Here is a 57,671-nt window from a genome sequence, read left to right as displayed (position 1 = left end):
TGGTTGAGGAAGTGAAGAGGAAGAATCTTACGTGGTGATTATGTATCCCTGAACGGGGAATCGCAATTTGTTTGGGGCAAATCGCAAATCTGATTTCACGAATCGCAAGTTACTCGGCTAGAATTGCAAATTGAAATGTAAAACCCCATTCTCAACTAAGAGAAAGGGGTATCTATTACCACAAATTAGGTTTTGCAACCATGAACCAAAGCATGATTAGTAATAATATAATATATTTCCACACGGCAGACTTTAATTTTTTTATGAGTGTAACTAGATCAATCGATCCTGCTTGGAATTCCCGTATATTTGGTTTAAATGCTCTTGCTAGAAACACAATAGAACTCGCCATCACTACAATCGTCATAATCACCCACGAGGTTGTCCATGGCCAATTTCCCTGCCATACAAGAAGAATCCCCGAGCCAACAAGTACATGACCTGCGTGTTTGACAAGTCGAATTGCTGCTTGAAACACTTCTAGTGATGTATCTATCATTTCTTTATTTTTATCTTTCATCCTATTTAATAAAGGAAATAGAACAAAAAATGGTCCAATTGATAATACTGCACTAATCACATGTATGAAAATAATGAATGTATACATTTCTAAACAACTCCCTACTGCAAGTATACTTGATTCTCATCGAAAACTTTGTGACGAGTTCTAGAATCTTAAATGATAATTTCAAGCAAAAATAAGGGCACTCCCTAGTTTCATTTTATAATAAGTAAGGTGTTCCCTAAAATAGAATAAGGTATTTTTCATGTATTGTGGTAGACACTTTTCATGGCTTAAATGGTTGTGTCTTGGGATAATTTGAGGAAAAAATTTTGCGCAACGTTTGCTACGTTATACGCAATGTTTTTCGTGTTTGCGCAACATTACGATCTGTTCTCACAACATCGTGACCTTTTTGCGCAACTTTCTCGTTTTACGCAACTTTTAATGCCGTATACGCAATGTTTTTCTTGTTTACGTAACATTACGATCTGTTCTCACAACATCGTGACCCTTTTGCGCAACTTTCTCGTTTTACGCAACTTTTAATGCGGTATACGCAATGTTTTTTGTGTTTGCGCAACATTCCATGCCATTCTCACAACATCGTGACCCTTTTGCGCAACATTACAGATAAATTCACCCTACTCCGCTTCACATTCACAAAAAACGACTCCTATCAAATAGGAGTCGTATCTCTTAAAGTTTAAAATGACTTACTTCGTTCTGCAGTTTCTCGGCTAAATCAGCTAGAGACTGGGCGTTGGATGAGATTTCTTCATTGGCTGCTAGTTGTTGTTCAGTTGCTGCGCTTGTGTCGCTTGCGCCGTCTGCAGCATGTGTTGCCAGTGTTTGGACTTGTTGTACACTTTCTGTTACCGAACTAGCCATTTCTTGGATCTGACTTATTGCGGTTGTGACAGATTCTACTTTTTGTACGACATCGTCTACGCTTGTTTCAATTTGATGGAAGACATTTAAAGATTCAGTTGTTTTTGCCAGACCTTCTTCTACTTTATCTCCACCTGAAGTAATAGCTTTAACTGCGGAACTGGATGCTGCTTGGATCAGCTGTACCATTGATGCGATTTCGGAAGCTGAGTTTTTTGATTGCTCTGCTAGTTTTCGCACTTCTTCTGCAACTACTGCAAAGCCTTTTCCGTATTCCCCAGCGCGTGCTGCTTCAATTGCTGCATTTAATGCAAGCAGATTCGTTTGATCGGAAATGTCTGTAATCAGAGACGTGATATTTTGGATTTCATTGGAATGCTTCGCCATGTTTTTCATGATTTCTGTTGTTTCATTGAAAGTTGCATGAATGGTATCCATTTGACTAGCTACATTCGTTACGACGGAGGATCCTTGTGTAACAAGTGATCGCACACCATCAGTAGCTTTTAACATTTCACCATTACTAGAAGCAATTTGTGAGACTCCTTTTTGTAAGCCTGTCATAGATTCCATAGAGGCATTCATTTGTCCCACTTGTTCTTCACTTGCTACCATTTGAGCTTCTGCAGATTTTGCGACCATCTGAGAGGAAGCAAGGCTTTCTTCAGAGCTTGCTGAAAGTTCTTCTGCATTTGCTGCTAGCTGCATCGATGAATCGCGGACACCAGACACGATTCGTTGTAAATCATTCGACATTTTGTTGAATGTTGATGCCATATCGCCAACTTCATCTTTATTCTTAATAACAATCGGTTCTATCGTTAAATTACCACCTGCAATTTCTGCAAGACCATTTGTTACTTTCTTAATAGGTCTAGCTATACTTCTACTTATGAAGTGAGATACAAGGACTCCTACTACAACACTAAGAATCGTTAATATTAATGTGACAATATTAGCGGTTTTTACATATGTAATTAATTCGTCTTTTGTTTGATCAACTTCATTTTGTTCAGCAGTTTTTAGTTCCACTAATATATCACTAATCCCCAGGTTAAGCTGAGTGGACTGAGCTGCGAACTTTGAGTACATACCGTCCACCTTTTTTAATTCAATCATTTGATTGTTTGCTTCAAAAAGTTGTTTGGATTGCTCCTGTAGTTTTTCTACTAACTCTATTGAAGCAGAATCGTTAAGACTACTAGCTAGAGATGTTGTAATCTCCATTACCTGATTATAATTGTCTTCTAGTTTCTCTACAGACGATAGTTTATTGAACATTAAAAACTCTAGCACAGAAGTCGACATTTGCTTTTGAATTACTTCCACTTTCTCGACAAGTGATACGCGTTCCATTTCCTCATCGATTAATGAATCATATCTATTCGACACATCATATGTTGTCCACATAGACATGACACTCGCAATTATTAATAAAATAAGTACTGCTGAAAATCCACCCCATAATTTCTTAGAAATTGATAGTTTCATTATTATCCCCTTTTCCACTAGTTGCTACGTAAATATAATTATACAAGCTGAAAGTTCACTATTTTTATTTTCGAAATATTGTAATTATTAGGCAATAAAAGACCCTAAATCCAGCTTGTGATTTAGAGTCACTGTAATTTATAAGTTAAAATGACTTACTTTATTTTGTAGTTTCTCTGCTAAATCTGCTAGAGATTGTGCATTGGATGAAATTTCTTCGTTTGCAGCTAATTGTTGTTCAGTTGCAGCACTTGTATCACTTGCACCATCCGCTGTATGTGCTGCAATTGTTTGTACTTTCCCGGCACTCTCTGTAACAGATTGAGCCATTTCTTGAATTTGTCCAATTTCAGATGATACTAATTCTACTTTTTGAACTACATCTTCTACACTAGTTTCTATTTCATTAAATACATTAAGAGATTCCGTCGTTTTTGCAAGACCCTGCTCTACCTTATCTCCACCAGTTGATATAGCTTTAACTGCGGATCCAGAGGCAGATTGGATTAATTGAACCATTGACTCGATTTCAGAGGCAGAATTCTTCGATTGCTCCGCCAGTTTACGTACTTCCTCTGCCACTACGGCAAATCCTTTACCGTATTCTCCCGCACGAGCAGCTTCAATTGCAGCATTTAATGCAAGTAAATTCGTTTGCTCAGAAATATCAGTAATAAGGGACGTAATGTTTTGAATTTCGTCCGAGTGTTTAGCCATGTTTTTCATAATTTCCGTTGTTTCTGTAAATGTTGTATGAATTGTTTCCATTTGGTCAGCCACTTCAGAAACGACCGAGGAACCTTTTGTTACAAGTATTTTCACGCTAGCCGTTGCTTGTAGCATCTCATCGTTACTTGAAGCAATTTCTAATACACCTTGTTGTAAGCCTTTCATTGAATGCATGGATGAATCCATATGTTTCACTTGTTCTTCACTTGCAATCATCTGCTCTTCCGCAGACTTCGCTACCATTTGAGAGGATGCAAGACTTTCTTCTGAGCTTGCAGATAGTTCTTCCGCATTTGCTGCTAATTGCATAGAAGAATCACGAACACTGGATACAATTTGCTGTAAATCATTCGACATTTTGTTAAACGTCGTCGCCATTACACCGACTTCATCTCTATTTTTAATAATGATCGGCTCAACTGCTAAGTTACCCTTTGCAATTTCTTCCAGTCCATTTGTAACCTTTTGAATTGGTTTAGAAATCGATTTCCCAATAAAATAAGAAATAAAAATACCAATAATAATTGCTAATATAGTTAGAATAATTAATGCTATCGCTGTTCTATTTTCAAATTCTTCTAACTCTGCTCTTGTATCTGCCATATTTTCTTCTTGAATTTTTTTTATTTCATCTAATATACCAAGTACATTAGCATTAATCTCTGAAGAATCTGCTGCATATTGTTCAAATGGTTTATTTGCCGATTTTAACTCAATAATCTTATTGTTGCTTTCAAATAACTTCACTGTTTCCGTTTGAAGATCTTTCATCAACTTAGCAGATTCTGCATCTGTAGCTTTTTCGATTAAAGCTCTTGCAGCAACTGAGCCTTTCTCTATTTCAGCATCAAACTTATCCACAGCATCTCTCTTACCAAACATAACAAACTCTAATACTGCAGTTGCCATATCTTTTTGAATCACTATAATTTCTTCTACTAGATTAATTTTAGTTATATCATTATCCAATATGTCCTTATATCTGTCCGTTAATTTATTTGTTCCACTTTGAGTAAGAACACTAGTTATTACTAGTAATAGTAGAATTGCACTAAAACCAAACCACATTTTCTTTGAAATCGTCAATTTCATATATATCACCTTTTTCCTATCCCGCAAATTTTCATATAATACTAATGTAACTATATCATTATACATAAGTTAAGGGTATTTGGACATATAAAATTTAGATTATTCCAGCAAAATATCCTATGCCATATAAAACGACATAGGATATACAGATTTAACTATATTTTAAAGTGACTAACATTATTTTGTAACGCTTCTGCAAGATCTGCTAGTGCCTGCGCATTGGACGATATTTCTTCATTTGCAGCAATTTGCTGCTCCGTTGCAGCACTTGTGTCATTAGCACCATCTGCTGCCAGTGTTGCGAGTCTTTGAACTTCTATCGCGCCTTGTGAAACAGACTCCGCCATTGCCTGAATTTGTTCAATAGCTGCCGAAACCGATTCCACTTTGAAACCAACCTCTCCAACTGCTTCTTCTATGCCTTGGAATACTGTTAAAGATTCCTTTGTTTTTGCGATACCGGCTTCTACTTTCTCGCCTCCATCTGTAATAGCATGAACTGCATCTCCTGAAGCACTTTGAATTAGTTGAACCATAGAGGCTATTTCTGTTGCAGAATTCTTAGATTGCTCTGCAAGTTTACGGACCTCATCCGCTACAACTGCAAAGCCCTTGCCATACTCACCAGCCCTCGCCGCTTCGATGGCTGCATTTAAAGCTAATAAATTGGTCTGTTCGGATATATCTGTTATTAAAGCAGTAACTGTTTGAATATCATTGGAATGCTTCTCCATATTTTTCATAATAATTGTCGTGTCATTAAACGTTGTATGAATTGTATCCATCTGCTTAGCAACATCTGATACAACATTAGAGCCTGTGTGGACTAGTTTTTGTACATCTGTTGCAGCCTGTAGCATTTCTTCATTGCTGACAGAAATTTGACCGATGCCTTGCGATAGCTCTGTCAATGACTGGACCGATGAATCCATATGCTGCACTTGCTGTTCACTCGATACCATTTGAGCTTCCGCAGATTTCGCAACCATCTGTGTGGACGCTAAACTTTCTTCTGAGCTTGCCGAAAGTTCCTCTGCATTAGCAGCGAGCTGCATAGAAGAATCTCGAACCCCCGAAACTATACCACGCAGGTCTTTAGACATCGTATTAAATGCTGTTGCCATTTCGCCTACTTCATCTTTATTTTTAATTACTATAGGCTCTACAGTTAAGTTTCCAGTTGCAATTTCTGTAAGGCCTGCGGTAACACGTTTTACTGGTGCTGAGATGCTTCTACTGATGAAATATGATAAAAGAACACCTATTATAACTCCTAATATAGCTAGAGAGCTGACAAATATTCTTGCAAAAACCTCATAACTTGAAAGCTCATCTCTTGTTGTGTCCATATCGGCTTGTAAAAACTGTTCAATCTCTTCTAGTATTTTTAGCGCAGCAGTATTCGTTGTTTTCGCTGATGCTGTAAATTTATTGACAGCTGAAGTATCACCATCTATTTTCGCCTTGATCGCGTTTGCATTAATAGAAGCAAACATATTATTTTTCTTTTCTAATTCCGTGATCATTTCTAACGTCTCTGGTGAAAACAATTTATTGCGCAATTCAGCAGTTAACTCATTTGTAATTTGCTGATTTTCCTCCACACTTTTCCTTGCTGCATCTGTATTAAATAGTAAATAATCCATTAATGCGTTAGCTGTATCTTTTTGAGATATCTCAATATCCTTTACAAGATTCACTTTAACAGCTCGATCGTCTAACAAAAATTGATATTTCTCACTATTATCGATTAAAGTCATGACCGATAAAATCGATACGGCAATTAATAATACTAAAATAGCAACAAAACCAAGCCACATTTTCTTAGCAATAGTCCACTTCATAAATATTCCCCCTGGCTACTTATCGGACAGTTAATGATTTAAAACGATTGAATGAAACAAAATGTTCTTTCCAATAAGAGGATTCTAAACTCGCCACTTCTACGCCTTTTGTCCCCGCATGGATAAACTTGTTCTCACCTAAGTAAACTCCCATATGAGAGATTCCTTGTTTATATGTATTTTCAAAAAACACTAGATCCCCTACTACCGGAACTGCCACATTAGCAGTTTGTGTAAAATAACTTTCACTGCTTTGTCTCGTAATATCTAACCCTACTTGTGCATGAATGAAATAAATAAATCCACTACAATCAAATCCATCCATTGTATTACCTGCATATAAATAAGGAATACCCTCTAGAAGTTTCGCTAAATCTATTAGTAAAGAATACACAGCTTGTCCTTCAGTAGATAATTTTTTTGCTTGTTCCGCAATTGGTGCAATAGTTAGCTGTTCATCTTTCACTTGATCCAGTTCAACTACTGTTTCCTGTTTTGGAATATTAGTAACTATTACGGGTTTAGGAGCAACCACTTTTGTCGGTACTTTAGTCGTAACGGTTGGCTTTTTCACGACCAATTTCTGTTTAATATAAATACTATCTTTAGAAAGCTTATTCCATGAGCGGAGGTCATTGATAGTCACCTTATTTACCTTGGCTATTTTCGTTAACGTATCCCCTTTTTTAACTTCATACAATGTGTTAGCACTTGCAGCTGATGCAAATGAAGTAAGTAAAACTGTTACTATTAGCACTTTCTTGAACATATAGACCCTCCTTCTATTTAACTACTTAATAATTAATCTAATCATACCATTTCTATTAATCAATCACATTATAATTTTCAATTAATTTCCCGGGGAATATTAACTCGTAATTAAGTTGGAAATATGCGAAAATATTAATGTGAATGAGTATTCACTCATAAGTGGAGAGGGGGAGAATAAATGAAAGAGACATGGCAACTAATTGAAACTACAATTAACGAGAACCCAGCACCAATTCAAAACGAAAATGTACGCTATGAGTTTAACTTAACTGGGGATAATGCATGTGAGAAACAGTTAATCCTATCAAATGGAACAGCAAAAATTACTGATGATACTACAACAAAGGCAGATTGCAAGCTAACATTGAGTTCGAAAGACTTTATGAAACTACTAGCTGGTGATTTGAATAGCACTACTGCATTTATGTTTGGGAAGTTGAAGGTGGATGGGAGTATTGGGTTGGCGTTGAAGTTGGAGGGGTTGTTGAAGGAATATCGGTTTTAGGGGTAAGAATAACCCAATGATACTTTCTCATTGGGTTAAGAAATTTATATTTGAGTATATACAACTAGTTGTGGATGAATAGAGTCAAACCATTTCTTATATGCTGGGTAAAGTGATTGTTGGATCACTTCTTGTTTTTCCTGAGACTTTTCAAATATACCATCTAACTTCTCAGCTGCAGCTATAACTTCATTGAAGCCAAGAATGGATTTTTTTACTTCCATATTCTCATGAAAAATAGTAGTTAAATCATCGTTCACTTGAATAAGCTGAACAAAGGAAGAAAGAATATCACTCAACACAAGGTCACCTTCTGTCTTCGAGTAATCTGAAAAACTAGCAACAACATATTCAAATGCTTCATCAACATTCTGAAGCATTGTTGTATATTCTCGAACTAATTGTACTTGATCTTCTGTTAAAGTTGTCATTTTAATAACTCCAATTCATAGGTAAATACAAAACCGGCAAGAGCATGAGCTAATGCCGGTTTGTTTACTTTTTCTTATCGTAAAAAGTGCCGTCTCGGAATACCTGGTTGTATGGATCCATATACGCATGGACAGATACTTTCTTTTTTTGTTGGTCAGAAATATCTAAACGTATATCTTTCATATACACCTTTAATTTCGCTTGAAGAATTTTTTCTAACGGAAGAAGCTCTTGTCCAAAAGACCTTTCTTCATCTGTAAAAGGTTCTTGGATGGACGATTGTAATACATCACGTTGGTTTAATAGATCCTCTATTTGCGCAATAATAGCATCTCGTTTTTCTTCTTCTCGCTCATCTAAAATACGTACCAACTGTTCCGTAACATTTCTCCAGGTTTTTAGGCTCTCTCGAATCATACTTCACCCATGGAGCCGTATTGTTTTTGACGATTTATTTGAATTACTTGTTTCCATGTATCACGAAATTCCGTTGTCAGTCCATATACTTCATCCACAAGAGCAGCATCATTGTTTATATTTGCTTCTACCAAGCGATTAATCATGTATTCATATAAACTAGACATTGATTGTGAGATAGTTTGTGATGGATCAAGAGTAATCATTAACTCACGTAAAATATTTTGAGCCTTTTGGATATTCGTATTTTTCAACTCAATATCTTTTGTTTCTATTCCTTTTTTCGCTTGGTTCAAAAACTTCAAACAGCCATTATATAGCATAAGTGTTAGCTCACCCGGTGTAGATTGAGTAACACTATTTTGTTGATAGGCTTGATATGGGTTATTCACAGCCATAATAACACTCCTCTTTTTAGTAACGATTGTAGCTTATTTATTATTGTCCGCCGCCAAATGCACTCATCAGATAGGAAGATTGGCTATTCGCGCGTAGTATTGCAGATTCCATAGCCGAGAATTGTTTATAATAACGACTTTCAACCATTTCTAAGCGAGCTTCAAAACGGGTAATTTGATCATCGTAGCCTTTTAATGTACGTCCAAGTGAGAAAGTAGTGTTTACCGCTGTATCCGTACCAGCTTTTTCAATAACTTTCTTACGCGTATCATCTAAAGTAGCTATTAATTTTCTAGCCAATCCTTTCTCTGAATCCGTAGCACCATCCGCTGCAAAAAGTTCATACACCTGGTTAGGATCATCTGAAATTGCTTTACGCAACTTCTCTTCATCAATCACTAATTTCCCGTTGTCCATATAGTTACTAGAAGTTGTAATACCAATTTCACTTAATCTATCTGCACCCGTTACTCCTCCAACAGCTGAATTCAACGCAGTACGCAATTGACTTAATGCACTAGAAATAACACTATCATTCCTTAGTGTTCCACTTTTCGCTTTTTCTTCCCAAAGTTCGATTTCTTTTTCTTTCATATCCGCTTTTTGCTCAGTAGAAAGAGGTTGGAAATCTCTATATTTTTTCTCACGAATCTCACTATTTAAGTTTTCGATCAACTTGTTATATTCATCAACAAATTTAGTAACTGATTCAAGAATTTTACCAGTGTCTGGTGCTGAACTAAAAGTAATATCTGTATTATTAGCTTTTTTTAAAGTGACTTCGAATCCATTTATTAGGAAAACATTGGATTGTCGTTGAGTTTCTAAACCGTTAAAAGTAAATTTGGCATTTTTGCCATCCGTTCCTCTTGATGCAGTTGCTGCTGCAACATTATTGGTATCCATTTGCATAAAATATTTTGCAAAGTCACCACTGAACTCTATTTCATTAGAACTATTTTGCGAACTTCCACTATTTTTTGCGGTAATCGCTATCTTTCCAGTAAAGCTATCAAAAATAGCTGTTACGCCTGAATTCTTATTAATATCGTCCAAAATACTCTGCATAGTAGAGTTTTCATCTACTTTCACATCATAACCTTTTGTATCTAAATTCCCATCTTCTTTTATCGCTTTAATATTGAAGGTAGTTGGTACATTTATCGTAGGCTTTATTTCTTTTAAAGTTTTTTTCAAATCTGCTTCCGAATTAAGCACACGACCCGAACTTTGCATGGTTGCAGATTCGGCTAGCTGTTCAACTTTGATTTTACCAGTAAAGTCACTTGTAGAGTTCACATTTCGAACACTAATATCGTCAGGGGCTGAACTAGTAACCGTTTTTTGTATATAAGTAGATTGACGTAATAATGTATCGTTAGTTAAATTACGAAAATCAAATAGTTTTTTATTCGCTGATCGATAATCATCTCTTTGCCATTCCATGTATTGCTTCTTTTGCATTATTTTATCTAAAGGAATGCGCTGTGCCTTCATCATATCTTTTATCATTGTTTCAGTATCCATGCCACTTGCTAATCCAGTTATACGCACGAAATCACCAACCCTTTATATTTTCTTATCTACAAATAATCCGACAAAATCACACATAGCCGCATACATATCCAACAGTTTTTTGGAAGGAATTTCTCGAACGACTTCATCTGTTTTTGAATTTATCAATGTCACATAATAGGTTTCCAACTCATCATGATACTTGAATCGTAATTCGGTGTTGGTTGTCTCCAAAAAGTTATTCATACTATCTGCCATTTTTTTCGCTTTTTCAGCAGGTAAATACTCTTGTTCAGCATTTTCCTTTGAAAGTGAGTTATTTTCACTTTCAGTAGAAACGGGTAAAACTGGTTCAACATCAGCTGTTTTTACAGATGTATTTTGTGGAATATTTACAACAGAATCAGAAATTCGATTGACCATACGGATCTTGCCCCCTTGTTGATGTATATATCTTATTGTTTATATCGGTTCGTTAGAAATTATCTTAATAAGAAAGGATGATAAATTAAAAATCTCATAAAAACAAAAACCGGACTCCCGAGTGCTAGTAGGTTTCAATGTCCGATTTTTGCTATTATATGTCTTATTTAATTCTTATGCCCAGATGGCTACCTGATTCTTCCGCATCTGTAAGATTAGTATCTAGTTTATATTCTTTCAACTCACTTGATAATAGTGAAAAAATATCACTGTTAACAGTAGTGATATATTGCAAATTTAGTTCTAATAACCGTCATTTCCACGATCTCCAAGTCTTCCACATGGCAAAGCATTTGTAAAATCTTCTTTGTTCTTATGAACCATTACTTTTTGAATAAAAAGACTCAAATGCAGTTCGATTCATTTCGTTCAGCATACTTTTATTACACATGTCATACCACTCAATATTCATACCAATTTATGCCTCTTTTTAAGTTTAGTCGATTTTTCTTTGTACTATTACATGCATTTATACCATTTTTATATCAGTCACTTATATTCTATTACAAAAAAAGAACATACGTTCAATTCACTTTATCATTTGTCTACTCATCTCGTCTAACTTTTGTTCAATACGATTAATATGCTCCTTCATATCTTGTTCTTGCTCAGAAATATCAAGTGTACCTGGCCTAGGTAATAAAGATATGAACCTAGCTAGTGAAAGAAGAGTCATAAATAAACCAATTAATGCTTGGAAATGAAGAACAATCGTAGCTAATAATGTCCAAGTAGTATTATCCAAATTACTAGTGTAACTCACCATCGTTAGAAAACTAAAATAAATAAGAATAAAAGGATTTAGGTTCTCTAGTGAGGTATCAAAAGAAAATTGAAATACCACATATGTCGTAGCAAACCAAAAGATAATTTCAAAAAAATTATGTACAAGGGCTATTGTCATTCTCCTATATCCTACAAGAGTATAACTAGTTGGATTCTCATTTCTAAAAGGATGAACAAGCAAAACATTAAGTTGATAAATAAAAATTTCAAATACTCGAATAAACCCATAAATCATCAAGCAATATGATAAAAAGTGCGGAACTATTTGCAAATAGACTAAATACACTGAAATAATTGATAGAAGCAAATTTCCGATTACCCAACTATCTACAAACCAATACTTTCTTCTTAATTTAGGTAATAAAAATCCAACCAAAGCAAAAAGTGATAGTTTTTCAAAAATAGTTAATATAAACACCCACATTGGAACTAAAAACGATTGATTCTTCGTTTTTTTTTTCTCCACCATAACAACACTCCTAGTAATTTTTAATCCATAACATTACAAAAAACTAATGAATTTGCCTATCAGTAGTTATATCGTCACTTCACGGCTAGTTTGAACCTATATTTTCCATTAGCCATATGTTAAATATGGATATATCTTCTTACTGTGATGAAATACCATAGTTTTTTAATCAATTTATTTAGCAGATCACTGTATTACGAAACAAGAAGGACGACCGCCTAGGTTTCAATGTAGTGGGCCATAAAAATTACGTGTACAAAAATAAAAGCACGGTTGATTACTCAGCCCATGCTTTATTTTGATTACTAATGAAGAACTTCTACAGATTCTTTTGATAGTTAGTTCACTTTTTATTATAGAAAACAATATCTTCACCCACAATTGGGAATTGTGAGAGGAGGGCATTTCGAACTTCTGTTGACAACCCTAATGAGAATACTATTTAACACAGGTTCGTTTCACTGTAGTCCTCTGCATACGGATTTTACTTTAACACTTGTCATGATGATTGAGGAAGTTGTGAAGTTATTGCTGTTGAAATTGAAAGAAATCTTAATGAACAGGCATTAGCCTGATAACCCTACACTAACATTAAAAAATGACCTTTCTCCAAAAGGAGAAGGCCATTTTTTTATTAATATTAACGAAGAAGTTGTAGAACTCCTTGCGGTTGTTGGTTAGCTTGAGCCAACATTGCTTGCGCGGCTTGAGATAGAATTGAATTCTTAGTTTGGTTCATCATTTCTTTAGCCATGTCAACGTCACGAATACGAGATTCCGCAGCAGTTAGGTTTTCAGAAGATGTACCTAGGTTGTTGATTGTGTGCTCTAAACGATTTTGAACAGCACCTAGTTTACCACGTTCTGCAGATACAGAAGAGATTGCTTTATCAATTACAGCAATTGATTTAGAGGCATCTTCTTTGTTTGAGATATTCAAAGCTGCTTCTGCTTGAATATCATTTGTACCATTAGTTACTGAGTTACCAGATGTAAATCCTGCTTGACCAGCATTACCAGTAATTCCTAGAGCAGCAGAACGCATGTCATTGATAGATAAAGACATACTTTGTCCAGTGTTAGCACCAATTTGGAACTTAGTGTTAAAACCGGTACCTTGTGTACCCGCTCCAACCACTTGTTCTACGTTCCCAACTGTTGTAAATCCACCACCTAGAGAAGTAACTGGAGTTCCTGATCCATTTGCTACAGAAATGTCTTTACCTGTCTCTGAGATGAATTGCAACTTATTATCTGCATCTAAAGACGCCGTAACTTTGTCGCTCATCCCAGCTTCTTGTAAAGAAGCATTTAAGTCCTTAACTAGATCTTCCATTGCTGCTTTTGCAACATTTGCATCAGCATTTTGAGTATCATAAGTTTTAGCAATACCACTATTATTTAGTTTTACTTCTACCGCACTATCACTACCAACTGTAAATTTCAATGAATCAGTTGTGCTAATTGTTACATCGCCTGCCGTAAGTGCAGCAGTACCTTCAAGACCGTGACGTTCAATTGTAGAAGGAGTACCTTTTACTTCAGTTCCTGTCGCAGCTGCATTTGCAAATCCTAACTTAATAGCTGCATCAGCATCATCTGTTGTAACTGTAATCGAACTAGAAGTACCTGTAGATTTTGCTGTAAATTCTAAACCAGTGGCAGTTTTCTTGATATCCACTAAATCAGACAGTTTAGTCCCACCAGAAGTTACATTATTTAATTCATTAATAAAATCATCAGCAGTACCAGCAGTACCACTACCTTTATAATCTGTAGACCAATCTTGGTTTAGAACAGATGCAATATCAAAGCTAGTTCCATCAACTTTAATTGTTCCAGTAGCACCGGTAATATCAGCTGCTACAAAGTCTGTTCCGCCAGCAACTTTTGAACTTGTTGCTTGAGTAAGCTTTGTCCCATCATTAGAACCGATTCCACCATTTAGCAATTTTTGTGTATTAAACTCAGTGGTATTACCAATACGGTTGATTTCAGAAGTTAATTGGTTTAACTCATCTTGCATTGAAGAACGGTCAGCATCAGTTGCAGTTCCGTTAGCTGATTGGTTAGAAAGTTCACGCATACGTTGAAGAATATCATGAGTTTCGTTTAAAGCTCCCTCAGCAGTTTGGATCATAGAAATACCATCTTGTGAGTTTTTAGCTGCTTGATCTAATCCACGAATTTGTCCACGCATTTTTTCAGATATTGCAAGACCTGCTGCATCATCTCCTGCACGGTTAATACGAAGACCTGAAGCTAATTTCTCCATAGATTTTGATTGATTAGTAGATGCAGCGTTCAATTGACGGTGTGTGTTAAGTGCTGCGATATTGTGATTAATTCTCATTATTAGTTCCTCCTTGGAATATGTTGCTCACTTCCTTGTGAGCAGTGTTTTGTTTTGTATGAGACAAGAGAACCGAGCCGGCCGGACCCCGTTTTTCTTGCTTACATAGATAGTATCGGAATGTTTTTCCATTGTTTAATAGTTTTATAAATTTTTTTGAATATTTTTGTCGATTTATTAAATTGTTATTTTTTAGGTTTGAAAATGTCGATGTTTTTTAGTACTGCTTCTGTATTAGAGTTAGACACATCCTGTCTTAATTCGCCACGAATTACATCAATACTTCTAGGTGCTCTAATTCCCACTTTTACTTGTTCTCCTTTTACTTCTGAGATTACGATTTCGATGTCTTCCCCGATCCAAATCGTTTCCCCAGCTTTACGGGATAGTACTAGCATATGATCACCCCTTTTGACTTTCTGATGAGATAAGATGACGAATACTGTACTCTTCATTGTTTAAGATTAATTGTTTAGCTTTATTATTGGATGTGTTGAGAATAATAGGTGCTTTTAAGTTTATTGTCGATTCGGCTATCGTTTCTTTCAACGATACAATTGCAAAAACAGCAACCTCTTTTTGTTCTTTTATTTGAAGCGCAAATACCGTTCCTTCGTCTAATTCAATATTATAGTTTACCGTGATTTTATAAGGATTTGTGACAATGAACGCCAAGGCTTCTGTTTGAACAGATTGCAAGACAGTAAACTCCTCATTGTCTTCTATGGGAAGTAGCACGAATTCTTTTTCAGCTTCGAACCCTGGTATTCCATGGTCGAATTTAAGTATTTCTGCAGTATTAATCTCTACTTCTCCTGAATATGCTGTTTTGAGATTCATATAATTTACTCCTATCTATTTATACAAGCCAATCTATTTGGATGGACGCATGTTGTTGCATTTCCACCGTCACTTTTCCAGGTGTATAGTTGTGAATTGGCTTATTGGTTGTTGTATTATTAATCACTTGTTGTGGTTCTACTTGGATATCAATGCTTCCTGGTTCAAAGTCTACTTTTACGCTACTGTAAGAGGGCACGAATTTAATAGCTAAGCCAGAGTATGGTTGTCTTCCCGTTTGTTGAGCTTGTGATTTTATCGGATTTCCGCCGTTTTCGATTCTCATCAGTTCGGTGCCTTGCTGCGCACGTCTGACGATGCCATCTGATACACCTTGACGTCCTTCTGCAGCAAAGTCTTCTATTCTTCTTCTGACGCTTTTTAGATCGACATCTGCTCGGGCTTGCTCCGTGTCTATGGAAAGTTGTGGTTTTGTTGTTTTCATCGTTTGTATTGCTTTTGGTTGTTGTAGATCAAGATTGGCACTTGGTTGTTCAATTTGCTGAACTGGTTTTTGAATATTTAAACCGATTTGTGCTTTTGTTGAGTTTATTTGGAGTTTTGGGATATTCATCTTTTCTCACCCTTTAAAGAAAGCGTTTGGAGCATATGTCCAAACGCTTTTTATTATTAACGTAAAAAATCTGTTAGTGTTGGTTGAATAATTCGAGCACCTACTGATAATGCAGCACGATGAATCGATTCTTGGGTAATCATTTCTGTAATTGCTTTTTCATAGTCTATGTCTTCGTTAGCAGAAAGCTGTTTTGTCACAATAATTTCTTGTGCACTTAGTCTGTCTTCCATCATTTCTACTCGATTTTGACGTGCTCCGATATCTGCGCGGGCAGCTAAAACGACCTTTTCATTGTCACTTTTTAGCGTTAAATACTTTTCGAAATCCTTTCCAGACTTACTAGTATCCTTTAGATCTGCTTCTAAGCCTACCATCATCTCATCAATTTGTTGGAATATATCGAGCCCCTTTGTATTTACTGTAATTTCTACTCCATCATAAACTTCAATGTCAATATCATTATTTACACCCGGTGCTGTTTGTGCAGTTACAAAATTTGTTCCGTCATGTAAAGGTGAATTAGTATTCGTTCCCGAGAAAATATACTTGTCTCCAACTTTTGTATTACTTAAATCACGTATTTGCTCTTTTATCTGTGTTATTTCTTTTTCTACTTTTTGACGATCATCTGGTGTTAAAGTGTCGGTAGAAGCCTTCGTAACAAGTTCTTGCACACGATGAAGTGCACTTCCAACTTTATCTAAAGCATCATCTGAGCTATCTAGCCAGTTGTTAACCTCTCCTAGGTTACGTTGGTATTGTTCTACTTTGTTTAAATCAGTACGATAACCAATTCCTTTAATAGCTACAACTGGATCTTGTGAAGGACGTGTTATTTTCTTACCTGAGTTGATTTGTTCTTGTAGTGTGGACATTTTGTTATAACTAGTTGATAAGTTACGAAGCATATTACTTGATAGCATTGATTGTGTTACGCGCATATAGTTGACCTCCTATTGTCTAGACTTCAGCGCCTAGCTCCTCAAGGTCAAATGGATAAAATCTGTGGTGGCTAAGAATCGCCATCCTCGATTTTGTCCATTTGCTTGTCGGAGCTGGACGAGGCGCTTACGCTTTTCTAAATTATAATCCTACTCGACCCATGCCGTTGATAATTTTATCTAATGTTTCATCGACTACTGTAATCATTCGAGCAGATGCGTTGTAGGCTTGTTGGAATATAATCATATTCGTCATTTCTTCATCTAAAGAAACGGAGCTGACTGACGCGCGATTATTTTCTACAGTTAACTTGATAGTCGCAGAATTATAAGCCAGTCTTGCTGCTTGTTCGCCATCTACACCAAGTTGGCCAATCATAGATTGATAGAATGATTGAACTGTTGCTCCATCCAAATCTCCATTACCGTCTTGTCCATCTAGAATCTTTGACTTCATATTTGCTAGAAGTATGGCAATTGCCCCGTTTCCTTCTTCGCCTAAACTATTCGAAGCAGCTATGCTTCCAGGGTTTTTAATAATATCAGCATTGACTTTTATACCGGCTGCCCCTTGGTTAGTAACGTCAAAGAAATCCGCAATGTCAGCACTTCCAGCTAGTGGGTGTCCCTTTTCATGAATAGCATTAAAGGTTTTTGCAAACTCATTAGCCATTTTATCTAATTTTGCTAGCATCTCAGGATAGTAACCTTCTGCATTAGTGGCATCTGTACCATGCCCATATGAATTTATCAAAGATAACATTTTACCTTTGTTTAGTTCCATATCATCATATGATATTGGTCCCCCCGTAACTGCACCACTTCCAGCTAGCGTGAAGCCATTGAAAGGTTCAAAGTTATCATTTTTGGACATTCCATTTGGGGTAAGCTTACCTGCATCTTTACCGTTGATTATTTCTATACTTCCCGTTTTTGTTTTTATAGATACTTTTACAGATCCTTCAGCAATTGCTAATGAATTACCACCCGATTTTGTATATTCAATTTCAATTGGGAAGTATTGCGATAGTTCATCAAGCAAGTTATCACGAGCATCATATAAATCGTTCGGCATATAACCATTCGGTTCAATAGCTTGTATTTGTTCATTCATAGAAGCTATTTGCTTTAAAATAGAGTTTATATCATCTGTGGATGTAAGAATTTCATTTTTAATGTTTCCTTGAATATCTGAAAGTTGCTTATTGATATAGTTGAAGGATTCCGCTACGCCAATTCCTCGTTGTACAACTACTTTACGAGCTGCTGCATTTTCAGGATTTGTACTTAAATCCTGAAGCGATTTCCAAAATTGATCTAACGAAGTGTTTAATCCGAATTCGGAAGGTTCCGCCATGATGTCTTCCATTTGTGAAATTGCATTAGTTCGTGATTCCCAATACCCAAGTTTCGTCGTTTCTTGACGATACTGACGATCGATGAATTGATCACGAATTCTTTGAACAGATTGTGCTTGCACACCCGTACCAAGATGACCTGGGATTTTTGGAGCATTTAGACCTGTTCCAGGATAGCCTAATGTCGCTTCCATGTTAACTCGTTGTCGCGAATAGCCTAATGTGTTAGCGTTAGATATATTGTGCCCGGTTGTATACAGTGCGGATTGTTGCGTGTAAAGTCCGCGTTTACTTGTTTCTAGTCCCATAAATGTGGAGCCCATGGGTTCGCCTCCTTATGCTTGTGAGTCGAAGTAGGTTTTGTCTTTTGAGGGACTTTGTACTTCAGATCTCGAGTAGTTTATTTGGTCTGGCTTTGGTCTTAATGCATCTAGTGTTAAATTAACAAATTGAAGTGATTGCAAAGTTAATTTTTGATTTAGATCATTTTGGTGTTTTAATGTTTCTAATGTTAGTAATAGATTATTACGTGCTTTTGTTAGCTGAGCTTTTTCTTCGACTGTGTTGGTATTTTCTAAGACAAGTGCAACAGTTGGATTGTCAGTAGGAGCAATTCCTTTTGCTCGAAGGTAATCCGTTACCTCTGATTGACGCTGTTGTTCTAGCTGTGAAATGCCTGCTACATGTGCCTGCTCGTCCTTGAGCAGCTGGTTTAGACTGTCCATGTCCCCCGTTTTGATAGCTTCTGTTTTTTTGTATGCAACCTCTAGCAAGCTTTTGTGAAACATATCTAGTTTAGTTAGTGATTGCAAAATGTTAACGATGGACATGTTTGTAAGCTCCTTTTTATCCCGGTTTAACAGGCTGTAATATTTTTATAAACAGCCTGTAAATCCCCGATTGTTTCAACTAACCATCAATGGAATAGTGATTTCAATTGATGGAAGTTTCACTTTATAGGCGATAGTAATTTAGGATGTTCGATGCTAGTTTCTTTGCATCTACTTTGTAAGTTCCTGCATCGATATCTGCTTTGATGGCGGCAACTCGTTCTGCTTGTTTTACTTCAACAGGCGATTTTGTTTGCATGCTTTTAGCAGCAGACGATATTTCCAACTGATCTGCAGTAGTTTTAGTTGTGTTTTGTACTTTTTCAGCTTGCTGTTGATTGCGTTTGTATGGATTAATCTGGTTTACACCAACATTTGTGATTTTCATATAATTTCGTCCTCCCCTCTTCTTTTCGAAGTGTCTATATCTTATTTCGGCACGAAATATGAAGTGTTTAGAGTAATTTGAACGATTTGTATGGAATAGGTCTTGGGAATTAAAGGATCTATTGGAATTGGAGTGTCTTTTGGTGGGGCTTGAGCGGAGTTAATGGAAGGTTATGTGGTGAATATGCGGATTTATGTGGTAGTCATTGTTCCTTATGTGGTAGTTAGGTAAGTTTATGTGTTGATTTGGTGTGTTTATGTGGTAGTTAAGTTCTTTTATGTTGCAGTTAGGATTGGTTTAGATAAAGTAAAAACTCCCACACGAGGTGAGAGTTATTTCTTCTTGTTATCTGAATAGTAAGTACCACTTTCTCTTTCGGAAACTTTTTCTCGGAATTCTTTTGCTGCGTCAAATTGGCGAAGTCCAGATTGTAAGTCATCTACGCAAGTTTTGCATAGTTTCCCTGATTGTGTGATTTTCCCACAGCTGTCGCACGGATAGCCTAGGTTTGGGAACATGGCTGGTTGTAAACGGTTTTTGCGTACCCATTTATGTAGTAGTGACTCTTCCACGCCGGTTGCTTCTACAATCCGCTCCACAGTTGCTGCACGGTTTTCGCGCTTACGGAGGAAGCGGTATACTACTTCGTATAATTTTTCTTCGTTCATTGCGCAATTGTTACATACTTCTCTAAGTCCCGTATAGTTAAAAAAGTCGCCGCATGACGGACAATTTTTTAGTTCACCCATGTTGTTACCTCCAGATTATATTCTCTTACTTTATATCGGCAAGTTAGCCTTTTATTAAAGTGATTGCGTCGACACTTTTGGCACCTGCATCCTTTAAAATCTTCGCTGCCTGGTGAATGGTTGCACCTGTAGTGTAAATGTCGTCGAATAAAATATAATTTGTTGCCTCGATTGTTTGGAATGCATCGAACAGATTTGTTGTTTTTAAACGGTCCCTTTTTGTTTTCTTACCTTGAGATTCAGATTTAGTTTTAATGAGTAATTGTTGATAAGAAATTTGTGCTGCATTTAGCAGCTCCTCGACTTGTGCGAAAGTGCGTAGTACTAATTTTTCTGGATGCATGGCAATCGGGACAACAATACCTTCCTTCGTCTGACATGCCTGTTGCAGCTTGGGAGCAAATACTTTTGCTAATGCAACGTCTTGCAGGAATTTATATTGGAGTAAGTATTCTTTCATTGGCTCATTGTAGGTGTATATACAAAAGACTGAGTCGACTGCGCCTTCATAAGGAGTTCCTAGAAAATCCGTAAAATCAATGGTCGACTCTGATATTTCAAATTTATCGAAGCATCTTGAGCAAGTAGAAGAGTCTAGCTCGTATAAAAAAAGCTTGGACCAGGTTGGCGTAGATTGATAAGAAGCGCCGCAAATTAAGCAGGTCATGAACGATTCCACCCTTCTATCGCATCCTGTGCTTTATCCATTTCTATACTAATTCCATGGTGAAAGAACACAATATCTCCATCTGGATACTGCGCTGATCTACCGACTCGTCCACTTATTTGAATGAGCGCACTGGAGGTGAAAATCGGTTGCTCTGCACCGACTACGGCTACATGGACATTTTCAATCGTTACCCCTCGTTCTAATATGGTTGTTGTTAATAAGCCAGGTATTTTCTTTTCTCGTAATAGCATGACTAGTTCTTTCCTATCTGGATGCTCGGCATGTACTCTTGGTAACTCTCCTGGGAAGTTTTCTAGCATTTTAATAGTAGGGAGAAAGATGAGAAAAGGCGTCTTCGTTTCTATTTTTTCATTTATCCACTTTTGTAGTTTAGAAGGGATTTTCCCTTTTTTCAGTTGCCTTGCGTATCCCCAGAGACTATCGAATCGTGGTACTGGAAGGTCTTGGCCGTGATATCTTCTTGTGAGAATGGATTGGTTGGTTGTTTTTAATAATTTAGTAGGAGTGGCTGTTACATAATGAATGGCAGCGTGTTGTTTAGCGGCTTTTGAGACTGCTTGTTGGAGTGTTTCGTCTGCGTAATAGGGAAAAGCATCTGCTTCATCGACGAATAGGACGTCGAAGGCTTGTTCAAATCGATAGAGTTGATGGGTTGTGGCGAGCACTAATTCGGCAAAACCTTGTTGGTCAGGTGCACCTCCGTACAGTGCGTGAATTGTTGTGTTTGGGAAGACTTTTTGAAAGCGAGGGAATAACTCTAAAATAACATCGGTTCTCGGGGCGGCAACGCAAACCCTTTTCCCTGCCTGTAAGCTTGCAAATATGGCTGGAAATAGGAGCTCTGTTTTTCCTGCTCCACATACAGCGTGGACTAAGTGTGACTGATTTTGTTCGACACTTGAAAGTAGTTCTTCACTTGCCTTTTGTTGAAGTGGAGTTAGCTGGCCGCTCCATGCAAACATATGAATGTTCACGCCGTGAGCATGCTGCTTGTCCCAAAGGAGTAACTCCGAACAACTGCTCACCCGTCCCATTCGTATACAGTGGCGGCAATAGGTACAAATTTTGTTACAGCGTGCACAGTTGAATGAGTGAAATAAGGATTGGTTCGTATTGTGGCATCTGTTGCAGACACTCTTCTTTGATTGCCAAAAAAGGACGGACTGTGTAATTGTGTTGATGCCAGGCTTTAGGTGGATGTGACCGGAGTCGATGTGGGCGTCGATGACTTCGCGTGGGAATGGTGTGTGTTCGCGAAGCCAAATTCGGCCAGTGAGAAATTGTTGCAGTTGTTCGTTCATGGGCATTCTCCTAATTAGTTATTATTATACCAACCGAGTCCCATCGAGCCTTCACCAAGGTGCGTACCAATCACTGGACCGAAATAGCTGATTGTGAAATCTACGTTTGGCATTGTTGCTTGGAGTTCGTTTTTCCATGCGATTGCTTCGTTTTCGTTGTTTGCATGGATGATTGTTGCTTTTACGCTGTTGAATTGGTCAGCATCTTCCTGAAGCATGTCCGATATACGTTTCATCGCTTTTTTGCGCGTACGGACTTTTTCGAATGGAACGATGACTTTGTTTTCGAAGTGCAGTATCGGTTTAACTTGCAGAACTGAACCAATAACACGCTCAAAGCCGTTAAGTCTTCCACCGCGATGGAGATGGTCTAGATTGTCGACCATGAAGTATGCACGCATCGTTTGTTTCATGTTATTTAGCTGTTGCATAATGGCGTCTGGAGTAGCACCTGACCCAGCCATTTCAGCGGCTTTTAGTACGTAGAAGCCCTGGACCATACAGGAAAGTTCTGTGTCGAAAGTGCGTACATCGATGTCGTCTACCATTTCTCCTGCTTGTACTGCTCCAGCAAATGTTCCACTGATGCCACTTGATAAGTGGATGGAGATAACTGCATCGTATTCTTTCGCTAGTTGTTCATATGTTTCGATAAATTTTCCAAGAGCAGGCTGGGATGTCTTTGGGAGAGCACCACCATTTCGGATTTTATCGTAGAATTCTGTGGTGCCTAAGTCTAGTTCTTCTTGGTAGGTGTTATTTCCGATGACAACGCTTAGCGGCACCATATGAATATTCAGTTGGTCACGAATTTCTTTCGGGATATATGCGGTGCTGTCGGTTACGATTGCTGTCTTCATTTTATAAATCACACTCCTATTTGTAAGTTTACTGAATAATTGGTTGAAATGAAAGCATTAAAAAGCCCCAAACATGATATTTGTCATATATGTATGGGGGAAGAGTTTTTATTCAGTTGTTTCGCCAATGTAGTAAACACTGGAGACTAGCCATTTATCGTCTTCGTTGACAAATACAGTTACTTGGCGACCGTTTTGGTCTAGCTTAGCGCCTGTGTCGGTTTGCTTTAGTGAAGTGTGAATATTGGAGAATACTTGGGCTTGCGATTTGTCGTATTTGATGATGGTGATGTTATCCGCTGTACGTATCGTGTCGTAGTCGTTGAAGGTTTTTTCAACCATAATTTTTTCATCATCGTAGTTGAAGCCTTCAGGATTTTTGGAGATTGTATTCATGTAGCGCTTAATATCTTCTTCGTTAAATGATTCCATGTATTCGGTGAAGGAATCGATTAATGCCGTTTTTTCTTTTTCTGGTACATTAGTCGCTTCTTCAATATTGCCACCTGACAATTCAAAGCCTACATTGGTTTCGCTTTTGTCTTCCGCACCATGATCTGTTGTGACCTGTGTGTTCGTTGGAGCGATGTCACCTGCGGAATTCGTGTTTTGGTTTGTTTCTTCGTTACTATTGCAAGCTGCCAGCGTTAGTGCAAAGGCTGCGAGTGTAATCGTTTGGAATATTTTCATGTATGTCTCCTCCTGCTGAAGGTTATTTTGTCATAATTAGGACGAAAACTCAATTAATAAGTTCCCATTACAAATAGGTAGAATATTCCGTCATTGGAATGTAAGATATAGGTTGAAAGGAGCTGAAGTATTGAGTGGACATTTCGCTTTGTTGAAGAGGCTACCTGAGGGATCTGGTATGGTTGATTTTATTCGGGAAGAGATTCGAAAACAGGAGGCTGGAATGCGTGGTGAGAACCGGCTTGTTGATAGATTGAAGGAGTTACGTTTGTGCGGTGAGTTTCAAGTTTTTTCGGATGTCTGTTTGGAGCTAGATGATTGGAAAGTGCAAATCGACTGTATTGTTGTGACCGACCGATGTTGTATGTCCTCGAGTCGAAAAATATAAGTGGCCGCTTGTATTTTAATGAAGAACTTGATGAATTTTATAAGGAAGAAAATGGAGTAGAGACCCCCTTTTCTAATCCATATTTTCAATTGATGCGACATATTCGCTTCATGAAAGAATTTCTACGTAAGACCCTTCCACAGATTAAAGTGACTGGTGCTGTCATCATGACCTCTAAGTCCTGCCGCATTATGCAAAAGCCTACCCATTATCCCATATATAAGTTAGAGAGCATGGTTGAGAGAGTGACTCAGATGTACAATAGTTGTAATAGTACTAGTTTTTCGGATGGAGAGTTGATGATTCTTGAAAAGCTCATACGAGAGAGTAGAACTACTTTTGTGTATTCACCACTTTGCGAATATTATTGGATTCCTTCGAGTGAAATAAGGATGGGCGTGGAGTGTCCGAGTTGCGGAGTGTTCGGGATGCAGCGTGTACATACAACATGGCGTTGCATGGCTTGCAGAAAAAGTGATCGTTATGCACATATATCAGCGGTATGAGATTACTTTTGGATAATTGATAAAAAAATTACTAATAAAGAGTTTCGTAGATTTTGCATGATAGATTCGAAATATGCTGCTTCACGCATGTTAAATAGTATGGATTTGATAGCTCATGGGTCTGGTCCTAGTCGATACTTTTTGGAGAATAAGAAGAAGTGATGGATTGGTGAGTGACGTTTTTGGTTGCGCAACTTTGGTGGAGTTTCTCGCAACATTAGGGAACTTTTGCGCAACAGTCAATTCGATATGCGCAATGTTTTTCGGACGCGCAACGTTCGGAGGGGTTTACGCAACTTCCCTGTGGTTTCTCGCTACATTAGTAGTCGTTTGCACAACATTACCTCTTTATGGCATTATTTTTCCAAAACAAAACCCCTCTCTTGCACATGCAAGAAAGGGGTTTATGATTAGCGAACTTCAACCCAACCGTTTTTGATGCCGGTTACTACGGCTTGGGTACGGTCGTTTACGTTCATTTTTTGAAGGATGCTGGATACGTGATTTTTCACGGTTTTTTCGGAGATGAATAGTGTTTCTCCGATTGTGCGGTTGCTTTGGCCATCTGTTAGTAATTGTAGTACTTCACATTCACGTTTTGTTAGTAAATGGAATGGACGACGAATTTCTGTTTGATGGAAGTTTCCTTTGTTTTCGCGCTCGCTTAGGCGACGGAATTCAGCTACTAGGTTACGTGTTACTTTTGGATGTAGGTATGATCCGCCTTTTGCTACTACTTTGATAGCTGAGACAATGGCATTGGCATCCATTTCTTTTAACATGTATCCAAGTGCACCTGTTTTTAATGCATGTGATACATAGGATTCATCGTCATGGATAGATAGGATGATTACTTTTGCTTCTGGGAATTTTTCTAATAATTCTCCTGTTGCTTCTACTCCATTTTTAGTAGGCATATTAATATCCATTAATACTACATCTGGTAGATGCTTTTCATAAAGGTTTAGGACGTCATTGCCGTCGTCACCTTCTGCTATTACTTCGAAAGAGTCTTCAAAATCTAAAATACGTTTTACTCCCTCGCGAAATAGTTGGTGATCATCTATGATTATTATTTTTGTCATGTTCATTTCCTCCTATAATTAAAAAGCCGTATTTACTATTCCTCATTTAATGGGATACTAAACAAAATAGTAGTACCTCTGCCAGGGGATGAAATAATTTTCATCGTTCCCTCTAACAAATCCACTCGTTCTTTCATACCTATTAACCCAAAGGATTTTTCTTTTGCAACCTCTGGATCAAATCCAGCCCCATTATCTTTGACGATAATATTTATCTTTTGTTTCAACCATTCTACTTTCACCCATGCTTCTGTAAATTTCCCATGTTTCGTTCCATTTGTTAAACACTCTTGGACTATGCGGAAAATGGCTACTTCAAAATTGGTTTCTAGCCTTTTCTCTTCTCCAAAAGTTTGGAAATTAATCTTACCTTCTGGATTGTATTCTTCGATTGTCGTTATATATTTTCGAAGCGTTGGTATTAACCCTAAATCGTCCAATGCCATTGGTCGAAGGTCGTAAATGATACGACGTACTTCTGATAATGCATTACGAACCATTTTTTTAAGATCAATAATTTCTTTCATCGCTTCGTCTCCACCACGCTGCTGATATGTAAGATTGATTAAATCTGTTCTGAGTAGTACATTCGCTAGCATTTGCGCGGGGCCATCATGAATTTCCCTTGAAAGTCTTTTGCGTTCTTCCTCTTGTGCTTCGATAATTTTCAAGGTGAAATCTTGTTTAATTTTTGCATTTTCAAGTGCTGCTCCTACATTTTTCAAATCGGATGTTAAGTAATTCATGACGATATTCACCTGATTGACCAGATGATCGGCACGTTCAATCATTTCCAACAAGCCCTGTAATCTGCGTTCTAAATCGTCTCTTCGATGTCTTAGCTGTCGTTCCTCACTACGTTTGATGAGAAGATTTATTTGAATTTCATTTGCATTTTCATAGGCTTGGCGAACTTGTGGTTCATCGTATGAGTCAAAATTCTTAGAGACTTCTGCTAATCGATTTCTGGCAAGCTTCGATTTCGATTCGAGCATATCTCCTTCAATTATAACCGTCTCGATATCTCCACGAATAATTTCTAACTCCACTTTCATTTCTTCAAAGCTTTGTCGACTTTGTTCGCTTATAATGAATATATCCTTCTTCGAATGATCCATCACTTCGACCATCCGATCGAAAATAACATCTAACGATTGTTTTTCAAAATTCTTATTCGTCATCTGTTTTTTTCTCCTTTATGCGTCCAAATGAGTCCTCATTCAATAATGATGACAAATCCTATTATAGCACTAAGTGACTAAAAATAAATTAAAATTACTTTACAACTATGTTTCAATAGAATCAGGAGGGGAAATATATCCATGAGAAAAGATTACCATACTGTACAAGGCAATGGGGAGAGCGAAATCATCATTCAGAAATCACGTTTCATTACTTACGTGAATCGAGCCGAAACTGAAGAACAAGCACAAGATTTTATCAATAATATCAAAGAAAAGCATAAAAGTGCTAATCACAACTGCTCAGCATACATTATTGGGGAGCATGACAATATACAAAAGGCAAACGATGACGGTGAACCAAGTGGAACTGCGGGAGTACCAATGCTTGAGGTGCTCAAAAAGCAAGGACTTCAAGATACAGTTGTTGTCGTCACTCGTTATTTCGGTGGCATCAAACTCGGCGGAGGTGGACTTATCCGTGCTTACGGGAAAGCTACTACGGAAGGAATAGATGCTGCAAAAGTAGTGAAACGTAAACTGCATCATCTCCTGAAGGTTTCTATCGACTATACTTGGCTAGGAAAAGTAGAAAATGAAGTACGTAACTCTGTCTATCCTTTAAAGGAAATAAATTATGCAGATCTTGTAGAAGTTCTAGTCTTTACGAAAGCAAATGAAGAACCAACCTTTATTAACTGGATGGCCGAGATCACTAATGGGCAAGCGAAAATAGAGCTTGTCGAAAAAGAGTTTCTAGAATTTGTGATGAATTAAATTTACCTATTATCAAATCCATAGTATAATAAAGGACATGGCAAATTTAATGAAACTATTTTGTCGATTCTTCGTCCTATGAGAGTTATCTAGAATAAAGGGAGATTAAAAAATGAATAGAAGATCATATAAAAAGGAGAAAAAGAAAAGTAGTAAAAAGCGTAAAATATTAACTGTTTCATTGATAATAGTTGCGTCGTTACTTATTTCTTTAACTACCTATGCAGCTTACTTAACCAAAAAGGCCGAGACCGCTGCGGACAATGCTTTCGAAGTTGTTGATCGTGTAAAACCTCCATTGCGTGACGAGAAGGTCGAACCTATAAATGATAATATTTCTGTTCTCTTTGTAGGAATTGACGATAGTGAACAGCGTGGTCAAGGTGACACAAATAGCCGTTCTGATGCATTGATGCTTGCGACCTTAAATAATAAATCCAAATCTGTAAAATTAGTAAGTATCCCACGTGACTCATATGTTTATATTGATGAAGTTGGGTATAAAGATAAAATCACACATGCTCATGCCTATGGTGGAACTAGAGCTTCAATAGAAACAGTCGAAGATTTACTAGAGGTGCCAGTAGATTATTATGTGAAGATGAATTTTGATGCATTTATAGATGTAATAGATGCTTTAGGTGGAATCGAAGCTGAGGTTCCATATAAGTTATTAGAAAAAGATGAGAACGATCAACGAACTGTACAATTAGAGCCTGGGTTACAGGAACTTAACGGTCGAGAAGCATTAGCTTTAGCAAGAACTCGAAAACTTGATAATGATATCGAACGAGGTAAACGTCAACAAATGATACTTTCTTCGATCATCAAGAAAGCTAGTTCAGCTTCTTCTTTTACTAAATATGGTGATGTGATTGAAGCTGTAGGAGATAATATGAAGACAGATTTAACATTCGATGAAATGAAATCCTTCTTTGAGTACATAAAAGGAGGTATTCCACAAATCGATACCCTAACACTGGACGGTTATGATGATATGTCTACAGGGACATATTATTGGAAGCTAGAAGAAGAAAGCCTAGATGAAACTAGAGATATTCTGAAAAGTCACCTTGGATTACAACCGGAAACAAGCAATATTTCAGATAACATCTCGGATACAGATAGTAATTACGCAGCAGATGATCGTCAATAACATAAAGGAGCTATGAAGAATTTTCTTCATAGCTCCTTTTACAATATTGTGGAGGTAAAAACAAAAATAGCCTTTCATTCTATATACTAGAATGAAAGGCTATTTTTTCATGATTTACCTATTGTTTTCACTAAATTAATGAGTGGTCTATAATTCTTCCCTGCTAAACCAATTGCTTCTACAAACAACTCTATTGCTACAAGCATGATAACTAGTAGTAGGATTGCTCCCCACATCGTTGCTTGTGAGAATATCAATGCTGCGATTCCAAACATAGCTGCTATCGAATAAATAATTAGCACTGTTTGACGATGCGTAAATCCTGCATTCAATAAACAATGATGTAAATGAGATTTATCTGGAGCCATTAATGGCTGTTTTGAACGATATCTTCGAACAATCGCGAAGAATGTATCCGAAATAGGCACACCAAGCATGATAATAGGAATGATCAAGGCAAACATTGTTATCCCTTTAAATCCAAGTAATGCGAGCACTGATATCATGTATCCAAGGAATAATGCACCCGTGTCTCCCATGAATATCTTCGCTGGGTAAAAGTTAAATACTAAGAAACCTAATGTGCTAGCAGCTAGTATAGCCGCCATTGCTGCAACGAATGGAGTTCCCATTATAATAGCCATTCCTGATAGTGTTAAAAGTGCTATCGTAGAAACACCTGCTGCTAAACCATCTAAACCATCGATTAAATTTATTGCATTTGTGATTGCAATAATCCACAAAATAGTAAGAGGGATTGCGAAATAACCAAATTGTAATTGATAGTCTATAAATGGTATGGTTATAAACTCAATTTGAAGGCCACCATATATGGCAACACTTGCGGCTGCTAGAAGCTGCCCAAGTAATTTTGCTTTTGCAGTAATCTCAAACATATCATCTAAAGCACCTGTAATGATAATGATTAACGCTCCAAGTAACATTGCTTTGTCATGTTGGCCATCTGGTCTATATACGACAAAAGCGACGACAAAGGACAAAAAGATAGCTAGTCCACCAAGTCTTGGCATAATTTTAGCATGGACTTTTCTATAGTTTGGTTTATCTACTGCGCCAACTCGAAACGCTAATTTTTTTACAAGTGGTGTAAATAGTACGGATGCGACAAATGCCAACACAAGTGTAAAGGCAAGCATGTCTCTCCTCCTCATCTAAATCTGTAATAGTAATAGTTATAGTCAAATCCAATACATTATATCATGGATATTAACTTCGTATCATTTATTTTTTCTATTTATTAAACGTTTTATACTGCTATTTAGTTTCATCCAAATTATATTTGCTTCATTCACTTTAAGCAATAGGAAGAAACACACATAACTGACTCCAAATATACTCAATCCTGCCAAAAATGTTAACCACTTAGAAGATAATAGAATAAATTCACTTGATAAATATGTAACTACTCCCACTAATAAGATTGCTATGAATATCTTTCCTATACCATTATTCCATTTATTAAAAAATGATAATTGATATTTTCTACTAGCATATATAGATAACATTATGAAATTAATAACGGAGGAAATTGATGTACCCCATGCAATTGCCATTGCACCAATGGAATCGATGAATAAATAAATCACACAAATGTTAATGACAAAGACATTAATAATACTAAATACTACTGGTGTAACTGAGTTCCCTTTTGCATAATAGAATCTCGTCACATACGTATTTGCCGCTAAGAAAAACATCGTTAATAAAAATACTTTTAAAATCGGCGTAGTAATCGTAGTAGAGGCTTCATCGAACTTTCCGTATTCGAATATGACCTGAATTAGGTTTTCAGCATAGAAAAATGAAAAGATCGTAACAGGGATTAAAAGCATAACTAAATATCTAAGCCCTGTTGTATATATGCTTTTTATGGCATTATCATCTTTTTCCCCAACTTTTTTACTCAGCATTGGATAAATAACTGTCGTAACTGCTGTCATTAATATTGCTTGCGGAAATTGAGTAAGCTTCGTCGCATAATTTACTGCCGAAACAAACCCGTCTGAAAGTGTTGCTGAAAATATACGTTGAATGAGTGCATAAAATTGAATAGTTGCTCCACCAAGCATAATTGGAAGTGCAAGCTGCCAAAGTTGTTTTGTTGTCCAGGTTTGTTGAAACGATATACCAATTGGATACTTCTCCAGCTTTCTATACCCGATTATAAGGAATCCAACCATCATAATTGCACTAACTAAAGCACCAATTCCATACGCGATGGGTCCAATCCAATAAGAACAGACAACTGAAATGATCAAAAATGCTGCATTGTATAAAAGAATGGAGAAACTAGATAAATGAAACTTGCCGTTTACATTTAACAGTCCACTAAACCAAGTAGATAAGACTAAGAAAATCGTCGAAGGCATCATCCAATAAAACAAACTCGTAGCGAGCCTTCGTTCCTCATCAGTCATTTCTTCGAAGAATAAATTCAAGATTGGTTCCGTTGCCACTAACATTAGTAAAGTGATAACCAGTATTGTCGTAACTACAGTAGTAAATGCCTGCTTTACAAATAATCCTTGATCCGTTTTGTTTTGATTGTAAATGGATATAAACGCAGTTGTAAAGGCACCACCAATAACTAAATAGAGGAAATTTGGAAGTGTATATGCTGTGAAAATACTATCTGCCATATAACTTGTACCGTACTGATATCCAATAATCATTTCTCTTAAAAAACCAAACAACCTAGCAATTATATTAATAACAGCTACTGCTCCAACAATTTTTAAAAATGTATTCACTGTTTAATACCTTTTTGTACGGCAGACTCATAGATTAATATAAGATTTTTAATAATATTTTTTTCATCATGCGTATATAATACCTTCTTGGTTGCCACATGGTTATAATAGTTTTCAGCTTCCAGCGATTTTAACATTTCCTCTTTCAACGCACTCACATTTTGCGATTCCACTAAATGACCTGCGTCGTTTGCTAAAAGGTCAGACAGTCCACCAACATCCGTAGCGATAACCGGTGTACCACATGCGATAGCCTCTAAAGCAACTAAACCAAAGCCTTCTATATGAGAAGGTAGGACAAACACATCACTTGCTTGAAACCATGTTACAAGGTCTCGTTGTTTGACAGGATCAATTAATAGCACATCATCATTTAAAAGCGGTTCAATTTTTTCCATAAAGGATACATCACGACGAGAGCCAATTATCGCTAGCTTTACTCGCTTACTTGTATTCAATTGAACCTGTTCAAAAGCTTGAAGTAATTCTTCCACGCCTTTTTGTTTAATAACGTTTCCTACAAAAGAGAATATGAATTCATCTGGTGATAAATTTAAGATCTTTCTAGCATCCTTTTTATCGCCTTCTTTGAAAACCTCTCGGTTAACACCCATGCTCATAATAGTAATTTTTTCTTTAGGTATGTGAAAATCTACTTCTATTTGCTTTGCAAGTATCGGTCCAACTGCAATGACATGCGAGCTTTCTTGCAAAATCCGAGTCGTCCATTTTCGAATAGTGGCGTTTTTCTTTGCCATTTTTTCAATATCGCCGCCGTGGGCAGTTACTACATAGGGAATTTTAAAGATTTTTTTTAACAATAATGAAAAGACTCCTGATGGAAATACATAATGTGCATGCGTAATAGAAATACTCCCTTTTTGGAATAATCCTTTTTTCATTACCTTCATAGCCCATAAAACATACTTCTTCAGTGCGTTTTTCATCCCCGTTGATGGGTCGGTATTTACCCCAATTTCAACGTTCATACCAGCTTTTCTTAAAGCTTCAACCTGGTTTTTCACGAAGATTCCATAAGATAGATGATTGGAGGTAGGATACATATTACTAATGACAAAAATTTTCTTCATATTATCTCACTGCCTTCGTAAATTGTGAAACCCCATTTTGTGCTTCTTCATTAAAATGAAAGGAAAGTTTTTTTGTATTTTCAATGGTTTCATCCCAGTCGTTCTTCATCTTACTAAAAGCATTGTTGAACATAAGCTCATCCTGTTCAATACTATCCATACTAAAACAGAACTCCTCTAAGCCTGCTAAATGCATAAAATCATTTACTTTGTTATGGTACGAGACTGCAATGATTGGTGTAGCTGTTGCAGTTGCAAGTATAAGTGAATGTAATCTAGTACCAATAACAATATCTTGTGCATTCGCTATTTCAAGTATTTCTTGTGGCATTAAATTTCTATCGATAATCTCCACTTGCTCTTTGTGTTTCATAGAGTTCATGATATGTTTTGTCGCATCCACATCTTGAGGAAATTTAGTTGCAAAAAAAGTAAATTTAACTTCATGATGCTCCGCCAGTTTATCTAAATTTTTTGCCATGCTATTGATATATGCCTTGTATTTAGATTCACTGCCCTGTGGCCAATAATTCGAATTGAAAAATGGCACTGCAGAAACTCCTATTCTAGTTGGAGTTGAATTATAAACTTTCGAAGTTGTTTGTAATGTAAAAGCTGGATCTCCTATAATGGTGATCGGTCTTTTGACACCAATACTTTCTAAAAGCTGCTTCGATTGTGGGTCTCTGACAGATATACTATCGGCAAACCCACACATAAATCTTAAGCTCCATTTTCCCATGAAGGTGTGGATAGGACCTGCACCACAGCCATATACAACGTATGGTACACTCATATTTTTGGCCATCAATGCATAAGTTCCGAACAATTGCGCCTCTCTTTTATAAAAGTCCATAAGGATTCCACCACCGCCAATGACCAACAAATCTAGCGATTGAATATATTTCCTATTTTTTTTGTACGTATGTATAAAAGTATTAATATTCCTCCCTTTTTTATAATATAGAGGATAACTTTTTACGCCATATCGGTTAACAGTTTGTTGAGGATTGTTACTGAAAACCGTAATATCTTCTATTTGTACAGGGAAAGTATGTAATAATTGTTGGAGAATGCCTGAAAGAATTGCTTCATCCCCATTATTATTATTTCCATAGTTCCCCACAATCCCTATTTTCATCTATTTAACATCCTTTTGTCTTTATAATATCTGATTATAACATAATAAAAGCCTCGCCACATACGATGGAGAGGCTTTTATTATCTATTGAATTATTCTATATAAAAATACACTGAAATGCATTCTAGTAATAGGGTTTTCCGGCTTATATGTTCCATCCTTGAAACCAGTGGTCACTCCGCTTGCAGTTAATGTATTTATATCATTAACCGCCCAGTGTGTACTAGGTACATCTGTAAATTTTTTATCTGTTGTTCCCGAAAGATTATATGCATTAACTAATATTTTTGCCATTTGAGCTCTTGTTAATTTACCATTCGGGTCAAAATATCCATTTTCTTTCCCATTTACAATATTTAAATTTGCGATAGCAGCAATTTCTTTATAATAAGGATGTGTTTTTGGCACATCTTTGAAATTCGGGTCGGTAATTTTGTCTAAATTCAAGCCTTTTACTCTACTTATCAGTACAGCTGCATTTGCTCTAGTGATATTATTATTTGGTTTAAATGTTCCATCCTCGTATCCATTTATATAACCTTTACTAGTTAAATAGTTAATCTCTGTTATATACGGATTTGTACTTAGGATATCAGTAAATTTTGAAGATACGTTTGATTTAACTTCTATCCCGACGGATACTTTTTTTGTACCTAACTGCGCAACTACTTTACCTGTTCCTGCTTGGTTACCAGCGGTGAATACTCCTGCTGATGTTATAGTACCAATACCACCTTCAACTGACCATTTCAGCTGTTCTGGCGAATAAATCAATGACTTGTTATCTGCATCCGTTGCATTTGCAGTAAATGTCAGCTTGCTATTAATATTTGCTGATTTCGCACTAGCATTAATAGTCAAATTAGTTGGTGCAGAAACGATTGTTAGAGGAAATGATTGGAACGCAGTTTCGTAATTTACACGAACTCTATCAGAACCTTCCTTTAAAGCGGTAAAGCTTGTTCCATTGAACGATACTAAGTTATTATCTGACGCATTTACTATCTTGCTAGAACTAACTGTAATAGGATTGTAAAATTCATCTAATATATAGTTTATTTTATAGGATGAAGTTGCACCTACTAACATAGTTCCAATATTAGAACGAGTAAGATTGATAGAACTTGGCTTACTTGTCGGAGCTGTACTGATTGCCTCTAAGATTGCTGAAACTCTTCGTTGAGATCCTGCGGAAGGGTTATTTGCTAGAACGACTGCATTACTTCCATAGTTTCTTATACCCATAGTCGTTGAACCACCACCATCGAGATTAAGCGCACGGTCAACTCCAAGACTAACTAGGTAATCAGCAAATTGGGACATATTCATCCCTTTCTTATTTGCGCCATCTACCGTTACAAGATGAACTGTCTTTTTGTCTTTACTAATTGCTATTGCACTACGTGAAGTGACCTGTGTTGCTCTAGCACTTGATAGATTCATCGTAACATGTTTCTTTCCATCCTTCACTAGCATAGGACCACTTGCTAGCATAAACTGTGAATCTTTCCACTTGGAGTCAATATCAAATTCAACTGATACTTCTTCTCCTATCTTCATCTTATCTCCAATAGCACGCCATTCTGGACCATGGAAAGATAGGACAAAGCCATTCTTAGGTATTGCCACTTTTGCGGTAGAGCCCATATGAGTACTTTTTACTTTCCCAGTTATTGTCTGACCATAGTATGTAGAATTGATAGCTGTATCGGATTCAAAAACTACTTCTATACCATATTGATTTGAATCTGTAGTTGTTTTTATATTTTGTGGAGTAAAAATAATTGCCTCATCTGCACGTCTTTCTCTATTCAGACCAGATAAATCATAGGTCAAATTATCATAATTCAACTTGATATCGAAATCATAAAGATCTATTTCGGCATTTCCGTCAGCGGTTACACCAAAAGCAATCGGTTGGTTGAAATATTCTGTAGTTGAGTCTAATAGAACTCCTCCATTTAATATTTCATTTTGCTGAGAGATTAAAAACAGAGGGTATCCCTCACTCATGTCGAAAAATGCTGCATTTACTGCACCAACAACTCGATTACCTTCGACGGAGTCTCCTGTTGCGATATTAGTTGTCGTATCCTTACTACTAAAATCTTTTGGCAATCCAATGTTTACCTTTGTATAAGCATCATTTAAATTAATAGCTAAATGATTAATAGAATTTACTCTAGCCCCAGTATTTGTATATTGTTTGTACTGAACTCCAGAGGATAACTTCATATCTTTGTTTACTGTTTGAGCAGCTAATCCTTGTAGAGGCATCATAATCATAAGTACTAGTAACATTAAAATAATCTTAAAACCTTTTATTTTCATAATTAACACGCTCCAATTTTATTAAGAGCTTACACCATCCTTTCATTCTAATAGAATCATAACAAAGTAAAGGTTTGAATTCTATGTTCCATTTGTTTCATTTATATAGTCTTTTTACCATATTTAATAAAACTAGAGACCTTTTACTCTTAAAGTAATCCTTCTATTCTGTTAAAATATGAGTCAAGTTACAATAGAAAGGTGCTATATTATGAAAAAGATAATTATTTTTGCAATTACGTTACTTCTCTCCTTCAGTATATTTACTAGTCCAAATGCGTCAGCAAGCACTTTTACAGGCAACTCACATGAAAAGTCACTAACCTATTTGGCAGAGAATAACGTTTTACTTCCCGATAAGGATGGAAAGTACTATCCATATCGTTCTGTTACTAGAGGAGAATTTGCTAGTTACCTAGCAAAAATTTTAAAGTTACCCGCAAGCAGCGAGAGTACATTTACGGATGTATACTCTACGAATCCATTTGCTAAAGATATCCTTAGTGCTGCAGAAGTAGGCATAATAACAGGCTATCCTGATGGAAGTTTTAAACCAAATAATATTATTACACGTCAACATATGGCCGTTATGATCTCCCGGGTTTTAGATTATTTAGTAATACCTAAAAATACTGGTACTTTAACCTTCACAGACTCTAAAGATATTTTAGAAGAGTACATAACTGACGTTTCTATAGGGGCAAACCTAGGTATTATAAAAGGTAGCACCGAAGGAAATAAAGTATTCTTTTATCCACAAAAAAGTACAACAATAGCTCAATCTGCAACCTTTATATACAGATTGGTTGAAGTTGCAAAAGAAAATGGATATACAGACTTTCCAGATTTCTTCTCCTTTGAGGTAAAAGAAATAGTAAACAAGCAGTTAGTTAACGGTAAGCAATATAAGACATTTGAAGATGCGCAAAAGGGTGTTACCAAATCCAATCAAGTCATTGAACGCAATGGAAAAATTATTAAGATGCCTTCTGGTCTAGTAATTACAAACGGATACACAGTCGTGTATAGCCACCCTAAAGAAGAATCCAGATATGTTACAACTTCTGCAACTACTGATACCGAAATGGAATACCTTGGGACAGAGGTTGTAGAGGATTACTCTGGAAAGAAAACATTCTGGGCTAAGGTACAATATGCTGATCGCATCGGGTATGTAAAACTAGATAAAGCGACGTTGAAACCGTATGTTTTATTAACAAATAGATCTTACTATAGCGTTTCAAACGGAGAATTAAAACATACTATTTTTTATAACTCAACTAATAGAGAAGCATCTTATATTATCGGAAAAGCACCTTCCGTACTACAGGAAGGAAAAAAATATTATAGCTGGAATGGTTATACTTTTTTTAATGAAAATAATACAACGATAGCTGGCGAATACTTTAACTACTATCAATTCCTACCTGCCCGTTCTAAAACGAATTATACTGCCGAGGAAATAGACACGTATATTATGAGTGAATTAACACGACTTGAAAATCTTTATACGCTATATCCGACAAGCTATCCAATTTACAAAGATGCAACGCTAAATAGTAAGTTAGTAGGATTAGGAGAAGTGTTAAAACGAGCAGAAGAAAAGTATCAAGTTAACGCTCTTATGATTCTAGCGCTTGCTCAAAACGAAAGTGCTTACGGATTGAGTAATCAAGCTTTAACGAACAACAATCTTTTTGGTTTATATGTGACAGATACAAATCCATTAAACAAAAAATTCACATCAGTGGAATCCAATATTACAGAGTTAATGGAAAAATTTTGGAATTTAAATTATATTCCACCTACTGCAGGTTATGCAAATGGTGCAGTATTTGGAAATAAAACAATCGGCTTTAATGTTCGATATGCATCAGATCCATACTGGGGGGCAAAAGCTGCTGGACAATATTATAAAATAGATAAATCTTTAGGTTATAAAGACGCAGGCACATATAAAATTGGAATGACAACAACTTCTGGTGTCAATGTACGTAAGGATGCATCATTAAATTTCGCAGCAGCATTCACCTATAAGCTTTCAAATATGCCAGTCATTATTATGAATCCAGACATTAATGGTTTTGTTGAAATCCTTTCAGATTCACCTAGTTATCAAAACTTATATATTCATAAAGACTTAGTCCGTGAGCTTAATATAATTAAATAATTTGTATTGAAAGAGCAGTTAAATTCTGCTCTTTCTTTTTTTGTCCACTAAAAGGACATTTCATTTTTAAGGCATAGAGTGAGAGATATATTGGTAGTATTTAAACTATTTTTATAAGCATCTATCCATTGGGGTGTTTCTAATCGGATGTGTGCTGGCCGCACGCTTCGCATGAGCCTTCAAGGATGATCGCTATCGCTCCTTCATCCTTTATGAAGTCTCATTCTTCGCTCTCATGCGGCTTGAAAGGCGCACATCCTAATGACACTAATTAGTAAGGAAATCACTTTCTAAACAAGAAATATAAATAATATTAACCAAAAATTCTAGTGAAGTGGGCATAGAGTATTAGAAATAATGAATAAATTCCCCCAATTATCGAGTAAATAGTCTTTAAGAGCAAGTAAAAACTCGATGAGCGCAAGTAAATGTCACGCTTCATTAAGTATATGGTTAACTAGATATAATCTCTCCTTAGAGTTACCTTCTACACGAATGTGCGCTGGCCGCACGCTTCGCATGAGCCTTCAAGGATGATCGCTATCGCTCCTTCATCCTTTATGAAGTCTCATTCTTCGCGCTCATGCGGCTGGAAGGCGCACATCCTGAATACCGCTGTTAATAAGGAGATTACTTTCTAATATTACAATATATATAGTTGCCAGTAGAGGTCTATTACTCTAGTAAGTCAATATTAACTAGACTCCTCATTGGATTATTTGGCAATAGTTAAACTCATTATTACCACCCTATACTAGTGGTTGATCTTGAATCTATGCTTTGCTTAATCATAATATTAATAATAAGTACTCTGTTAAATTTTCAAGTTTAAACCTACTCACTTATTTGATTGAAGTGGAAGGCGGCGACTCCAGCTGGAAGAGCGTGGTCAGGTGAGACCCCGCAAGGAAGCATTCAAAGGAACGAAGGCTAAGAGCGCCACCTCGTGTGGCAACGCCTTCATGACCAACATCCTGTTTGCCTGAGGAGGCTCACGACCCGTCCGCGGAAAGCGTCCGCCTATAATGGAAATCATTAGTATCATTTTAATACCATTGATTTTAAGAGAATCTTTTATTTAAATACTTGAGATTCTAAATCATTTTCAATAAAAAAGTCTCACACCAAGTTTCTAGTGTGAGACTTTTCATTATATATTTGTTTTAATCTTGTTATTAGTATCTTTAGCTTTACTCAATGCTGCAGTTAATATAACAAATCCGATCATTAGAAGGAATATTAAATCCAGCAACCCGGTATGCATAGAAACTGTAAAAATAGTTAAAACAAAAGCAAATGCGACTGCTTGATAACTATCATAACCATTTTGTTTCACCTGATTATACAACATCGAAATAATAACCCCATAAAGAAGGAAACCAATTGCAACTAATAAGTACCCTCCGTCTAAGAAGAGCTGTCCAATATAGGTTGGAGTCGTAGTTCTTGTTGGTCGAGTTATATACTTACCTTCTTCAACACTCAATGAGTTAACTATTTCTGTAACCTTCATACGAGGTGAAATTTGCTCACCAGGTAGAATAGTAGAGAAAATCCCACCGTGAATTTCACCATTCAGATAATCTTCTTCTTTTGTATACTCAATAATTTTACTTAAAACGATATGTCCAGTAACAGCCTCTCCGTTCAATGAGCGAATCCATTTAGGAACGAGGTTAACTTTTCTTTCAACTGAAATTAACTTTTCTGCTTCTGTCTCAGTTAGTTCAACATCTGGTTGCTCTCTTGAGTTAAAATCCTTAGATGTATCTTCTGATAGTACTCTAAAGAAACCGAATAGCGAGAAGAAAATCCCTATTACTAATAAAGTAGTTAAAAACCAAGTTAATTTGATACGCTTAACAGCATAGTGGAAAATGATAAGACCTGTAAATAGCATCAATATAATTGGTGTTCTATAACCCATCATCAGGAACATCACCATTATTACACCATAGATAACAGCGTATAGAAGCAATTTACCTTTAGTCATATTTTTTTCTTTAATAATTTTTAAAGATAAGAGTAGAATAGCACCAAACCAAAGTAACTGACTTAAAAAGTTTAACTTAGGATCGAGGTTACGGCGCACGGATTCATCTGAAATACCAACGTCTCCACCTGTCATCATTGTAAAATATGCAAGTCCACCTATTATTACAAGTGCCCAAATCATCCAAATTACATACCCTCTAAGAAACGAAAGTCCAAAGGTAGGGAATGTCCATCCTTTTTTATCTACAAAGTAAACTCCTATATAATAACAGATTAACGCTAAGATAACGGATGGCCAGATTGACGTATTTACATTAAATAACTCAAATCGATGAAAATCAAAAAGGCTTATAAAGAAATACAAAACTAATATAAACGGTAAAAAGAAATACGGTGAAAATGTATCGATTTTATTTAAATTCTTAATTTGTTTTTTTATGTTATTTTTCATAATTTAGTAACCATCACTAGATAGATGATGAATTTCCTCCCTTAGATAAAATAGTTTTCACGAATTCGTTGTTGAATAACATGAGAACTAAAAAGTAAACTACTGCACCAGGTAAAGCAATTGTTAAAATGTGTAATAGTGGCGGTAAATCAGCTATTTCGGTAAATTTATCTACCATGTTTATAGCCGCAAACATTGTAGCTGTTGCAATCACTACTTGTAAAGTATTTTTCAATAAATAGAATTTGTTCATACCACCTATCAATTTCCATAATGTTATAAACGTAATTGTGGAATATAGAACTGCAACAATAGAAGTGGAAAACGCTATACCTTGGGCACCGAAATAATTCGAAAATATCCAGTTTGATGCAATGTTAAGAAAAATTGAAATTATACCGATTCTCATCATATAATGACCTTTTTCCAATGTATAAAACCCTTTTGCAATGATCGCCTGGATCGAATAAAAGAACGTAGAGCCTATGTATAAAATTGCATAGGATGCTGTTACTTCAGTTGAAGCAGAAGTAAATGCACCACGTTCGTATACAATACTCACTAGCTCTTCCATTAGAAAGACCATTCCAGTTAAAGCTGGTGTTAGGAAAACAAGTAAATATAAGACTCCTTTTTCTATACCATTACGAAACTTTAACATATTATTCTCTGATCTTGCACTAGCGATAATTGGAAATACGATAGTTGCTATTGTTACAGCAAAGATTGCCTGTGGAATATTAACTAGTCTAAATGCATAGTTTAGATTGGAGACTGTACCCTCTACACCTATTCTAGCTGCGAAAAAAGTATTTACCATTAAGTTTATTTGACCTACTGCTATAGTTAAGCCAACAGGAAGGAAAATTCCATAAAAATCGAATACTTCTTTTCTATCCATTTTCTGTTTCCAGTTAACAAATTTCTTAGGCGTACGATAAACAAATTTAATAAGTAAGCTCAAGATAGTTCCAACTAAATAACCAATTGGCACAGCCAGTATTCCTATTGAATCGTGGAATAGAAGTGTAAAGATAATTGTAACTAAAACTACACTTGTCTGAGAAAAGACAGAAAAAGAAAATTTCTTCTGTGCATCAAAGTAACCTTCATAAACAGCATTTACTCCAACTAATACTACGGAACCAAAATAAATGACACTTGTCCAAATAGCAATTTCCATTCCGCCTTCAAAAGCGGAAAAGCTCGGATAAAATATATGTATAATCGGAGAGCTAAGTAACATTCCAATTATGGCTATTCCTAAAGCTATCCAAAAGGTTCCTTTAATAATATTGGTTAAATGAGATTCTCCCCTACCTATCCCTTCAAACTTATAATAACTTGGTAAAAAAGCATCTTTCATACCGGTTAATAAGAACAAAATGATTGCATTTGGGATCGTCATAGCGGCAAAATATACATCTGCTTTAAAGGAATCCGCAAAATAAGCTGCAATAACAAGATCACGAATCATACTTGAGAATTTTAAAATAATTGTAGATAATAGTAAAAATACAGATGCGAACTTTAATTTATTCATAACTAACCCCACCCATATTGCTAGGAAGTATTAGAACGTCATAATTTATTTTCGAATGCAATTGTTGATAAATAAATGTGGCCACTTTATATACAAGTTTTACGCTTCTTCTAAGCATAATCTGCAAGATTGAAATAATTTTCAATGATGTCATAATGTTGCAGAGCCTAAGGACAAAAACACTCTTCATCTTGTTCTTCCTTTCATTTGGAACATATTAGTCCCTAGATTGCATTTTTTATTATATCATATTTACTTATGAAATACATTTTCGCATTGAAAAGTTTATACCCTTTTTCTTCAAGATGTTATATCGACTAATTTTAACTTTAATACAAAATAGAAACCCTTTAAGAAGTAGTATAATTTCCATGAATGCTCATGGTTTACACACACTGCTTAAAGGGTATAGATTAACTAATATTATTATTTAAGTCTGTTTATAAATGTGTCCATTTGTGTATATGTAACATTATCGTTTATTCCGAAAGTTCCATCAGGCTTTCCTATTGTAACTCCATTTTGAGCTAAAATTTGAACATATTCACTTGCCCAATGAGTAGTATTTACATCTTTAAAATTATGAGTACCAGCTGCAGGCTTTAGATTAAATGCTTCTACTAATACTTTTGCAACATGTGCTCTTGTAATAGGTTTCGAAGGGTTAAATTTACCTTCTTCATTTCCACTAAATATTCCGGCTGCTGTAACTGAATTTATCGCATCATAATATTCCGAAGTTGTTTTAACATCTGAGTAATTTGCTTTGTTATCAGCTAAAGGAAGATTCAACTTACCAGCAATACTTTTTGCTACTTCTGCTCTACTTGCAAAAATACTCATATCAATATTCGCGGATTTTACTTCATCTTTTTCTATCACTTGTGATTGTTCCAATACTCTCTTTGCACCTATGTATTTGTCGCCCCAATAGTAAGGGTCATTGATAGATGAAACACTAACTCCATTGGAGGAAGATGAATGAATGAACTGGTTAGATCCAATATATATTCCAGCATGAGAAACTCCCTTGCCTGATGTGTTAAAGAATACTAAATCTCCGGTCTCTAAATTACTTTTACTTACGCTTGTACCTTCATTATATTGCTCTGAAGTCGTTCTCGGTAAATCTATTGCTACATCCTGAAATACTTGTTGGATAAATCCTGAACAGTCAAAGCCTTTAGATGTAGTGCCTCCGTATGCATATGGTGTCCCTATATAGTTATAAGCTTTCGTTTTAATCTCACTTGGCGATGCGGCATTAGCTGCTGTGACATTCATCATAAGTAATGCTGAACTAAGTAAACATACTTTTAAAACTTTCCTAAACATTATATTGTAAAACCTCTCTCTGTAGCAAAATCTGTTGTAAGCATAACATCATTTTGCGTCTTCAAACATTACAGTTTCGTATCATATAAATAACAAAAAGATAACAAAAAAATAACAAACAAAAAAAGACAGCACGTAGTCAATAATTGACTAGGCACTGCCTCTCAATATTATTGAATGGAATAGTAATCACGGATTCCATTAAATATAGATTGAGCATAAATTTCAATATATTTATCATTCACTAGTTTGTTTAAGTCTTGCTGATTTGTAATAAAACCTAGTTCGACTAGAACAGATGGAATTTCCAATCTTTTAATGACGTAAAACTCGCCTTCTTTTATACCACGATTATTCATACCTGCATTTTTTACGATTTCTTGTTGAATTTTCGTAGCAAGAACTTTACTTTCAGCTCCATTATCATTCAATGATAAATTATAGAAAGTCTCTGTTCCGGTAACACTTTTATTAGCCGCAGCATTTACATGTATACTAACAAAAAGTTCTGAGTTTGTAGACTTAGATAACTCCACGCGGTCTTGAAGTGATGGATAAGTATCGCCAGATCTTGACATGATAACCGTTGCTCCAGCATTTTTAAGCTTTTGTTCCACAAGTTTCGCCACTTTAATGACTATACTCTTTTCTGTAACACCTTGATTAGAGGCACCTGGATCTTTTCCACCATGACCAGCGTCCATTAATATAATTCTATTTTTTAGCACACTTCCGGTTTGATTCAACAGTTTCAAATAAGTTTTACTTACGTACCCTTGTCCACCACTGTATTTAACTTTAGCCCAAGAGCCATTAAGACTTTCTACTGTCACTATTTTACCTTTTGTCAAACTACCTACACTCGCATAGGTTGCTCCTGGACCACTTCGAACATTTAGTGATGCTGCTGTTACTTTACCAATAACGTCACCTAAATCATCAGATCCAGAGTCCCCAGGTATTGTTGCATCCTCTGTATAGTTTGCACTTATGTAACCTGGGATATTGCCCACTTTTACTAAATACCAGCCATCATATAATCCGTACGTTTGTAATTCTGTATTTTTACTCACAGTACTAATAATAGCCCCGCTTGTTGTTGGTTTACTTCGAATATTTAAATCAGGAGAGGTTGTTAATACTTTTCCAGTAGAAGCACCAATTTCCTTGCCATTAATATCTAAGAAACTTGTATAAGCACTGCTAATGTATTGTAATTCACCTTTATAATCTATCTTTAACCAGTCACCTGTGACTTCATAAACAAATACCTTTTCTTTATCTACTAATTTACCGACAACTGTTCCAGAATTGTTTGGCTCTGTTCGAACATTTAGCGTATCATTACTAACTTTAATAATGACTTGTCCAATCGATTTACTTGGATCAGGTAGTGTTGCACCATCGACTTCTTTATATACTTTAAATTCGTCTTCCATTCCACGAGCTACAAAAAGACTAAATTGTCTACGAGTCACACCACTATTTGGCATATATTTATTATCGGAACCTTGTGTAATACCATTATAATAAATTGCCTTTATATACTTAGCTATTTCGTCATTATTATTTATATCTGAAAATACAATAGGCTTGTTTGCAAACTCAGTTAAATTCAGTTTAAACGTCTTAACTAAAGCAATACTCATATCGTCCCTAGTAAATGGTTTGAAAGGGCTAAAGTTTCCATTCCCTGTACCTTTCATGTACCCAAGTTTTACAGCTTGTTCAATGTATTCAGATTCTTTTAGTTTTACGTCTTTAAAACTCGATTTACTAACCTTTAACGGTCCATGTCCACCTGCAAGAACTAGCATCTTAGCTGCTTGATAGCGAGTTAAGACTTCAGTAGGTTTGAATTTCTGTGTTCCACCACTTTCATAGCCTTTTATAATGCCTTTACTATATATATATTCAATTTCCTGATAACCTTCATCCGAATTCGATACATCTGAAAAGGTATTGGCGGCATTCGCTTGTAATGATAGCGAAAAAGCTAATACTAGCATAAGACTGATAGTTACAATTTGTTTAATTTTACCTAACACTTTTGAGCTCCTCTCCTTATCCTTATACGATAATATCAAAAAACTCCTTCCATTAATATCCTCATTTTTACTCAATTTTTTAATTTTCCTACAAATTAATCGGTTTATTGATAAGATGGTGAGAATTTACTTACTTCTCTATAAGAAAAACCGGGAAAAAGACGCCTGGTCCTTTCAGAACAGAGACATAGATATGCCGCCGTTGATTTCTGCTCCGGGCGGACGCTTTCCGTGGGCACAGCGCTCCAATCAACCATGTCCACTTGATGTAAACAGATAATTGAAGTCAATAGTACTTACTATTTCATAATGTATTCAAATGCAACAGCGATCACAGATGATATTTTTACTAAATAAAATTGGACCAATCTTATCATCTAAGCAAAATGCTTTGCCAAACCCCATAGTGGAGTACTACACACTAATTAATTGTAGTGGAAGTTGGTGACTCCGGCAGGATGAGTGAGACAGATGAAACATCACAGGCGAACGCGCAATAGTAGGTAATGGTTCATCGCTCACCCTGCGGAGGCCAACAGGATGTTGGTCACGAAGGCGTTGCCACACGAGGTGGCATTCTTAGCCATCGTTCCTTTGTCTCCACCTCAAACGGAAATCAGCAGTATTTTTCCTTCATTAAAGTCCCAATAACCCAGTGTTCACGGGACATTTTTATATACTTTCTTATCTTTTGAAAAAAGCCGAATCAATGTCAAATGTGACTTGATTCGGCTTTTATATTATTTACTGGAGAACATATGGACGTAATAATACTGGTTATTATCCTTTAAAGCTATGCCTACTCCAATTGTCGTAAACTTTTTGTTTAGTATATTAGCCCGATGACCAGGAGAGTTCATCCAAGCGGTGACTACCTCATCAGACCCTTCGTAGCCATGCGCAATATTTTCCCCAAAGGTTTTATAAAAGTAACCAAACCCATCTGCCATATCCCAAGGAGCTCCATATATCGGCGAAGTATGTTCAAAATAATTATGTAGAACCATGTCCTCTGCTTTTATAAATGCTATTTGGGATAGTGTTTTGTCTTCAACTAAAGCAGTCAAACCTTGTTTTTTACGCTCGGCATTTACTAGTTTAATAGTTTCAGAGACAAAACTCACATTTGCTTGTTCTATACTTTTATATTCTTTTTCATAGGGATCATACATAATCTCATTTTTTGCTGGGTTTTTCTTATATTTTAAACTTCTATCTAATAGTACTAATGCCTGGACTCTGGTAACAGCACTACTAGGTGCAAAGGAAGATTCCGTTTTACCAGTTGTAATTCCAGTTTTAGCTAAAAAAGCTATGTAAGGTGCTGCCCAATGATCTTCTCGTACATCTTTGAAAGGAACTTTTACTTCTTTTTCAACTTGAAAATCATTCATTAAAACGAGAATCTTGGATAATTGTGCTCTTGTTAATGTATCATTGGGGTTGAAATTCAGACCATCATTAAATATACCAGCTTTTGTTAGCACTGCTACATCCCTAAATGCTGGATGATCACTCGAGATGTCTGTAAATGAGGGCTTGTAATCAGTAGAATCAGGTAATTGTAAGACTCTATTAATAATTTGAGCTACCTGGGCTTTACTAATGGAATTATTCGGACGAAAAGTTCCGTCTGGATAACCAGTAATGATTTCATTCTTTTGATTGGAGACTAATACCGGATAATACCACTCATCTTCACTGACATCTGTGAATAGTGAAGCTTGCGCTATTCCTGGAAACAAAAAGACCATGAATAATCCCAGCAATAAGAATCTATTAAACTTTTTCAAGTAAATTACCTCCTTTCTAATAAGTATACACAAGAAAAGTCCACTATAAACCTAAAAATCCCTTCATATAATGTATATGAAGGGATTTGTTAGTATTTATTTTAATAGATTATTAAAGTTAGAAACAAATTTAGCAGCCTGAGCACGAGTTGTTCCTTCTGTAGGTCTAAATTTCCCATCAGTACCAGAACCAATATTTAGTTCTTCTATCATATTAATAGCTTTTACAAACTCTCCATCATATTTCCCTAAATCCGAGAATGTAGCTTTTTCTTTTACTGTATAGTCTACTTCTGCTTTTGCATCATAAGCTCTATTAAGCATTAACGCAAATTGTGCGCGAGTGACAGGTTGGTTAGGTAAGAACTTTCCGTTAACACCTTTTACAATACCAGCCTCTGCTGCAGCTGCAATTTCAGCTTTTGTATCAGCATGAAGATTAACGGTATCTGTAAATGTTGCTGTTCCTTTTGCTTCCAGACCAAGTGCACGTACGATTAACGACGTAGCTTGAGCACGCGTCAATTGTTTACTTGGTGAATAGGTTGCATCAGTAGTTCCCTTTGATAAGCCTTGATAAAATAAATCTTGAATGTATGAATAGTGCCAGTCAGTTACTTTAACGTCATTAAATGGTATTACAGCGTTTATTCTTCCCTCTTCGGTTGGATTTACTTTTTCAAGAGTTGTAATGTATTCAATGAACATTTCCCAGTCTACATTTCCTGGTTCGCTTACTCGACCTTCAGCATAAGCAGTTTCAAAGGCTTTAAAGCCATCTCCACCTTTTGCAGTAAATGTGTTTGTTGCTACTTTATATGTTTTAGAATTATCTAATTTTACATATTTATCGCCTTCTTTTACTTCTACACTTAGAACACGTTTACCTGCTTCTGCAGTACCATCGAAAGTGTATTTTAAACCAGAAACATGTAAGAATGCTCCTTTTTCTTTAGGAAACTCATTTACAGCATGTTCCAGTAAAGATTTAATCTCTGCTCCTGTCACAGACGCTATAGCTAAAGCATTACCAAAAGGCATAACAGTCAAAACTTCTCCAACTGTAATATCTCCTGCGTCAACAGAAGCACGAATTCCTCCACCATTTTGCATAGCAATAACAGTTTCAGCATCAATTTTTTTAGCTGTCGCTAACATACCATCCGTGATCAAGTTACCAAGATTCGTTTCACCAGCACGAACGCCCCAAAGTCCGCGTCCACCATTAAGTCCCTCTACTGCTACCTTACCTGTTGAAGTATTTTTTACTTTTTCTATAGAATCAGCATACGGTTTAAGTAGTTTAGCTGTTTCAGCATCAGGAGTTTCTACTGCTGCAACATCATGCAATACTCCAGTATGATCTGTAATAACACCTTCAGTATTGAATGAAACATCTAATTGACCTAAAAATTTATTGTATTCATTTGCTTGAACGATAAGAACTGGTTTCCCATTTACAGTTAACTCTTTAGGTGCGTCCAGTTTCGTATGAGTATGACCACCTACGATAATATCGATTCCAGGTACTTTTTCTGCTAGCAATAAATCATTATCGTATTTCGCCGCATCATCATAACCAATATGAGTTAACGCAATGATTTTATTTACTCCAGCTTTTTCAAATGCAGCTACTGCTTTTTTTGCTGATTCAATATAATCAGTGAATGCAATATCATTAGGACTTGAAATATCCACAGTTTCTGCAGTTGTTAGTCCAAAAATCCCGACTTTTTCTCCACCAACTTCTTTGATAATCCCGTTATATATTTCCCCATTGGCAGCTGTTGATGAATATTCGTTATTTTGAAGCCCTTTAAATAGTGCATCCTTCGAAAAATCAACATTGGCACTTACAAATGGAAACTCAGCTTTTTTGATAAACTCTGTAAGACCTAAATGACCGTCAGATGTAGAACCTAGGTCAAATTCATGGTTTCCGAAAGTCATCGCATCATATTTCAATAAATTCATAAACTCTAAATCTGCTAAACCAGTATATTGGTTAAAATATAGCGTTCCAGAGAATACATCTCCTGCGTCTAGAAGCAGGTTATTTTTGTGCTCAGAACGAATCTGTTTTACAACAGTCGCTCGTTTTGCAACTGCATCCACGTTCGCATGTGAGTCATTCGTATGCATAACAGTAAGGTTGAAATCTCCCTCAGCTGCTAAACTTGTTTGAGGTGTTAAAGCTAACCCTAAACCAGCTGCAATCGTTAATGCTGCTATACTTTTATAAGTTCTTTTATACATTCTTGCACCATCCCTTTTTATAATGTGAATCTCTTTAACTATACTATAGTTTTGATAATTTTAAATATTAAATTTTAGTAAATTATGTTTTTTAAGTAGGCTTCTTTTAATACGTTTAATAAAATCAGAAACTATGCATACTAACACAAGCTTCAGATTAATAATCTGAAGCTTGTAATCATATATTTACGAAAAGACTTTGTAGTTATAAGAAATGAGGACCATGAATGTCGAAGAAAATAATTTGGATTACCATTATTAGTTGCTTACTTATAGGTGGAACAGTATATGCTACTAGTATTTATAAAAATGTAACTACGACACTTGAAACTATTCACGAACCCGAAATTCGCAAAGTTTCTAATCTTCGAGAAACGGAAGTGGAGCTCATAGAAAAAGAGCCAATCTCGGTATTATTACTCGGTGTGGATGAACGCGATGCGGATGTTGGACGTTCAGACACTATTATAGTTCTTACCGTTAATCCCTCCCTCGCTTCGATAAAAGTATTGAGTATCCCTAGAGATACATATACAGAAATCATTGGATTAGATAAAATGGATAAATTAAATCACGCGTATGCATTTGGTGGAATAGATATGGCACTTCATTCTGTAGAAAACTTAATAGATATTCCGATTGACTATGTTGTACAGGTTAATATGGAAAGTTTTTTAAAAATTGTCGATAGTGTTGGCGGTGTTACAGTCGAGAACAGTACTGCTTTTGAAGAAAACGGTTATCTATTTGAAGATGGCCCGATTCACTTAGATGGAGATATGGCACTTAGTTATGTGCGCATGCGTATGAATGATCCGCTAGGTGACTTTGGGAGACAGGAGCGACAAAAACAAGTTCTCTTAGCCATTTTGAAAGAAGGAGCTTCTTTCAATAGCTTGCTCAACTATAAGGATTTATTGACCACGTTAGCGGAAAACATCCGTACAAATATGACGTTCGATCAAATGATGGATATTCAAAAAGGTTATAAGGATGCACTTACAAATGTTGAATCTATTACGCTAACGAATGGAAGTGGCAAGCGAATAAATAATATTTGGTACTATGTACCCGAAGAGGAAGAGCTAAATGAAGTGACAATGCATTTGAAGGAGCATTTGGAGCTTGAATAGAGAAAAGTTGTAGCATTTGGTGGATTACTTGTGGTCATGATGAACTCACTTACGCAACCGAGGTGAAGGTGAATACTTGCCGTCGGGTGACGTTTACTTGCTGAACAGGATATTCTTCCATATATACTGACTCAAAAAGGCTAATCCCAATAAAATGGAATAGCCTTTTCTTATTGATTTATACTAAAAGTCCCTAATTGATACCCTTAAACCACTCACAGGTCCGCATAGCATCTCCTAATTTACGTAGCTGCCATGTTTCTTCTATATAAATAGTACTTAATAATCCGATATGAGGTTTGTCAGCAATTTCTATAGCTACAACGCTTTCATACAATCGTACCATTTCTTTAGCGAGTGCTTTTGCTTCAAACGTTTGGATATCCTCTTGTAAATTAGCGAATATCTCCAATGATTCGCTAATTTGTTGGAGCTTTTCATGGACGGTGGATTTCAGGTTTGATTCCTCACATTTTTGAAGTCGCTGCTCCATTGTTTGAACAAATAGATGATGGACACTGAATTTATTCACCAATCGTATAAGCTCTAGTGCTAGGATATTCGCTGTTCCTTCCCATACTGTAAGCACCTGAGCATCGCGTAATAATCTAGGAGTTACGAAGTCCTCAATATAGCCGTTACCCCCGTGCATCTCGATTGCCTCATAGGCAAAGTGAATCGCTTGTTCAGCCGTTTCCTTCTTCAATAAAGCTATAAACAATCGATTCAAAATTGCTTCTTCCTTCGAAGCCTCTCCACTCACGACCCGATCATATTGTTCAATCAGATCAAAGGTTGTATAGAGTTCTATCTCTAATTTCGCACGCATTCGACCGAGGGAGTCTTGAATCATTGGAAATTCATTTAACTTGTTTCCAAATGCTGTCCGTTTTTCCGCATAAGCATATGACTCATTATAAGCACGACGCATAATGCCCAGCGATGCTATTGTATTACAAATACGCGATAGATTCAGTGCCTCCAGCATATACTTCAGCCCACTGCTTGAATCTCCAACTATATATCCTAGAGCACCTTCAAATTCTACTTCGCCACTCGGAACTGCCCGAACACCCAGTTTATCCTTCAGCCGACGAATCTTAATGCCATTTAATGAACCATCTGTATTTTTCCAAGGAACAGCAAATAACGTCAGCCCCTTCGAGCCACTTGGGGCACCCTCTATACGTGCTAGCACCATGGCAACACCAGCCATTCCAGCGTTGGAGGCAAAATACTTCTCTCCAAATAAACGATAATGCTCTCCCTCTTTTATAGCTTTTACCTCGTTAGCTCCTACATCTGATCCACCCTGACGCTCCGTTAAAAAAGTTGCACCTTCATAAAGCTCTGTATCTCCTGTTGCGATGACATGGGGAAGAAACCTTTCTTTCACTTCCTCGTTCGCATAATGATCTAGTAGGTAACTGGTAGCCATCGTGAGTGTTACGGGACAATAAAAACCAGGTTCCGATTGTGATAGTACATACCCCTGTGCAAAGCTATAAATATAGTTTCCTTTTTGCCCAAGCTCAGGTATTTCTTTATGCAAATAACCTACTATGCCGGTTTCATATGTTTCCTTTACTGTCTGTTTATAGCCTTCATTTACCCAAACGATTGACTGGTCATCTCCGTACTTATTGTATTTAACGAGCTTAGGCTCTCCTTCACGATCGGTTTGTCGCGCGCGTTCATCTATCTCATTTGCTACTAAATTTCCAAACGATTGTAGTTGATCCTTTGCAAATGCATGGAATGTCGGATGTAATTTTGTTTGCAAAATATCCTGTAATGAGTCATCTCCTGCAAAGTAATTTGCTCGTACCATATTATTAACCTCCTTCTCTCAATGACTGCTTCAGAATTTTCCCAGATGCATTCCGTGGCAGAGCCTCGACTTGTTCAAAGAGCTTTGGTATTTTGAAAGAGGATACTTTTCCGTTCAGATGGTCTATTAATTCCTTCGTCTCGACTGCTCTTGTTGCTGCAAAATAAGCTTTAACTGTTTCGCCCCATTCTACGTGTGGAACCCCGACAATAGCTACTTCTGAAACTGCTTCATAAGTAATTAAAGCATCCTCCACTTCCTTCGGATAAATATTTACTCCTCCTGAAATAATCATGTCCTTCTTTCGATCAACGATAAATATATATCCATCTTCATCAATGCGAGCTAAATCACCTGTCTTTAACCAATCGCCGTCAAAAGTCGCTGCAGTTGCTTCTGGATTTTTATAGTAGCCTAACATCGTTCCGTCACCGCGAAGGTAAATTTCTCCAACCTCAGCTACACCTACATCTTCTCCATTGGCATTTACGACTCTCATTTCCGTAAACAATGCTGCTCGTTTCCCAATACTACCTGCTTTCTTCTCATGTTCATGTCCTAACAGCAATGTCCCACTTGGACCTGCCTCCGTTAATCCGTAAACACATACAAGATTATCCGTTTTAAAAGCCTGTTTCATAAATAAGACCTCCCCACTCGACAATGGTGCCCCCCCATAAATCCACCACTTCATCGAGCTTAAGTCTGTATGCTGGATTGCTGAATTCTTGCCAGTCATTAAATATGCAACAGGAGCGCCAAAGAAATGGGTCGTCTTCTCTTCCTCTACCGTTTTTAGCAGCAAATCAGGTGTAAATGTTGGCGTTAAAACGAGTGTGGCACCAACTATCACACCAGCTACCATGAATAAATGAAGGGGTGCTGAATGACTAAGTGGCATCATTAACAGCAAACGGCTTTCTGGTTTCATTTCCATTTCAATACAAATCATTTTCGCTACAGTTAGAACATTACGATGACTGAAAAGCACTCCTTTTGGCTGTCCTGTCGTTCCAGAAGTATATAGAATGGTAGATGGCTCGTCATCCGTAGAAGACGATTTAGGAAGCGCTTTCATTATTTCTTTAGTTAATTCATTAAACGTAATCCATCCTTGGTGCTCCCCACCAGTTTTTACAAGTAGACTTTCATTTTGTAAATCCTTTACTGTATCAAATAAAAGCTCATGCACAACGAACATCTTTGAATCTGCATCTTTTAAAATATACTCTATTTCCGCTAGAGTAGACTTTGCATTGATCGGGACGATTACTGCTCCGATTCGATGTGCTGCAAAATAAGTAATGATAAATTCGGGAACATTGGGCATAAATAGAACAATCTTATCATCTTTCTTGATGCCTCTCTTTAATAATCCAGTCGACAACTCCTCTACAAGATTATTTAAGATTATTTAATGCTTCGTAGGTAAGTCTTTGTCCCATCCCAACTACTGCCTCATTAAGTGGATACTTACTGGCATTATGTTCTAATAGCCTTGATAAATTCATCTGTTTTCCTCCCCTTTTAGATTTTCTAATTTATCTGTAAAAACATGTAGCAAGGTTTCCATTTCTCTTTTCATTTCTTCTAGCTCTTTAATCTTCTTTTCAATTTCCTTTGTTTTTTCATTTCCATATTCTATCGTTCTTTCTAGTTGCCTTCTTCCAGTGCGATCCATATCAAATAGCAGAACCATTTCTTTAATTTCATCCAGTTGAAAGCCATATTGCTTTCCTCTTTGAATGAGCTTTAGCTTTGCACAGTCGGCAGCACGATAATATCTTCTGTTGCTGTCGCTGCGAACTGGCCTTAATAATCCCAGTTCCTCATAGTAACGGATAGTTCTCGTCGTAACATTGAATTCTTTTGCAACATCCGAAATACTTTTCATCTCGCCCCCACTCCCTTGAGTCTTATTTTGAGCATATCATTTACGTTAACGTAAACTTCAAGTGTAATTCAAAAATAAGACACTAAACAAACTCGTCTAGTGTCTTAGAAATTATTATTTATTTAATGGAAGGAGGAATTCCTCAAGTCTATTTAATCCTTTTTCTAATACAGACATGCTATAAGCATATGAAATGCGTATGAAACCTTCCCCATACTCCGTAAATGCACTTCCAGGAACGACTGCCACTCCGCCCTCCTGTAATAGCTTCGTAGCAAAATCAAAAGAATTCAATCCATATTTTCTTATATCAGGGAAAATATAAAAAGCTCCATTTGGTTTTTCTACTGTCATCCCCATCTCAGTTAAACGACTATATACAAAGTCACGTCTTTTCACATATTCTAAGTTCATTTCACTTGGAGTATCTTTTGCATTTGTTAATGCCTCAATTGCTGCATATTGAGCTGGAAGTGATGCACAAATGGTGTTGAATGCATGCACCTTTACTACATGCTCCATTACATTTGCTGGTCCCATCAAGAAGCCAATTCGCCAACCAGTCATTGAATGTGACTTAGAAACACCGTGGATATAAATTAATTTATCTCGTATTTCCTTGTAGCTAGCAAAGGAATGATGCTTGCCGGAGAAAGTGTTCTCGCTATAAATTTCATCCGTTAGTACAAACAAATTCTTCTCTTTTATAACATCGACTAATCCATCCATCGTCTCTTTTGTTAGGACAACACCTGTTGGATTAGAAGGGTTATTGAAAAAAATAGCCTTTGTTTTATCCGAAATCAAGTTCGCAAGTCTTTCAGCAGAAGGCTGAAAATTAGTATCAGTCGTATCTAAATACACTACTTTGGCTCCGCAAAGTTCAATAACTGGCACATAACCTGAATAAGTAGGAGCCGGTAAGATAACCTCGTCTCCTTCTTCTAGAATTGTTCTAAAAACTGCATCTATCGCCTCGCTTGCCCCATTTGTTATAACTATTTCATTTTGGATATCATATGAGAATCCATATTTTTCAGAGAAAAAAGAGTCCACAACAATTCTTAACTCTAGAAGCCCTGCATTGTGCGAATACCCTGTTAAATTTTGTTCGATTGCTCGAATACCTGCTTCTTTTACAGTAAGGGGTGTTGGGAAATCTGGTTGACCAATCGTCAAATTAATCGCATCTGGATAATGAACTAATTGATTGGAGAATTGTCGAGTTCCAGGAATTTTCAAGGATTGCGCTCGAGGGTTTATTCGTATATTCATCGTTTGATCTCTTCTTTCTATTAAATTTCTAGCATGTTTATATGTAAGTATACTTTAAAGAGGCTAGGTTTATCATTACTTTTTGGATTATTTAGAAATCAGCTAACAAGTCTATGAAAAAAGGGCTAGGCGACGTTATATTAAAACGTTGCATAGCCCTTTATATTATTGTTGCATTTGATCGCTTTCGTGGCTAAATTGCCATTCAATACCAAATTTATCTCTCAAGGATCCGTAACATTTACTCCAAAATGTTTCTTAAAGGTCCATGCTTACTTTACCGCCCTCTTTTAGAGCGTCAAATGCGGATTTGACAATATCTTCTTCTTTACTAACAAAAGCTAAACTGATATTATTTCCTGCCACAAACGGTGATCCTGGAAATGTATCAGAGAACATTACATTGCTACCATTAATATTTAAGCGAGTGTGTAGAACTAAATCTTTTGCTTCTTCTGGCAATACATAATCCGGGTTTTGTGGTGATTCACCAAAAGTCATAATTTCTGGTTTTTCTGTCTTAAATACTTCTGCATAAAATTCAGCAGCCTCTCGACAATTCCCGTTAAAAGTAAGGTATACATCTACAGCCATTTAGAACACTCCTCTTTTTAAAATAATGTTATCTTCAAATGATAAATAACTATTTTATTGTAGCATTTGGGAGTCTAAAATAACACAAATATTTAGTAAACTTTATCCCCGTTGAAAATAGAGTTTTTCACAATTACATAATCAACTGTGCGGATCGATTCTAATTTATTTCCACCTGAATAAGAAATAGAGGACTGTAAATCTTGTTCCATTTCTCTCAAAGTATCTTCTAGAGGTCCTTTATATTCGACAAACATTTTTTTACCTTCAACGTTTTTCTTTTCACCTTTTTGGAATTCAGATGCTGAACCGAAATATTCTTTATACTGTTTACCATCCTTCTCCACTGTTACACCAGGAGATTCTTCATGTCCTGCAAATAAAGATCCAATCATAACCATAGAAGCACCGAATCGAACGGACTTCGCAATATCACCATGTGTACGGATTCCACCATCTGCAATTATTGGCTTGCTAGCTGCTTTTGCACACCAGCGTAGCGCTGCAAGTTGCCAACCACCAGTTCCAAATCCAGTTTTAATCTTCGTAATACACACTTTCCCAGGCCCGATACCAACTTTTGTTGCATCTGCTCCAGCATTTTCTAGCTCTCTTACTGCTTCTGGAGTCCCTACGTTACCAGCGATGACAAAGCTATCCGGTAAATGTTTTTTTAGATGTTTAATCATGTTAATAACTGCATTAGAATGACCATGTGCAATATCTATTGTAATGAATTCAGGTACAAGATTCTCTTCCGCCAACTGCTTTACAAAAGTGTACTCTTCCTCTTTGACACCAACGCTAATAGAGGCAATCAAGCCACGTGACTGCATACTTTTGATGAACGCAATACGTTTTTGTGGTTCAAAGCGATGCATAATATAAAAATATCCATTTTCAGCTAAATAGTTTGCAATATTTTCATCTATAATTGTCTGCATATTAGCAGGGACTACTGGCAATTTAAATGTATGTCCTCCAAGTGTGACTGTAGTATCACATTCCGATCTGCTATTAAC

Annotated in this window: 48 protein-coding genes and 1 pseudogene (1 of these 49 cut by a window edge); 6 read left to right on the top strand and 43 right to left on the bottom strand. The window is 36.4% G+C overall.

Annotated elements, in window-relative coordinates; all coding sequences use genetic code 11:
* Positions 1-175 precede the first annotated feature (175 nt).
* The 5 genes from KD050_RS16115 to KD050_RS16095 all read right to left on the bottom strand — a co-directional run bounded on the left by KD050_RS16115 (position 176) and on the right by KD050_RS16095 (position 7,318).
* A complete protein-coding gene (locus KD050_RS16115) occupies positions 176-607 on the bottom strand; it encodes a hypothetical protein (RefSeq protein ID WP_211893350.1) in 432 nt (143 codons plus the stop codon).
* 594 nt (positions 608-1,201) lie between these two features.
* Positions 1,202-2,884, bottom strand: a complete 1,683-nt coding sequence (locus KD050_RS16110; RefSeq protein WP_211893349.1) for a methyl-accepting chemotaxis protein — start codon at positions 2,882-2,884, stop codon at positions 1,202-1,204.
* 138 nt (positions 2,885-3,022) lie between these two features.
* Complete coding sequence (locus KD050_RS16105) at positions 3,023-4,705, bottom strand: methyl-accepting chemotaxis protein (protein ID WP_211893348.1); 1,683 nt, start codon at positions 4,703-4,705, stop codon at positions 3,023-3,025.
* 155 nt (positions 4,706-4,860) lie between these two features.
* The gene (locus KD050_RS16100; RefSeq protein WP_211893347.1) at positions 4,861-6,549 is read right to left on the bottom strand and encodes a methyl-accepting chemotaxis protein; all 1,689 of its coding nucleotides are present in this window, start codon (positions 6,547-6,549) and stop codon (positions 4,861-4,863) included.
* Positions 6,550-6,568: 19 nt separating this feature from the next.
* On the bottom strand, positions 6,569-7,318 hold the full coding sequence (locus KD050_RS16095) for a C40 family peptidase (protein ID WP_211893346.1): 750 nt from the start codon (positions 7,316-7,318) through the stop codon (positions 6,569-6,571).
* Positions 7,319-7,498: 180 nt separating this feature from the next.
* Between KD050_RS16095 and KD050_RS16090 the strand changes: the two genes are divergently transcribed.
* Positions 7,499-7,825 carry an SCP2 sterol-binding domain-containing protein gene (locus KD050_RS16090; RefSeq protein WP_211893345.1) on the top strand — a complete coding sequence of 109 codons (327 nt, stop codon included), beginning with the start codon at positions 7,499-7,501 and terminating at the stop codon, positions 7,823-7,825.
* 44 nt (positions 7,826-7,869) lie between these two features.
* Here the strand turns inward: KD050_RS16090 and KD050_RS16085 are convergent, their stop codons facing one another.
* The 19 genes from KD050_RS16085 to KD050_RS15995 all read right to left on the bottom strand — a co-directional run bounded on the left by KD050_RS16085 (position 7,870) and on the right by KD050_RS15995 (position 23,904).
* Positions 7,870-8,256, bottom strand: coding sequence for a DUF8042 domain-containing protein (locus KD050_RS16085; RefSeq protein ID WP_211893344.1), 387 nt, complete (start codon positions 8,254-8,256; stop codon positions 7,870-7,872).
* Between the two features lie 64 nt (positions 8,257-8,320).
* Positions 8,321-8,674, bottom strand: coding sequence for a flagellar protein FliT (locus KD050_RS16080; RefSeq protein ID WP_211893343.1), 354 nt, complete (start codon positions 8,672-8,674; stop codon positions 8,321-8,323).
* Positions 8,671-9,072, bottom strand: a complete 402-nt coding sequence (gene fliS / locus KD050_RS16075; protein WP_211893342.1) for a flagellar export chaperone FliS — start codon at positions 9,070-9,072, stop codon at positions 8,671-8,673. Before fliS ends, KD050_RS16080 begins: the two co-directional genes overlap by 4 nt.
* Before the next feature lie 40 nt (positions 9,073-9,112).
* A complete protein-coding gene (locus KD050_RS16070; protein ID WP_211893341.1) occupies positions 9,113-10,627 on the bottom strand; it encodes a flagellar hook-associated protein 2 in 1,515 nt (504 codons plus the stop codon).
* 15 nt (positions 10,628-10,642) lie between these two features.
* Entirely contained in the window at positions 10,643-11,011 is a 369-nt protein-coding gene (gene flaG / locus KD050_RS16065) for a flagellar protein FlaG (protein WP_211893340.1), read from the bottom strand.
* A 589-nt stretch (positions 11,012-11,600) separates the two neighbouring features.
* Positions 11,601-12,326: a hypothetical protein gene (locus KD050_RS16060; RefSeq protein WP_211893339.1), complete on the bottom strand. Its 726-nt coding sequence runs from the start codon at positions 12,324-12,326 to the stop codon at positions 11,601-11,603.
* Between the two features lie 640 nt (positions 12,327-12,966).
* Positions 12,967-14,679, bottom strand: a complete 1,713-nt coding sequence (locus tag KD050_RS16055) for a flagellin N-terminal helical domain-containing protein (RefSeq protein WP_211893338.1) — start codon at positions 14,677-14,679, stop codon at positions 12,967-12,969.
* 185 nt (positions 14,680-14,864) lie between these two features.
* Complete coding sequence (gene csrA / locus KD050_RS16050; protein WP_211893337.1) at positions 14,865-15,077, bottom strand: carbon storage regulator CsrA; 213 nt, start codon at positions 15,075-15,077, stop codon at positions 14,865-14,867.
* A gap of 4 nt (positions 15,078-15,081) precedes the next feature.
* The gene (fliW, locus tag KD050_RS16045) at positions 15,082-15,519 is read right to left on the bottom strand and encodes a flagellar assembly protein FliW (protein WP_211893336.1); all 438 of its coding nucleotides are present in this window, start codon (positions 15,517-15,519) and stop codon (positions 15,082-15,084) included.
* Positions 15,520-15,538: 19 nt separating this feature from the next.
* Positions 15,539-16,093: a DUF6470 family protein gene (locus KD050_RS16040; RefSeq protein ID WP_211893335.1), complete on the bottom strand. Its 555-nt coding sequence runs from the start codon at positions 16,091-16,093 to the stop codon at positions 15,539-15,541.
* A 56-nt stretch (positions 16,094-16,149) separates the two neighbouring features.
* A complete protein-coding gene (gene flgL / locus KD050_RS16035) occupies positions 16,150-17,037 on the bottom strand; it encodes a flagellar hook-associated protein FlgL (RefSeq protein ID WP_211893334.1) in 888 nt (295 codons plus the stop codon).
* A 142-nt stretch (positions 17,038-17,179) separates the two neighbouring features.
* A complete protein-coding gene (gene flgK / locus KD050_RS16030; RefSeq protein WP_211893333.1) occupies positions 17,180-18,718 on the bottom strand; it encodes a flagellar hook-associated protein FlgK in 1,539 nt (512 codons plus the stop codon).
* A gap of 12 nt (positions 18,719-18,730) precedes the next feature.
* Entirely contained in the window at positions 18,731-19,225 is a 495-nt protein-coding gene (locus tag KD050_RS16025; RefSeq protein ID WP_211893332.1) for a flagellar protein FlgN, read from the bottom strand.
* A gap of 124 nt (positions 19,226-19,349) precedes the next feature.
* On the bottom strand, positions 19,350-19,613 hold the full coding sequence (gene flgM, locus KD050_RS16020; protein WP_211893331.1) for a flagellar biosynthesis anti-sigma factor FlgM: 264 nt from the start codon (positions 19,611-19,613) through the stop codon (positions 19,350-19,352).
* A 332-nt stretch (positions 19,614-19,945) separates the two neighbouring features.
* Positions 19,946-20,362, bottom strand: a complete 417-nt coding sequence (locus KD050_RS16015) for a TIGR03826 family flagellar region protein (protein ID WP_211893330.1) — start codon at positions 20,360-20,362, stop codon at positions 19,946-19,948.
* Positions 20,363-20,405: 43 nt separating this feature from the next.
* Entirely contained in the window at positions 20,406-21,029 is a 624-nt protein-coding gene (locus KD050_RS16010; RefSeq protein WP_211893329.1) for a ComF family protein, read from the bottom strand.
* Positions 21,026-22,015, bottom strand: coding sequence for an ATP-dependent helicase ComFA (locus KD050_RS16005; protein ID WP_370627101.1), 990 nt, complete (start codon positions 22,013-22,015; stop codon positions 21,026-21,028). The genes KD050_RS16010 and KD050_RS16005 overlap by 4 nt, the downstream gene beginning before the upstream one ends.
* 353 nt (positions 22,016-22,368) lie before the next feature.
* Positions 22,369-23,214 carry a DegV family protein gene (locus tag KD050_RS16000; RefSeq protein WP_211893327.1) on the bottom strand — a complete coding sequence of 282 codons (846 nt, stop codon included), beginning with the start codon at positions 23,212-23,214 and terminating at the stop codon, positions 22,369-22,371.
* A 108-nt stretch (positions 23,215-23,322) separates the two neighbouring features.
* Positions 23,323-23,904: a nuclear transport factor 2 family protein gene (locus tag KD050_RS15995; RefSeq protein WP_211893326.1), complete on the bottom strand. Its 582-nt coding sequence runs from the start codon at positions 23,902-23,904 to the stop codon at positions 23,323-23,325.
* Between the two features lie 318 nt (positions 23,905-24,222).
* Here KD050_RS15995 and KD050_RS15985 point away from each other — a divergent pair, with 318 nt between their 5' ends.
* A complete protein-coding gene (locus KD050_RS15985) occupies positions 24,223-24,798 on the top strand; it encodes a nuclease-related domain-containing protein (RefSeq protein WP_211893324.1) in 576 nt (191 codons plus the stop codon).
* Positions 24,799-25,208: 410 nt separating this feature from the next.
* Here KD050_RS15985 and KD050_RS15980 read toward each other — a convergent pair whose 3' ends face one another.
* Together KD050_RS15980 and KD050_RS15975 are read right to left on the bottom strand one after the other, a co-directional pair.
* Entirely contained in the window at positions 25,209-25,883 is a 675-nt protein-coding gene (locus KD050_RS15980; RefSeq protein WP_211893323.1) for a response regulator, read from the bottom strand.
* 35 nt (positions 25,884-25,918) lie between these two features.
* On the bottom strand, positions 25,919-27,064 hold the full coding sequence (locus KD050_RS15975) for a sensor histidine kinase (RefSeq protein ID WP_211893322.1): 1,146 nt from the start codon (positions 27,062-27,064) through the stop codon (positions 25,919-25,921).
* Positions 27,065-27,205: 141 nt separating this feature from the next.
* Here KD050_RS15975 and KD050_RS15970 point away from each other — a divergent pair, with 141 nt between their 5' ends.
* Entirely contained in the window at positions 27,206-27,841 is a 636-nt protein-coding gene (locus tag KD050_RS15970) for a YigZ family protein (RefSeq protein WP_211893321.1), read from the top strand.
* Positions 27,842-27,953: 112 nt separating this feature from the next.
* Positions 27,954-28,997, top strand: a complete 1,044-nt coding sequence (locus KD050_RS15965; RefSeq protein WP_211893320.1) for an LCP family protein — start codon at positions 27,954-27,956, stop codon at positions 28,995-28,997.
* A gap of 107 nt (positions 28,998-29,104) precedes the next feature.
* On the opposite strand, the gene KD050_RS15960 is transcribed toward KD050_RS15965, so the two are convergent.
* The 5 genes from KD050_RS15960 to KD050_RS15940 all read right to left on the bottom strand — a co-directional run bounded on the left by KD050_RS15960 (position 29,105) and on the right by KD050_RS15940 (position 36,331).
* The gene (locus tag KD050_RS15960) at positions 29,105-30,154 is read right to left on the bottom strand and encodes a glycosyltransferase family 4 protein (protein WP_211893319.1); all 1,050 of its coding nucleotides are present in this window, start codon (positions 30,152-30,154) and stop codon (positions 29,105-29,107) included.
* Positions 30,155-30,235: 81 nt separating this feature from the next.
* Positions 30,236-31,768 (bottom strand): murein biosynthesis integral membrane protein MurJ, encoded by a 1,533-nt coding sequence (gene murJ, locus KD050_RS15955; RefSeq protein ID WP_211893318.1) that lies wholly within the window; start codon positions 31,766-31,768, stop codon positions 30,236-30,238.
* Positions 31,765-32,859: a glycosyltransferase gene (locus tag KD050_RS15950; protein ID WP_211893317.1), complete on the bottom strand. Its 1,095-nt coding sequence runs from the start codon at positions 32,857-32,859 to the stop codon at positions 31,765-31,767. Before KD050_RS15950 ends, murJ (KD050_RS15955) begins: the two co-directional genes overlap by 4 nt.
* A gap of 1 nt (position 32,860) precedes the next feature.
* Positions 32,861-34,000, bottom strand: a complete 1,140-nt coding sequence (locus KD050_RS15945; protein ID WP_211893316.1) for a polysaccharide pyruvyl transferase family protein — start codon at positions 33,998-34,000, stop codon at positions 32,861-32,863.
* Positions 34,001-34,084: 84 nt separating this feature from the next.
* The gene (locus tag KD050_RS15940; protein WP_211893315.1) at positions 34,085-36,331 is read right to left on the bottom strand and encodes an S-layer homology domain-containing protein; all 2,247 of its coding nucleotides are present in this window, start codon (positions 36,329-36,331) and stop codon (positions 34,085-34,087) included.
* A 211-nt stretch (positions 36,332-36,542) separates the two neighbouring features.
* Between KD050_RS15940 and KD050_RS15935 the strand changes: the two genes are divergently transcribed.
* Positions 36,543-38,501, top strand: a complete 1,959-nt coding sequence (locus KD050_RS15935) for an S-layer homology domain-containing protein (protein ID WP_211893314.1) — start codon at positions 36,543-36,545, stop codon at positions 38,499-38,501.
* A 1,150-nt stretch (positions 38,502-39,651) separates the two neighbouring features.
* Here KD050_RS15935 and KD050_RS15930 read toward each other — a convergent pair.
* The 6 genes from KD050_RS15930 to KD050_RS15905 all read right to left on the bottom strand — a co-directional run bounded on the left by KD050_RS15930 (position 39,652) and on the right by KD050_RS15905 (position 49,922).
* Positions 39,652-40,947: an oligosaccharide repeat unit polymerase gene (locus KD050_RS15930; RefSeq protein WP_211893313.1), complete on the bottom strand. Its 1,296-nt coding sequence runs from the start codon at positions 40,945-40,947 to the stop codon at positions 39,652-39,654.
* A gap of 16 nt (positions 40,948-40,963) precedes the next feature.
* Positions 40,964-42,490 carry a murein biosynthesis integral membrane protein MurJ gene (gene murJ / locus KD050_RS15925; protein ID WP_211893312.1) on the bottom strand — a complete coding sequence of 509 codons (1,527 nt, stop codon included), beginning with the start codon at positions 42,488-42,490 and terminating at the stop codon, positions 40,964-40,966.
* A gap of 426 nt (positions 42,491-42,916) precedes the next feature.
* Entirely contained in the window at positions 42,917-43,825 is a 909-nt protein-coding gene (locus KD050_RS15920; protein ID WP_211893311.1) for a C40 family peptidase, read from the bottom strand.
* Between the two features lie 170 nt (positions 43,826-43,995).
* A complete protein-coding gene (locus KD050_RS15915) occupies positions 43,996-45,873 on the bottom strand; it encodes an N-acetylmuramoyl-L-alanine amidase (RefSeq protein ID WP_211893310.1) in 1,878 nt (625 codons plus the stop codon).
* 740 nt (positions 45,874-46,613) lie between these two features.
* Positions 46,614-47,666, bottom strand: a complete 1,053-nt coding sequence (locus tag KD050_RS15910) for a CAP and S-layer homology domain-containing protein (protein WP_211893309.1) — start codon at positions 47,664-47,666, stop codon at positions 46,614-46,616.
* Between the two features lie 96 nt (positions 47,667-47,762).
* Positions 47,763-49,922: a 5'-nucleotidase C-terminal domain-containing protein gene (locus tag KD050_RS15905; RefSeq protein ID WP_211893308.1), complete on the bottom strand. Its 2,160-nt coding sequence runs from the start codon at positions 49,920-49,922 to the stop codon at positions 47,763-47,765.
* 227 nt (positions 49,923-50,149) lie between these two features.
* Between KD050_RS15905 and KD050_RS15900 the strand changes: the two genes are divergently transcribed.
* Positions 50,150-51,055 (top strand): LCP family glycopolymer transferase, encoded by a 906-nt coding sequence (locus KD050_RS15900; protein ID WP_211893307.1) that lies wholly within the window; start codon positions 50,150-50,152, stop codon positions 51,053-51,055.
* Positions 51,056-51,248: 193 nt separating this feature from the next.
* Here the strand turns inward: KD050_RS15900 and KD050_RS15895 are convergent, their stop codons facing one another.
* The 6 genes and pseudogenes from KD050_RS15895 to guaC all read right to left on the bottom strand — a co-directional run.
* Positions 51,249-52,886: an acyl-CoA dehydrogenase family protein gene (locus KD050_RS15895; RefSeq protein WP_211893306.1), complete on the bottom strand. Its 1,638-nt coding sequence runs from the start codon at positions 52,884-52,886 to the stop codon at positions 51,249-51,251.
* Between the two features lie 4 nt (positions 52,887-52,890).
* A complete protein-coding gene (locus KD050_RS15890; RefSeq protein WP_370627097.1) occupies positions 52,891-54,273 on the bottom strand; it encodes a class I adenylate-forming enzyme family protein in 1,383 nt (460 codons plus the stop codon).
* A gap of 120 nt (positions 54,274-54,393) precedes the next feature.
* Complete coding sequence (locus tag KD050_RS15885; RefSeq protein ID WP_211893305.1) at positions 54,394-54,780, bottom strand: MerR family transcriptional regulator; 387 nt, start codon at positions 54,778-54,780, stop codon at positions 54,394-54,396.
* A gap of 114 nt (positions 54,781-54,894) precedes the next feature.
* Positions 54,895-56,055 carry an aminotransferase class I/II-fold pyridoxal phosphate-dependent enzyme gene (locus KD050_RS15880; protein ID WP_211893304.1) on the bottom strand — a complete coding sequence of 387 codons (1,161 nt, stop codon included), beginning with the start codon at positions 56,053-56,055 and terminating at the stop codon, positions 54,895-54,897.
* Between the two features lie 165 nt (positions 56,056-56,220).
* Positions 56,221-56,649: pseudogene (locus KD050_RS15875) on the bottom strand (VOC family protein).
* A 92-nt stretch (positions 56,650-56,741) separates the two neighbouring features.
* Positions 56,742-57,671 carry the 3' portion of a GMP reductase gene (gene guaC / locus KD050_RS15870; protein WP_305080223.1) on the bottom strand. The gene runs 54 nt beyond the window's last position, so the window shows 930 of its 984 coding nt (coding positions 55-984); its start codon lies beyond the right edge, outside the window; it ends in the stop codon at positions 56,742-56,744.

Source organism: Psychrobacillus sp. INOP01 (genome assembly GCF_018140925.1).
Lineage (GTDB): Bacteria > Bacillota > Bacilli > Bacillales_A > Planococcaceae > Psychrobacillus.
Note: the sequence above shows the minus strand (reverse complement) of the source record. Positions and strands in the feature narration are given on the sequence as shown.

Coding starts and splice junctions, on each gene's coding strand:
- KD050_RS15920 (WP_211893311.1), bottom strand. CDS start 43,825: ATGTTTAGGAAAGTTTTAAAAGTATGTTTACTTAGTTCAGCATTACTT.
- KD050_RS16085 (WP_211893344.1), bottom strand. CDS start 8,256: ATGACAACTTTAACAGAAGATCAAGTACAATTAGTTCGAGAATATACA.
- flgK (WP_211893333.1), bottom strand. CDS start 18,718: ATGGGCTCCACATTTATGGGACTAGAAACAAGTAAACGCGGACTTTAC.
- KD050_RS16060 (WP_211893339.1), bottom strand. CDS start 12,326: ATGGTGGAGAAAAAAAAAACGAAGAATCAATCGTTTTTAGTTCCAATG.
- fliS (WP_211893342.1), bottom strand. CDS start 9,072: ATGGCTGTGAATAACCCATATCAAGCCTATCAACAAAATAGTGTTACT.
- KD050_RS15880 (WP_211893304.1), bottom strand. CDS start 56,055: ATGAATATACGAATAAACCCTCGAGCGCAATCCTTGAAAATTCCTGGA.
- KD050_RS16015 (WP_211893330.1), bottom strand. CDS start 20,362: ATGGGTGAACTAAAAAATTGTCCGTCATGCGGCGACTTTTTTAACTAT.
- KD050_RS16080 (WP_211893343.1), bottom strand. CDS start 8,674: ATGATTCGAGAGAGCCTAAAAACCTGGAGAAATGTTACGGAACAGTTG.
- KD050_RS16105 (WP_211893348.1), bottom strand. CDS start 4,705: ATGAAATTGACGATTTCAAAGAAAATGTGGTTTGGTTTTAGTGCAATT.
- KD050_RS15935 (WP_211893314.1), top strand. CDS start 36,543: ATGAAAAAGATAATTATTTTTGCAATTACGTTACTTCTCTCCTTCAGT.
- KD050_RS15930 (WP_211893313.1), bottom strand. CDS start 40,947: ATGAAAAATAACATAAAAAAACAAATTAAGAATTTAAATAAAATCGAT.
- KD050_RS16090 (WP_211893345.1), top strand. CDS start 7,499: ATGAAAGAGACATGGCAACTAATTGAAACTACAATTAACGAGAACCCA.
- KD050_RS16110 (WP_211893349.1), bottom strand. CDS start 2,884: ATGAAACTATCAATTTCTAAGAAATTATGGGGTGGATTTTCAGCAGTA.
- KD050_RS16095 (WP_211893346.1), bottom strand. CDS start 7,318: ATGTTCAAGAAAGTGCTAATAGTAACAGTTTTACTTACTTCATTTGCA.
- KD050_RS16000 (WP_211893327.1), bottom strand. CDS start 23,214: ATGAAGACAGCAATCGTAACCGACAGCACCGCATATATCCCGAAAGAA.
- KD050_RS16115 (WP_211893350.1), bottom strand. CDS start 607: ATGTATACATTCATTATTTTCATACATGTGATTAGTGCAGTATTATCA.
- KD050_RS15940 (WP_211893315.1), bottom strand. CDS start 36,331: ATGAAAATAAAAGGTTTTAAGATTATTTTAATGTTACTAGTACTTATG.
- KD050_RS15900 (WP_211893307.1), top strand. CDS start 50,150: ATGTCGAAGAAAATAATTTGGATTACCATTATTAGTTGCTTACTTATA.
- flgM (WP_211893331.1), bottom strand. CDS start 19,613: ATGAAAATCACAAATGTTGGTGTAAACCAGATTAATCCATACAAACGC.
- murJ (WP_211893312.1), bottom strand. CDS start 42,490: ATGAATAAATTAAAGTTCGCATCTGTATTTTTACTATTATCTACAATT.
- KD050_RS16040 (WP_211893335.1), bottom strand. CDS start 16,093: ATGAATATCCCAAAACTCCAAATAAACTCAACAAAAGCACAAATCGGT.
- flaG (WP_211893340.1), bottom strand. CDS start 11,011: ATGGTCAATCGAATTTCTGATTCTGTTGTAAATATTCCACAAAATACA.
- KD050_RS16055 (WP_211893338.1), bottom strand. CDS start 14,679: ATGAGAATTAATCACAATATCGCAGCACTTAACACACACCGTCAATTG.
- KD050_RS15965 (WP_211893320.1), top strand. CDS start 27,954: ATGAATAGAAGATCATATAAAAAGGAGAAAAAGAAAAGTAGTAAAAAG.
- KD050_RS16005 (WP_370627101.1), bottom strand. CDS start 22,015: ATGTTTGCATGGAGCGGCCAGCTAACTCCACTTCAACAAAAGGCAAGT.
- KD050_RS15970 (WP_211893321.1), top strand. CDS start 27,206: ATGAGAAAAGATTACCATACTGTACAAGGCAATGGGGAGAGCGAAATC.
- flgL (WP_211893334.1), bottom strand. CDS start 17,037: ATGCGCGTAACACAATCAATGCTATCAAGTAATATGCTTCGTAACTTA.
- fliW (WP_211893336.1), bottom strand. CDS start 15,519: ATGAATCTCAAAACAGCATATTCAGGAGAAGTAGAGATTAATACTGCA.
- KD050_RS15950 (WP_211893317.1), bottom strand. CDS start 32,859: ATGAAGAAAATTTTTGTCATTAGTAATATGTATCCTACCTCCAATCAT.
- KD050_RS15960 (WP_211893319.1), bottom strand. CDS start 30,154: ATGCTTGCCTTTACACTTGTGTTGGCATTTGTCGCATCCGTACTATTT.
- KD050_RS15905 (WP_211893308.1), bottom strand. CDS start 49,922: ATGTATAAAAGAACTTATAAAAGTATAGCAGCATTAACGATTGCAGCT.
- KD050_RS15945 (WP_211893316.1), bottom strand. CDS start 34,000: ATGAAAATAGGGATTGTGGGGAACTATGGAAATAATAATAATGGGGAT.
- KD050_RS15995 (WP_211893326.1), bottom strand. CDS start 23,904: ATGAAAATATTCCAAACGATTACACTCGCAGCCTTTGCACTAACGCTG.
- KD050_RS15975 (WP_211893322.1), bottom strand. CDS start 27,064: ATGACGAATAAGAATTTTGAAAAACAATCGTTAGATGTTATTTTCGAT.
- KD050_RS15885 (WP_211893305.1), bottom strand. CDS start 54,780: ATGAAAAGTATTTCGGATGTTGCAAAAGAATTCAATGTTACGACGAGA.
- csrA (WP_211893337.1), bottom strand. CDS start 15,077: ATGCTAGTACTATCCCGTAAAGCTGGGGAAACGATTTGGATCGGGGAA.
- KD050_RS16025 (WP_211893332.1), bottom strand. CDS start 19,225: ATGTCCATCGTTAACATTTTGCAATCACTAACTAAACTAGATATGTTT.
- KD050_RS16010 (WP_211893329.1), bottom strand. CDS start 21,029: ATGACCTGCTTAATTTGCGGCGCTTCTTATCAATCTACGCCAACCTGG.
- KD050_RS16100 (WP_211893347.1), bottom strand. CDS start 6,549: ATGAAGTGGACTATTGCTAAGAAAATGTGGCTTGGTTTTGTTGCTATT.
- KD050_RS15895 (WP_211893306.1), bottom strand. CDS start 52,886: ATGGTACGAGCAAATTACTTTGCAGGAGATGACTCATTACAGGATATT.
- KD050_RS15980 (WP_211893323.1), bottom strand. CDS start 25,883: ATGACAAAAATAATAATCATAGATGATCACCAACTATTTCGCGAGGGA.